Below are 57,671 nucleotides of genomic sequence, written 5' to 3' on the forward strand. Positions count from 1 at the left end.
TTGTACGTTCAAATTTTTCTTTAGACATTTAAAGAGTCCCTCTAAATAGACACGGTTATCGATGGGTAAATTAAACCACATTAACCAATAAAATCATTACTACTTAATAAGGAGAGAGGAATTTGGAAGGCTGGTGCTGATAGGCGGATTTGAACCGCCGACCTCACCCTTACCAAGGGTGCGCTCTACCAACTGAGCTATATCAGCGTTTGGAGCGGGCAGCGGGAATCGAACCCGCATCATTAGCTTGGAAGGCTAAGGTAATAGCCATTATACGATGCCCGCAGTCCTAAATTCATCTGTCCCATCAGAATTCATTTAGAAAATGGTGGAGGGAGAAGGATTCGAACCTTCGAAGGCTGAGCCAACAGATTTACAGTCTGCCCCCTTTGGCCGCTCGGGAACCCCTCCACACTAAATGAATACTTGTTTACCAAAGGATGGTGCCGACTACCGGAATCGAACTGGTGACCTACTGATTACAAGTCAGTTGCTCTACCTACTGAGCTAAGTCGGCGTGTTGTAAGCAAGTGAGGCGTATTATATGGAAAATTTTATGCCTGACAAGTTTTTTTTATGAAAAATACGTTTTTTTTAACTATTCGCCTAATTTACAAGCAAAAAGCCACATTCTTGTTTTAAAACTCACCAATTTTAATAAAAAACGATGATCACAACTCATTTATAGGGTATATTTTGTCCAATTTTTTCACTCTAGATATAAAGCACCGTGGAAATTACCGAACAACTCACCCCCTTTCTGAACTTTAGTCGTCAGCAATGGGCCGAATTAAGAAAATCTGTTCCGCTAAAATTAACGGAGCAAGATCTCAAACCGCTTTTAGGTTTTAATGAAGAGCTTTCTCTTGATGAAGTCAGCACCATTTATCTGCCGCTTGCACGTCTGATTAACTACTATATTGATGAAAACCTTCGCCGCCAAACGGTTTTAAATCGTTTTCTTGGCGGACAAAGCCCTAAAGTCCCTTACATCATTAGTATCGCGGGTAGTGTGGCTGTTGGGAAAAGTACATCGGCACGTATTTTGCAATCGTTGCTAACCCACTGGCCTACCGAACGAAAAGTTGATCTGATTACTACCGATGGTTTCCTGTATCCATTAGAAAAACTAAAAAAAGACGATTTGCTACAAAAAAAAGGCTTTCCTATTTCTTATGATACGGCGAAATTAATTCGTTTTTTAGCTGATATCAAATCAGGTAAGCCATCAGTGAAATCGCCTATTTATTCTCATCTGACTTACGATATTGTTCCTGATAAGTTCGATATTGTCGATCAACCGGATATTTTAATTTTGGAAGGGTTAAACGTTCTCCAAACGGGTTCAAATAAAGCAAATCAAACCTTCGTGTCTGATTTTGTGGATTTCTCCATTTACGTTGATGCAGACGAGAATTTACTCAAAGAATGGTACATCAAGCGATTCTTAAAATTCCGTCAAAGTGCTTTCACTAATCCGGATTCCTATTTTAAACATTATGCCAATCTCTCTAAGCAAGAAGCCATTGAAACGGCCAGCAACATTTGGGATAACATTAATGGATTGAATTTAAAACAAAACATTCTGCCGACTCGTGAGCGCGCCAATCTGATTCTTAGAAAAGGTGAAAATCACGAAGTTGAATTAGTGAAATTAAGAAAATAAAAAAGAGCGGTCAATTTGACCGCTCTTTTTCTCACTGCCTTACGATATTCTTCCATTCTCAATGCCAATCACCTGATCGCAAATCGCCATGGTAGATTGACGATGACTCACGAGAATAATCAATTTTTCTGCTTTCACGTTCAACAATGATTTCAAAATCATCGCTTCGTTTAAGCTATCCAAATTACTGGTCGGTTCATCGAGTAAAATAATCGGTGCGTTGTGTAGGAATGCACGAGCAATACCGATACGCTGTTTTTCACCATCAGAGAGGTTACCGCCTAATTCCGTCATTTTCGTTTGATAGCCTTCTGGCAAGCTTAAAATGAAATCATGAATTGACGCTTTCTTCGCAGCTTCCATAATTTCTTCTAACCTGGCATCACGGCGCGCAAGGCGAATATTTTCCTCGATGGTTTCGTTGAAAATATAGGTTTGCTGAGTAATGTACGCCATATTGTCTCGTAAACTACGGGTGTTGATATTCGGTAAAGTTTCACCGTTAATTTTAATGCTGCCTGATTTAGGATCGTAAAAACGCATCAGCAGTTTTAACAGGGTACTTTTACCACTGCCGCTTCTGCCATGAATCCCTAAGATTTCACCTTTTTTCACAGATAAGCTAACATCCGATAAAATTTGTTCTTCGCCGTAAGCAAAGTTGACGTTCTCTACATCAATGCGAGAAACCTCTTTCAAATCGACCGCACTTTCTACGTCTTTTAATTCGGGTTCTTCTGCTAGCAAGCTCAATACACGCTCACCTGAAGCCAAGGTTTGTAACAAGTTACTTGAAAGGTTACTTAATGCAATAACTGGCCCATAGCTCGACATCAATAAAATCACGCCAATTAAAAAGGCAGAAAAATCAATCTTATCTAGGCTAAACAAAATCAAGCCAGTGAATAACATAATAATGTTAAACGCTGATACTGCTACTTCCGTATAAACACGCACTTTGCCTTCTTGGTCTTTAATGCGTTCAAAAGCCATATCAATTTTTTGGCTGCGTTGTTGAATTTCATCTAAACGTAGTTTCGCGTAACCGAAAAGTTGAATTTCTTTCATACCTCGTATACTGTCGAGGAAGAAGTCATTCATTTCGCCTACTAATTCACGATAGCGTCTGCCATCTTCACGCGCCAATTTGGTGGTGATAATTGGTAGAATCACACCTACCGTTAAATAAGCGGCTAATGCTACAACCACAAACCAACCTGAAAGATGAGCGAAGACCAACAATAAAATCGCAGAAGTAAAAAATGCGATCATAATTGGTGCAATGGTGTGCGCATAGAACACTTCGAGCAATTCGATATCATTAGTTACCAAGGACACTAATTGCCCCGCTTGTTTGTCTTGCAATTTCACAAAAGCCAAACGGCGTAAGGAAGAAAATACTTTATCGCGCAATAATGCCAATAATTTAAAAGCAATATAGTGCCCTGACATTTGCTCTAAATAACGCAATGCGCCACGAGCCACCGCTAACACGATAAGTGCGGTCAAAATTCCAGAAAAACTTAAATGGGTGTCAAAGTTTAATAAATTCACTAACCCCATCGCCCCAAGCACCATAATAAAGATGGCAGCCAGGAAACCGAGCGTTCCCATGGTGATAGTAAACGCCATGATATGCGCCAGTGGGGTCACTAATTTCAACAAGTGCCCCATTACAACAAAACCATTTTTACGCATTTGCCACCTCTCTAATTTGTTCTAAATCTTTTTGTTGTTGGAACATTCCAGCATATGCACCTTGTTTTGCCATGAGTTCTTCATGCGTGCCTTGCTCAATCAATTTACCTTGTTCAAGCACATTTATGCAGTCTGCATTCACGGCATTGGCCAAGCGGTGAGAAATCATCACAATCGTTTTTTGTTGTTTAAATTGCTGAATGAACTGCAAAATAATTTCTTCGCTCTCTACATCAATGTTACTGGTTGCTTCATCAAAAATATAAAGCGCCGCATTGTGTAATAAAGCACGCGCTAGGGCTAAACGTTGGATTTGACCGCCAGATAAATTCGCACCACGACTTAATAACGGCATATCTAATCCACCATTATCTCGAACGAATTGCGCCAAATTGACTTGTTCTAAACACGCATAAATTTGCTCATCTGTGGCATCAACTTTAGCCATCGTCATATTTTCACGTAATGAGCCTTTAAATACATAACTGTTGTGGCTCACTAGAGAGACTTTTTCATAAAACGAATGACGATCAATCTCTTGAATTTCTTGACCATTGAGCAAAATCTTACCTTGTTGCGCCTTATTAAAGCCCATTAGCAACGAAACCAAAGTGGATTTACCACAACCACTTTTACCCACAAATACCGTAAGCTGATTTGGTAAGATGCTTAAATCTAAGCCTGTAATTGCTGGTTTCTCTTCGCTGTAAGCAAAATGCAAATCTTGAATATCCACCTGAATAGCATTTTTCGCTGCAAAATCAACTGCTTGCGTTTGAGTTTCCACTGGCGTATCTAACAATGTAAAAATCTTGTCTGATGCTGCTTTACCATTCATCGCCACATGGAAGAAAGAGCCCAATAACCGAAGCGGAATGAAGAATTCAGAAGAAAGCAGAATAAATAAAATGACACCTAATACGGTTAATTGATCCGCTTGGAATTGCAACAAAGCCGTTAAAATCCCGATTGCTGCACCACCGTAAGCAAGTAAATCCATCAGTGATACCGAGTTAAGCTGCATGGTAAGTACTTTCATAGTGATTTTGCGGAAATGTTCTGCTTCTTCATCCATTGCTTTCGCTTTATAAGCATCATCTTGATAGATTTTCAGCGTAATTAAACCTTGTAGGTTATCTAAGAAACTGCTGCCTAATCCCACATAAATGGACCAATATTTTGCCAAGAGTTTTTTCGCGATTTTATTCACCGCAATAATCGACATTGGAATGAGTGGCACACAAATCAACAAGATTAAGGCTGTTTTAAAGCTGAAAAAGATCAGAAAAGCGAAGAGTGTGAGCGGGGCAAGTAAGCTATAAAAAAGCTGAGGCAAATAACGTCCAAAGTAGATTTCAAGCTGCTCCACACCTTCTGAGGCCACTTGGATAATGTTTGACGTAGATTGTTGATTCACTTGGTTAAGTGTCATGGAAGCCAATTTACGATAAATAAGGCTACGCAGTTCGTGTTTTACTTTCGTACTGGCAAAATAAGAGGCCTGCACCGATTTTTTACCCGCAAAGGCACGCAATGCCAAAGCAGCAATTAAAACAATGCCCAAAATGACCGCACTTAATGGGCCCAACTCGTTAAAATAAGCCGCCTGTAAAATATAAGAAAACACGACGGCACTGATAATCCCGCCAATTAACGCCACCCAATTCCATAACACCGTGATGCCAATCCATTTTTTACTGTCGGCCACCGTGTTAATTAGGCGTTTATCTATCATCATAATGATTGCTCCTAAAACGAAAAGAAGTACGCACATTACTATGCGTACTTTGCTATAAAAAATTTAATAATTAAAAACGAATTTCAACAGATGCTGAGAAGTTTCGACCAGGTGCGTAGAAACGTTCAAGGCCTTTACCTTCTCTGTCCACTGTATTCGTCGTGCTGTTAGCATTAATCCCGCGTAACGCATCCCAATTGTGATACTTACGATTGAAGATATTATAAATGCCTGCTCTTAATGTAATGTTATCTGTTGGATTGTAATAACCAAATGCATCAGCAACAAATGCTGCTTTATTCAAATATTTATAACTAACAATTTCTTGTTTGAAATCAAATTCTTTACAAATATTTGTACCAAACCAATCATCAAATTCTTCACGCACACAATAACGTTTATTTTCAATTGTTTTAGCATCTCTTGCTTTTTTTGCCCCTAAATAAGTGAAGCGAGTAAAAATTCCCCACTTACCATTTGGATCTTCATAATCCAAACCTAACACAGCTTTTATAGGTTGAACAGATAATAAACTAGACCCATTAGAAAGTTTACCTTTACTATATCCAAGCGCACCATAGAATTTGAAACCATTTGGAACTGAATTAATAATATTATGAAGATCTAGATGTGTTTTTACTTCTATTCCTGTGACTTTTGCGCGATCAACATTCACCATTTGTTGCTCTAAACTTTGAAATTTTTGACCAAAGCTTAAAGTAGTAATTACACTTTCTTGCTCAAATAAGAAATGACGATAACGAGATTGATATAAATTAATATCAAATACACCCATATTATTTTTAGCTTGAGCAAATAAAGTATGGTTTAAACTACGCTCAGCTTTTAAAGCGGGATTAGCACGCCATGAACCATAAGCATTTTTAAATGTAAAATACATTTCAGAAGCAGTAGGGATTCGATAGCCTGTAGAAAGTTGATAACCTAATTTCCATGTATCTGATACTTGAGCATTAATACCCGCAAATCCACTCCAATTAGCAAAGCTACTTTTAACTGGCTCATCACCTTCAAGGCAAGCTTTTGAGCATCGTGCATTAAACTCTTTTGGTGTTAATTTTGCATAATCATAACGAACACCTATCACAGATGAAAAGATCTCATTCCAACGAATATTATCTTTCAGAGAGATACCATATTGTTTTGTTTTAATCGGACGCTGAATAGTATAGAGATCAGAATATTCATAACTGCGACCAATCCCTGCTCTATCATAATTAATATTTTCAAACTCTCGTTCACTGATAAAGTTTGTTAACGTAAAGGTATGTTCCCCCAACAATTTAAATGGCTGACTTTCTAGTTCTATCGTAGCTCGTTTAAATGTTGTTTTCATTCGACGATCAAAAATTTCACTCAATTCCTTTTCATTGGTCTTCCAATGTCTATCACCTTTGTAATTTACTGCTGCTAGATCAGTTTTTTGATAATCTAAATTAAGTTTTGCAAAAGCTAACCAAGCAGAATCTGGAGCATAAATATAACTTACATTAAAATTATGACGTTTATTTTCATCATTAGCTTCTCGCCAACTTCCACCATATAACGCATAACTTCTTTCATCAGTATAACGTTCTCCTTTCTGCCCAGTAAATCCAAAGGCAATACGATGATGAGCGTTAATCTGATAACCTAATTTAACCAAATAGCTATTAAAACGATGACTTGATGGGTCTGGCATTTGACGAGATGATGAATCCTCAATGCTACCATCACCTCGACTTTTCATCTGATGTCCTGTGCGTTGAGAATAAGCTACAATAGCGTCAAATTTCTCTCCTACATATCCCACGGCGGCAGTTCTTACCCATTCACTATTTTTACTCGCATATCCGCCTCGAATAAGTCCACCAAATTTTTGTCCCTGTTTGACTATATCAGCAGCATCTAATGTTCGATAAGAAACCGTGCCACCTAATGCGCCACTACCTGAATTAAACGCATCTGCACCTCTGACAATATCTATTTCCCGAACCAATTCTGAATCAACAAATAAGCGTGAATTATTGAAATTACCATAGCGCGCATATAAGCTGTTTTCTTCACTATCTGGTAAATTTACTCCATCTACACTAATACCAACTCGGTTTCCTTCCACTCCACGAATAGAAAACCCTTTTAGGAATCGTCCATTATCGCTAATCCCAACATCTGTGGTATAACGCACAAGATCTCGAGTATCTCTCACTAACTCTTTTTGGAGAGTTGATGCAGTTTTATGTTCAACAGCTGACTGCGTTTGTCGCTCTGCACTCAGCTCACCTTCAACATTAATCGTCTCTAATTGTTCTTCTGCAAAAGAAGATAGAGAAATGGATACCGTAGCAATAGGCAAAATTCCATAGGTCACTGCTAAAAATGTATTCTTTTTCATATTGTTATCCTTAAATAGCAAAACAGGTAGAATTATAAAAAAGAATAATAGGAAAAAATAGATAAAATTGAGAATTATTTTTATTTTTGTGATCTAATTCAAAAAAATACCGCACTCAGTTTCCCAAAGTGCGGTCATTTTTAATGATATTTTTGAGTGTTAGACTAAACGTCTAAGTTTGCTCTTAACGCATTCATTTCGATAAATTCACGGCGCGGTTCAACTTCATCTCCCATCAATGTGGTGAAGAGTTGGTCTGCTGCCACAGCATCTTTAATCGATACTTTTAACATACGGCGAGCATTTGGATCCATGGTGGTTTCCCAAAGTTGCTCAGCGTTCATTTCACCTAACCCTTTATAACGTTGGATTTCTAAGCCTCGACGTGATTCTTTCATCAACCATTCAACGGCTTGTTCAAATGACTGAACAGGTTGCGTTTTTTCACCACGAGTAACATAAGCGCCCTCTTCTAGTAAGCCATTCACCTGCTGACCAAATGCGGTAATCTTCGCAAATTCATTGCCCATCACAAAATCAAAGTTGATGAAGTAATCGGTATCAATACCATGTTTACGAACGGTAATGACGGCTTCATATACTTGGCGTTCGCTGTTAAATTGCGTTCTCGCTGAATATAAATGCGCTTCTGTTTCTTTTTCAGTTAAATACGCCACAAAAGAATTCGCCCAATTTTCGACCGCACTTTCATTACGCATTAACTCAACGGTTAATTGTGGTTGATAAACCAAACCTTGTAATAATGGCTCCGGATAGTAACGACTTAAGCGAGTAATTAATTTCTGAACATTGTTATATTCACTCACTAATTTCTCAAACACTAAATCATTCATTGCTGGTGCATTGGCACTGATATGCAACGCGGCACCATCTAACGCAAGCATTAACTCATATTGCACCATTTCGTCATTATCTTTGATATAACGTTCTTGTTTACCTTTTTTCACTTTATAAAGTGGTGGCTGAGCGATATACACATAACCACGCTCAATCAATTCTGGCATTTGACGATAGAAGAAGGTCAACAATAAAGTACGAATGTGTGAACCGTCCACGTCCGCATCGGTCATGATAATGATATGGTGATAACGTAATTTATCCGGATTATATTCATCGCGACCAATACCACAGCCAAGCGCAGTAATTAATGTGCCCACTTCTTGAGAAGAAAGCATTTTATCAAAACGTGCTTTTTCAACGTTAAGAATTTTACCTTTTAATGGCAGAATCGCTTGGGTTTTACGATCACGACCTGATTTTGCAGAGCCACCCGCAGAATCACCCTCCACGAGGTAAAGTTCTGAAAGAGCTGGGTCTTTTTCTTGGCAGTCTGCTAATTTACCCGGAAGGCCAGCAATATCCAATGCCCCTTTACGACGGGTCATTTCGCGGGCTTTACGAGCCGCTTCACGTGCTCGAGCTGCTGTAATAATTTGATTTACAATGATTTTTGCATCGGCTGGATTTTCTAATAAATATTCCTGCATACGCTCATTCATAGCAGATTCAACCGCACTTTTCACTTCAGAAGACACTAATTTGTCTTTTGTTTGTGAAGAGAATTTAGGGTCTGGCACTTTCACCGAAATAATCGCGACCAAACCTTCACGTGCATCGTCACCTGATGTGCTCACTTTCTCTTTTTTCAGTAACCCTTCGCTTTCCATATAGTTATTTAAGCTACGCGTTAATGCACCACGGAAACCGGCTAAGTGAGTACCACCATCTCGTTGTGGAATGTTGTTGGTAAAGCAATAAACGTTTTCATTTACGCCATCATTCCATTGCAATGCAACTTCCACGCCAATACCGTCTTTTTCTGCCGAAAAGTAGAATGGTTTTGGATGAATTGGATTTTTATTTTTATTTAAATATTCAACGAATGCTTGAATACCACCTTCATAATGGAAGTGATCTTCCGTGCCATCACGTTTGTCGATTAAACGAATCGATACGCCAGAGTTTAAGAATGAAAGCTCACGTAAGCGTTTTGCTAAAATTTTATAATCGAAGGTTGTAATTGCAAAGATTTCTGGACTTGGCCAGAAACGCACGGTTGTACCCGTCGCTTGAGTTTCACCAATAACGGTTAAAGGCCCTTGAGGCTCACCTAAGTGATAGAATTGCTCGTGCACATGGCCTTGACGACGAATAGTTAATTGCAATTTATCAGAAAGTGCATTTACTACCGAAACACCCACGCCGTGTAAACCACCTGATACTTTATAAGAGTTATCATCGAATTTACCGCCCGCATGAAGTACTGTCATGATTACTTCTGCTGCAGAAACACCTTCTTCTGGGTGGATATCTACCGGAATACCGCGGCCGTCATCTTGCACGGAAACAGAGTTGTCATCATGAATAGTGACGATAATATCGGAACAATAGCCGGCAAGCGCTTCATCAATCGCATTATCCACCACCTCAAACACCATATGGTGTAGGCCTGTTCCATCATCGGTATCCCCAATATACATGCCCGGACGTTTCCGAACCGCATCAAGCCCTTTTAAGACTTTAATACTTGATGCACCATAAGCATTTTCTGTAACCGGTGTTTCTGACATAGTTTTTCTCTATTTTGTAATGAAAATTGTGTGGAATTATAGCAAAAAACTGACTATTTTGCGAAATAAAAGTGCGGTCAAAGTGTGTGTTATTTTTTTTATTTGACATCTCGATTTTTCTCCTTATATTACCTACCTCATTTTTTGTATAGAAATGAGTTTTGTTGTATTAAAAATTAAAGGATCATCAAATGATTTCATTCCTAAAATCTAATCCAGGCACACCTATTCCTGATGCAGAAATTAGAGAACGCTATAATCGCTTAAGATGGCATGCATTATTTGGCATTTTTATCGGTTACGCAGCGTTCTACATTTTACGTAATAACTTCCTCCTTTCGTCTCCAGAATTAATTAGCGAGTTTGGTTTCACCAAAAAAGATATCGGTTTTATTTCTGGTACCATGTTAATTGTTTATGGTTTAAGTAAAGGTTTCATGTCTGCAATCGCAGATAAATCAAATCCGAAACACTTTATGATTTTCGGCTTAATGATGTCGGCCGCGGTAAACTTGATGATGGGCTTTAGCGCATCATTCTGGGCATTCTTATTCCTTTGTGTGCTTAATGGTATCTTCCAAGGGATGGGAGCGGGTCCAGCTTACATCGTACTTGCAAGCTGGTTCCCACGTAAATCTCGTGGTGTAACAACCGCTATCTTCAATATCTCTCACAACGTAGGTGGTGGTTTAGTTGCACCAATTGCGGGCGCTAGTATCGCTTGGTTAGGTCAAGAGCATTGGCAAGCTGCACACTTTGTTGTACCTGTAGCAATTGCTACTATTGTTGCGATTATTTTCTACATCTTCGGTGCGGGTCGTACTTACAATGAAGGCTTACCACCCGTTGGAAAAATTCTTGAAAGTGAGAATGAAGAATTAGTTGTCACAAAAGAAGAAAATGTAAATTTAACCACATGGGAAATCTTCCGTGATTACATTATGAAAGACATTAATGTGTGGTTTGTTTCTTTTATCGACGTATTCACTTATATGATCCGTTTTGGTGTATTAACCTGGTTACCACTTTATTTGTTAGAAACTAAAGGTTTCACTAAAGCTCAAATGGGTACGGCCTTTGCTATCTTTGAATGGGCAGCAATTCCTTCTACACTATTAGCCGGTTGGTTAACTGATACTTATTTCAAAGGTCGCCGCATGCCACTTGCTATCATCACCTTATTCGGTGTGGGCGCAGCAATGTTCATTTACTGGGGCGGTAGTGACTTATTAACCGTAACCATTGGTGCAGGTATTATTGGATGCTTAATTTATGTGCCAATGTTCTTATCTTCACTTCAAACTATTGAACTCGTACCTTCTTTCGCGGCAGGTTCTGCAACTGGCTTACGTGGTTTATTAAGTTATATCTTAGGTAGTTTCTCTGGTACTGCATTATTTGGTATTTTGGCTGATAAATTCGGCTGGGATGCGGGCTTCTACCTCTTATTATTCGCTGTAGCAGGCTGTATTTTCTGTTGCTATATGACACATTTAGGTGTATTACGCTTAGAACGTAAAAAATCACAAACAGCTAATAACTAATCTATCCAAATGGGCAAAATAGAATAATCTTTGTTGCCCATTTTTCTCACTTCAACAAGATTAATTTTGGTCAATGTTTAAAAAGATTTTTAATCCAAAGTTTGAATATAAACGATAAAGCATATCTTCACACTTGGTTATTTCTCTTTTAGGGTAACAAAAGCATTTCTTTTAATTGAAAAATATAACGTGCAATAACATATGCTTCAAGTGAAGAAAGCCACAATAAATAACAATCATTCTCAATAATCAAAATAAAAACAATCACTTACCCTCTTATTTTGTAAGGAAAATAAGGGTGTTTTTGATTCTGATCAAATAAAGTTCATCCATCAAGGCATATCATAGCTAGATTAACCATACAAGTAACGTGCCAATTGGAGTGATTATATGCAACGAAGTGATGGATTATTTTCTGCTTTAGCAGAAGTTTCCCGTCGGGATTTTATGAAGTTATGTACCGCACTTGCGGCGACTATGGGGTTAAGTTCAAAAGCGGGTGCCGAAATGACCGCTGCTTTAACCGAACCTAAACGTCCACCAGTATTATGGATTGGTGCGCAAGAATGTACGGGTTGTACTGAATCCTTACTACGTGCGACCCACCCAACAGTAGAAAACTTGGTATTGGAAATGATTTCCTTAGAATACCACGAAACCCTTTCTGCAGCCTTCGGGGAACAAGCTGAAGATAATAAACACAATGCAATTAAACAATATTATGGAAAATATGTTTTAGTCGTAGATGGATCTATTCCGGTAAAAGACGGCGGCGTCTATTGTATGGTAGCAGGTAAACCGATTGTAGAGCACATCCAAGAAGCAGCTAAAGGTGCTGCAGCGATTATTGCAATCGGTTCTTGTGCAGCATGGGGCGGCGTACCTTCTAGCGGTGGCAACCCAACTGGTGCAAGCAGCTTGTCTGAAGTATTACCAAAAGGTACCCCAGTGATTAATATTCCAGGTTGTCCACCAAATCCACACAACTTCCTTGCAACTGTCGCTTATATTCTTACTTATAAGAAACTACCGGCAATGGACAAATTAAATCGTCCATTATTCGCCTACGATCGCTTAATTCACGAAAACTGCTATCGTCGTCCGCACTTTGATGCTGGTCGCTTCGCTAAAGAATACGGTGATTATGGTCACCGCAACGGTTGGTGTTTGTATCATCTTGGTTGTAAAGGACCTGAAACTTACGGCAACTGCTCTACTTTAGAATTCTGTGATGTCGGCGGTAATAACTGGCCGGTCGGTATCGGACATCCTTGCTATGGTTGTAATGAAAAAGGCGTCGGCTTTACCAAAGGTATTTTCCAATTAGCAGGTGTCGAAAACCCAACACCACGCGTTGAAAAACCAGATGTCAACAACACTGAAGGTTCAGGTGCAACCATGACGGCTATTGGTTTATTAGGCGGTGCAGCTGCAATCTTAGCTGGTGTGAGTGTTGTAACCTTACGCGAATTAAGCGCTCAACATAAAGCCCGTTCTGAAGCTAAAGCCGCAGAAAAAGAACAACATACAGGTAAATAACAATGGATAGACGAAAATTTCTAAAAGCGGGTATGCTTGGCGGAATCGCATCTACTTTGCCTGTGCCAAATGTACAGGCATCAGAAGCGGTTGAGCCTATTCCCGGCGCACTAGGAATGCTTTACGACTCTACCCTTTGTGTAGGTTGTCAAGCATGCGTGGCTGAATGTCAAAACGTAAACCATACACCAGTAAATCCGAAAGGTGATCAAACTTGGTCAAATAACGATAAACTCACTCCATTTACTCGTAACATTATTCAAGTATGGAGTGATGGCGACGGCACAAATAAAGACAAAACAGAAAACGGCTATGCTTATGTGAAAAAACAATGTATGCATTGCGTTGATCCTAACTGCGTTGCCGTTTGCCCTGTTCAAGCACTTACCAAAGATCCCAAAACCGGTATCGTAAAATACGATCCGGATATTTGTACCGGTTGCCGTTATTGTATGGTGGGTTGTCCATTTGATGTACCAAAATACGACTACGACAATCCATTCGGTGAAATCAGCAAATGTGAACTCTGTAACCAAAAAGGCGTTGAACGCTTAGATAAAGGTGAATTACCTGGTTGCTGTCATGTTTGTCCGACTGGTGCCATTATTTTTGGTACACGTGAAGAATTATTGGCGGAAGCAAAACGTCGTTTAAGCTTATTACGTGGTACTGAATATGATTACCCACGTCAACACGTCAATAGCACAGATAAATACCGTGCAACCGTGCCGGCATATCAATATCATATCTACGGTGAAAAAGAAGGTGGTGGTACACAGGTGCTTGCCTTAAGTGGTGTACCTTTTGCTAACCTTGGTTTACCAGACTTAGATGAAATCGCGACAGGTTCTCGTGCGGCGCATTTACAACACTTCTTGTATCGCGGTTTAGCATTGCCATTAGTCGCACTGGCTGGTTTAACCTTTATGACTTACAAAAATATGCATGGCGATAAAATCGCTGAGCGTATTGCAGCACAAAAAGAAGCCATGCGTCAGGCACGCAAGGAAATCGAAGAAGCGGAGGATGAGCATCATGAGTAATCCACGTCCGGTAGGCGGTCGCCTTGTTTCTGCCGCAATTCTCTTTTTTGCACCACTTGCCGTGCTTTGCGTTTTATTAATTTTAAAACGTTTGGTTTTCGGTATTGGTTCCGTTACCGCACTTAATGGCGGTTATCCTTGGGGTTTATGGATTGCCTTTGACTTACTTGTCGGTACAGGATTTGCCTGTGGCGGTTGGGCGTTAGCTTGGACCGTGTATATTTTCAATAAAGGGAAGTATCACGCTCTTGTTCGCCCTGCATTGCTTGCAAGTTTATTCGGCTATTCCCTTGGTGGTTTATCTATTACCATTGATATGGGACGTTATTGGCATTTACCATATTTCTACATTCCAGGTCAGTTCAACACGAATTCCGTTCTATTTGAAACGGCATTTTGTATGACGGTGTACATCATCGTGGTAACCCTAGAATTTGCCCCGGTATGGCTTGGTTTCTTCGGCTTGAAAAAATGGTTTAATAAACTGAACAAAATCATGTTTTTCATTATTGCCTTGGGTGCCTTGTTACCAATGATGCACCAATCTTCAATGGGTTCCTTGATGATTGTGGCTGGTCACAAAGTCCATCCGGTATGGCAAAGCTATGAAGTGCTACCAATTCTCTCCTTGCTGACTGCTTTCATTATGGGCTTCTCTATTGTGATTTTTGAGGGTTCTTTAGTTAAAGCGGGTCTTGCAGGAAAAACACCAGATGAACGTCATTTATTTACTCAATTAGCACGCGTTACCGCAGGATTAATTTTCTGTTTCTTAGCGGTGCGTTTTGGTGAGTTGATTTATCACGACAAACTGCAAATGGTTGTGGGTTTCGATAAATTAACTAAATTTGAAGCATGGATGTTCTGGATGGAAGTCTGGTTGATGGTATTACCATTACTAACCCTCTTCCTTGGGGAGAAAAAATCAGATTCCCGTTGGTTATTTATTTCGGCATTAAGCATGTTACTCGGTGCAGCATTATGGCGTATGAACTACTCGCTTATCATGTATAATCCGGGCAATGGCTATCAATATTTCCCATCTGCGGAAGAATTGCTTATTTCAATCGGTTTCGTTTCGATTGAAGTATGTGCCTATATTTTAATCATTCGTTTATTCCCTGTATTACCGGTATTTAAAGAAAAACATACCGAAGACTCAGAAAAAATTATTGCCGAAAAAGCGGCGTTCAGCAAAAAAGTTAGCGGAGCAGAATAATGTCAGAAAAAAAACGTATCTCAATTGACCCAATTACCCGTATTGAGGGTCATTTACGTATTGATTGCGAAATTGAAAACGGTGTTGTCACCAATGCTTGGTCCTCTGGTACCATGTGGCGCGGTATGGAAAATATCGTAAAAGGTGCCGATCCACGTGATGCATGGATGATTATGCAACGTATTTGTGGCGTATGTACCACTGTACACGCAATTATCAGCGTACGTGCTGTAGAAGATGCTATCGGTGCTAAAGTCCCCGTCAATGCACAGTACATTCGTAACATGATTCTTGCTGCACACAGCATTCACGACCATATCGTGCATTTCTATCAACTCTCTGCAATGGACTGGGTTGATATTACCGCTGCGCTAAAAGCTGATCCTGAGAAAGCGGCAGATATGCTAAAGGGTGTCTCTACATGGTCATTAAATAGCGCTAACGAATTCCGCAACGTACAGAAAAAAATCCAAGCATTAGTGGATAGTGGACAACTTGGTATTTTCGCTAACGGTTACTTCGGTCATGCTGCAATGAAACTTCCACCAGAAGTAAACCTCATTGCCGTCGCGCACTATTTGCAAGCCCTTGAATGTCAACGTGATGCTAACCGCGTGGTGGCATTGCTCGGTAGTAAAACACCACATATTCAAAACTTGGCGATTGGTGGCGTAGCAAACCCAATTAACTTAGATTCCCAAGCGGTACTAAACCAAGAACGCCTCATGTTCGTGAAAGCTTGTATCGATCGCTTAACTGACTTCATTAACCAAGTGTATAAAGTAGATGCGGCAGTATTTGCGGCTTACTATCCTGAATGGTTAAGCTTAGGTAAAACATCGGGTAACTACTTATCTGTGCCTGAATACCCAATTGATGCAGATAACGCTAAATTCATGTTAAAAGGTGGTTATATCGAAAACGGCGATTTATCCACTTTCCGTGCAATCGACCAACAAAAAGATGAGTTCGTTGTAAAAGGAATTAAAGAAAGTGGTAAACACGCTTGGTACGAAGATGATGAACCATTAGAACCTTGGGCAGGCTTAACTCGTCCGAAATATACCGGCTGGCAAGATGACGGTAAATACTCTTGGGTAAAAGCACCAACCTTCTACGGTAAAGTCGTTGAAGTGGGTCCTCTTGCTTATTTAATGTGTGGTTTGGCTGCTAATGACACACCAACTGTCAACCACTTCAATGAATTAAAAGGCATTTATGAAAAATTGACCGGTAACACGTTAACCACCGATCAATTACATTCTACCCTTGGACGTATTATCGGCCGTACCGTGCATTGCTGTGCGATCAACGATATTTTAAGTGCTCAATGGCAAATGCTCATTGATAATATTGCTAAAGGCGATATGACGGCTTACATCAAAACTGATATTCCAGCAAACGGTGAGTTCCTCGGTGTTGGTTTCGGTGAAGTACCACGTGGTATGCTTTCTCACTGGGTTGTGATCAAAGATGGTCGCATTGAAAACTACCAAGCAGTTGTACCATCTACATGGAATGCAGGTCCACGTAACGAACAAGACCAAATGGGTCCTTATGAGCTTTCCATTATTGGTACACCGGTGGCAGATCCAACTAAACCGTTAGAAGTGGTTAGAACTATTCACTCATTCGACCCTTGTATGTCCTGTGCTGTGCACGTCGTTAATACCGAAAACGGCGAAGTGACTGAAGTGAAGGTGTTGTAATGAAGCCGTTAATTCTTGGCGTTGGCAATATTTTGTTAAGTGATGAAGGTGTCGGTGTGCGTGTTGTGCAGGAGCTTGAAAAACGTCCTGAAATTCAACCGCACTTTGACATCATCGATGGTGGTACTTGTGGCATGGAATTACTGGATGCGATGGCAAATCGTGAGCATTTGATTATTGTCGATGCCGTGCTTGCTAACAAACAGCCGGGTGAGATTGTCGTGTTACATGACGAACAAGTGCCTACCTTTTTCTCTCGCAAAATTTCGCCACACCAACTCGGCATTTGTGATGTACTTTCTGCAATGAAATTAACGGATGAATTCCCAAAACACCTTTGCCTTATCGGCATCCAACCAGAATCGCTAGAATCTGGAATTGGTTTGACAGAAACAATACAAAACATGTTGCCAAAGTTTTTTGAAACGTTAAATCAAGTCATTAAGGAATACGGCTTAAATCTAGACTCCCCTCTTTAGAAAAGAGGGGCTGGGGGAGATTTGACTTAATTAATCGAGACTATTGTTAAATCTCCCCTAACCCCTCTTTACGAAAGAGGGGAATTTTCTTTAAGGTTTCTCCAGAATTCTTTAATCTTATTAATATTGAAAAATAAACTATGTATCGACACGAAAAAACACCACAAAATCCGACCTCACTTTTAACCTCTGTCACTGGCTTTGAAGAAAACCCAACGGAGATTTTCCTTGCCGAAATGAAAAACATTGTGCCCGAAATGCAAGATCTTCCTTTCTTTCATAAAGGCATCGAGTGTTTCTGCCCTAAGTTTGTTTTATTCGAAGACCAATGGATTGGCACAGTATTAACCCCGTGGATGATGAGTGTGGTGATTCTACCTGGCCCTCAACAACAATGGGAACCACGTGAATTAGGTGATAAACTCACTGTACAACTACCGTACAAAGCACTCACTTTCACCGTTAGTAGTCTTGAAAATGTACCGCAATATTTAAGTTGTTCCTTGCATTCACCGCTCGATCCGAATCTGACTAACGAGCAAGCAGTTCAACTCACACAAGATTGTTTGCGTATGATTTTATCCATCCCAACCGCACAGCCGACATTTAATTCTGATCGCCGTAATCTATTTAAGGCGATGATCAAATAAATGTTAGCTGCAAACAGTTAATAAAAATGGGCAAAGTAAACTAACTTACTTTGCCCATTTTGCTTTCCATCCCACACAAAGTGCGGTCAGTTTTTACTTAATTTTTCAAATTAATACAACACACGGGCTTTGATTGTGCCTTCAATCTCACGAAGTTTCGCTAATAACGGAGACGCATCATCTGTTTCGATATCAACGACAACATAACCAATTTTCGGATCGGTTTGTAAAAATTGTGCCGCAATATTGAGATTAGCTTCAACGAAAATTTGGTTCAATTTGTTTAATACACCTGGACGATTTTCGTGAATATGAAGTAAACGTTTTGTACCAACGTGTTCTGGCAAGGATACTTCAGGGAAATTCACAGAAGAAAGGGTTGAACCGTTATCTGAATATTTCACAAATTTACCCGCTACTTCAAAACCAATGTTTTCTTGCGCTTCCGCGGTTGAACCACCGATATGCGGGGTTAAGATCACATTATCAAATTTACGTAGTGGCGAAACAAACTCTTCATTGATTGATGCAGGCTCAACAGGGAATACGTCAACCGCTGCACCACGAACTTTACCTTGTTCAAGTGCAGCTGCTAAAGCATCAATATCCACTACCGTACCACGTGCCGCATTGATCAAAATAGAATCTTGTTTTAATTGTGCAATACGTTCAGCACTCATTAAATTACGAGTTGAAGGTAAATCTGGTACATGAAGCGAAATCACATCACAAGAACCTAACAACTCTTCAAGTGTGTGTAATTGTTTTGCATTACCCAATGGCAATTTATTTTCAATATCGTAGAAATATACTTCCATCCCTAGAGACTCCGCAATAATACTTAATTGCGAACCGATATGGCCGTAACCCACAATACCTAATTTTTTGCCGCGCACTTCATGAGAACCCACTGCCGATTTATTCCATAAACCACGATGCACATCTGCATTCGCTTGAGGAATATTGCGCATTAAGAGCAAAATCTCACCCAACACTAATTCAGCCACAGAACGTGTATTAGAGAATGGCGCATTAAATACTGGAATCCCACGCATTTTTGCTGCATTAAGATCCACTTGGTTGGTACCGATACAGAAACAACCAATAGAGATAAGCTTCGGTGCAGCTTCAATCATTTCTGCAGTTAATTGGGTACGCGAACGTAAGCCAATAAAATGCGCATCTTTAATGGCTTCTTTTAGCTCATCACCATCTAAGGCTTTTTTGTAAAAGTCGATGTTGGTGTAGCCCGCTGCATGCAAGGTATCTAATGCACTTTGGTGCACGCCTTCTAATAGCACAAATTTAATTTTTGATTTGTCGAGAGAGACTTTGTTTGTCATGTTTGCTTCCTTATTTTTATTAATCAATAACTTTTGCGCCGTCTGGAGTGCCAACAATCACAATATCCGCACCACGTAAGGCAAAGATACCATTTGTTACCACACCCGCGACATTATTCAATTCTTTTTCCATTTCCACCGGATTTAAAATCGCGAAATTATGTACATCTAAAATCACGTTGCCGTTATCAGTCACCACGCCTTCACGATATTCTGGGGCACCACCAAGAGAAACTAATTTACGACCAACTTGTGAACGTGCCATTGGAATGACCTCTACCGGTAATGGGAACGTACTACCTAACACATCCACTTGTTTACTAGAATCCACAATACAAATAAATTTTTTCGCTAAAGCCACCACAATTTTTTCGCGAGTCAATGCTGCACCGCCACCTTTAATCATCATTTTTTGTGGATTGATTTCATCTGCACCATCCACATAAATATCTAAACTGGATACATCGTTAGCACTGAATACTTCAATGCCCTGTTTACGCAATAATTCTTCTGACGCTTTAGATGCGGCTACCGCGCCTTGAATTTGATCTTTTAATTCACCTAAGGCTTCAATAAAAAAATTCACTGTGGAACCACTTCCCACGCCAACAATGGTATCGGGCTTAACATATTTTAACGCCGCACGGGCCGCTAATTTTTTCATTTCTAATTGGTCCATTTTTCTCTCCCTTTTAACAACGTAAACGTTTACTTTACTTTAATACGACCCTGTCAAATAAACAAGTGTAAAAATTTATTTGTCATGATGAAAAAATTTTATTCATCTAAAAAAAGCGCTAACAGCTCATTCAAAAATAATTTTCCGTGTTTGGTGATTTGCCAAAAATCCGGTGTTTCCACGATATAATTCTGCTGAATGGCAAAATCAATTTGATTTTTGACCGCACTTTGCGAAAGCCCAGTATAATGGTCAAACTCTTGTTTTGGTACCGCTTCCAGTAAGCGGAAGCGATTCATAAAGAACTCAAAAGCGCGGTCATTTTTTTCCACGTTTTTTTCTTCATAAAGGTATTCACCACGCAAGTAGCCCTTTGGATGCTTCGTTTTAGAAAAACGTAAAATATCGCCATCAGGAAAAGTCAGTTTTCCATGGGCACCGCAACCTATAGCCAAATAATCCCCGAATCGCCAATAATTCAAATTATGCTGACATTGAAAACCCGGTTTTGCATAAGCGGATGTTTCATATTGCTGATAACCTGCTTCGATTAAAAGTTGATGTCCTTGCTCAAAAATATCCCAAAGCTCATCATCATCCGGCAATGTAGGCGGACGATAAGCAAACATGGTATTGGGTTCAATCGTGAGTTGATACCAAGAAAGGTGAGGTGGAGCAAGCTCAATAGCTTGTCGTAAATCATCTAAGGCTTCCTCAAGCGTTTGATTTGGCAAGCCGTGCATTAAATCCAAATTGAAACTTTTTAACCCAGAAACTTTCGCCAAATTGACCGCACTTTTAGCCTCCGCCGCATTATGAATTCGCCCTAAACGTTGTAATTTATCGTCATTAAAACTTTGAATGCCCATGGAAATACGTGTTACACCGGCATCTACATAACCTTTAAAACGCTCCGCTTCCACCGTGCCAGGATTGGCCTCCATAGTAATTTCAATATTCTCTGAAAAAGGAATACGACGTTTAATTTCTGCTAATAGCAACTTGATGCTTTTCGCTGAAAATAAACTTGGCGTACCACCACCAATAAAAATTGAATGAAGTGGACGGTTTTGAATACTCGTCTGATATTTCTTTAAATCTGCCTCCAGATCGGCGATCAGATGTTGCACATATTCTTGTTCAGGAATTGCGCCTTTCTGTGCATGCGAATTGAAATCACAATAAGGGCATTTCTGCACACACCAGGGAATATGCACATAAAGGGAAAGAGGGGGAAATTTTTGCATAATTAAAAGTCAAAAGGGCTTGTTTTCACAAGCCCTAAAAATGAGTCATTAATTGACCGCTCTTGCTGTTTTAGTCGCAGCTTTACGGCGTGGTGCTTTCGCTTTCGTTTCCACTTTCACGAATTCAATACCTTCCGGTGGATTCTCTAACGCTAAGCCTAACACTTCATCAATGGTTTCTACCGAATGAATCGCAAGATTTTCTTTCACGTTATCTGGGATTTCTTCCAAATCTTTCACGTTATCTTTTGGAATCAATACAGTTTTAATACCACCACGATGTGCCGCAAGTAATTTTTCTTTTAATCCGCCAATTGGTAATACTTTACCGCGCAGGCTAATTTCACCGGTCATCGCGACATCGGCACGCACTGGGTTACCCGTTAAGCAAGAAACCAATGCAGTACACATTGCGATACCTGCACTTGGACCATCTTTCGGTGTCGCACCATCTGGCACATGAATGTGAATATCACGTTTTTCATGGAATTCAGAATTGATACCCAATTTCTCCGCACGCGCACGTACTACGGTCATCGCTGCTTGGATAGATTCTTTCATCACATCGCCTAATGAACCGGTGAAGGTTAATTTACCTTTACCTACTACTGAAGCCGTTTCAATGGTCAGTAAATCACCGCCCACTTCTGTCCACGCAAGGCCTGTTACTTCGCCCACACGGTTTTGGGTATCCGCTTTACCGAATTCAAAACGTTTCACACCAAGATAGTCATGCAAGTTGTCTGAATTCACGGTAATAGATTTTACTTTTGGATTGACTAATAAATTCTTCACCGCTTTACGACAGATTTTAGAGATCTCACGCTCTAATCCACGCACACCTGCTTCACGAGTGTAATAACGAATAATATCTAAAATGGCATTTTCTTCGATGGTTAATTCACCTTTTTTCAATCCATTACGTTCAATTTGTTTTTGTAACAAATGACGCATCGCAATATTGAGTTTTTCATCTTCGGTATAACCAGAAAGACGAATCACTTCCATACGATCTAACAATGGACCTGGAATATTCATGGAGTTTGAAGTTGCCACAAACATCACATCAGACAAATCGTAATCTACTTCAAGATAGTGATCATTGAAGGTAGTATTTTGTTCAGGATCAAGCACTTCTAACAAGGCTGATGCAGGATCACCACGCATATCCGAAGACATTTTATCAATTTCATCAAGCAAGAAGAGTGGGTTTTTCACGCCAACTTTTGCCATTTTTTGAATCAATTTACCCGGCAATGCACCAATATAGGTTTTACGATGACCACGAATTTCTGCTTCATCACGTACCCCACCTAATGCCATACGCACATATTTACGGCCTGTTGCATTAGCAATAGATTGACCTAATGAGGTTTTACCCACCCCCGGCGGTCCTACTAAGCAAAGGATTGGACCTTTGATTTTGTTTAAACGTGCTTGCACTGCAAGGTATTCTAAAATGCGTTCTTTCACACGTTCTAAACCGTAGTGATCCGCATCTAAAACCTGTTGTGCTTTTGCGATATCTTTCTTCACTTTAGTGCGTTTATGCCATGGTACTTGAAGCATCCACTCAACATAGCTACGCACCACCGTTGCTTCAGCAGACATCGCTGACATCATTTTAAGTTTTTGTAACTCGCTCTCTACTTTTTCGCGTACATCTGCCGGCATACCTGCCGCATCAACCTTTTGACGAAGTTGTTCAACTTCATCAATGGTATCTTCGCTTTCGCCTTCGTCCATTTCTTTGCGAATCGCTTTAATTTGTTCGCTAAGATAATAGTTACGCTGGCTTTTCTCCATTTGTTTTTTCACACGGCCACGAATTCGTTTTTCAACTTGAAGAATATCCGCTTCAGATTCCATCATGCCAAGTAAATATTCTAAACGCTCTTGTACACCAGCCAGTTCTAATACGCTTTGTTTATGACGAACAGTCACTGGAATATGCGCGGCCATGGTATCAGCTAAACGATCGGCATCATCAATACGTTGAAGCGCACCTAAAACGTCTGCAGGAATTTTTTTATTGAGTTGAAGATAGCTTTCAAATTCATTTAAAACAGCTGCCTTCACCACATCTAATTCTTTTTCATCACCAAACGTGGTTTCAATCGGTGTGACTTCCGCTGAAAAATGGTCTTCACCATCATTTAATTGATTAATTTTCGCGCGTTGTTGCCCTTCCACCAACACTTTCACCGTGCCGTCTGGCAATTTTAATAGTTGAATAATATTCGCAATCGTCCCGACATCGAATACATCATCAACGGTAGGTTCTTCCAAATCCGCTTGCTTTTGTGACACCAATAATAATTGTTTGCCCTCATTCATGGCTTCATCAAGGGCACTAATCGATTTTGCGCGCCCAACAAAAAGTGGCATCACCATATAAGGGAAAACGACAACATCCCGTAATGGCAACACAGGAAGTGTACGTTGTTGAGTTCTTTTGGCGTTCATAATTATCTCTCTTACATCAATTCTATAATTTTATTGAATATGGGGATGAGTTGCATAAATTCAAGGTAGGATTTGGCATATTAAGGACAAATCGAGAAATAGGCAAGTAAAGAACCACCTTTATTGATGCTTAATTGGAAAAACCATGGAATACAGGTACAATAAGTGCGGTCAAAAATCAGCATGATTTTACCCAATAAAAAACGTTTGAAAAAATAACCGCACTTTATCCATTATGACAGCAAAACAAACTATTACTTTCGCGACCTTTCAAGAATTACTGCCCGATTCTTGTAATCATCCATTAAAAAAACAATTAAGGGATAAAGCCCGTTATTACGGACGTAAATTTTTATTTAAAAAACAATGTGATGCTTTGGTTGATTTCTTAAATGATAATCAAACCTGGATTCCGCTTTTTCAACAAAATCCATATCGTTTTAATGCATTGCTTGCCACCTATTGTGACAAACGTTTTTCTGCAACCGATCGACTCAATGCCATTATCAATAATCTGTTGATGCTTGAAGAAAAAATGGGCGTAGAATTTTGCAAAAAACTACTCCAAGAAAAATCCCTTTTATTAGCACAATTAACGGATCAACTTGGTATTTATTTCAACATCAACCAGATTGACCCTTTTGAAGGTTATTTTTCCATTAACTTAAAAGACAATGATGGGCGTAGCATTTATGATGCTTCTTTCACCTTCTTAAAACCAAATAAATTACTCATTGCCTCCATTCAAGGTCCTTCTTATGAAGAGGCGCAAGAAGCTGTGAAACAAGCCACAAAAGAATTACACGGTGTTCGTCCAATGTTTATGTTGATGAATGTTTTCCGCTTGTTAGCTGAAAAATGGCAATGTGAATTAATCGGTATCCCTCACACTTCACAAGGTAAATACCGTTTATCTGCGCGCAGTAAAATCCTATTCAACTACGATGAATTTTGGCAGGAAAACCAAGGTCAATTAAAAGGTCAATATTGGCAATTACCGCTTGAAAGTACCCGCAAACCGCTGGAAGAAATCGCTAGCAAAAAACGTTCTATGTACCGAAAACGTTATGAAATGTTGGATGAAATGTCCAAGAATATTTCAAATTTTGAAAGTAAACACGGTTAATTCCGTGTTTCTTTTTAGGCTAAGTACAAAATAAATATAAAAACAATAATCTATCAATATCGAATACCACACATAAAAAGTTGTAATACATCTTTAAAAAGCTTTTGCTCTCTTCCTTTATAGTAGAATTGGAGGCTGGCAGAATTTAATATTTCATCTATTTTTTGAATAAAAAGATCAATTAACATGACAGGGAAATCATCACGGATAATCTTGCGTTTTTGTAAAGTACCAAAAAAATAATGCATGTATTGATACTTCTCTTCTTCCATTTCTTTAAAAAAATCCCGTAATTCTCTATCCTGTTCGTGATGTAAATCATGTAAGACTGGTACTGAGTATAACGTTTCCATAGAATCTTGCTGCATTGATAAAATTTTTGTAATAATTTGACTTAGATCTGATTGAGTATCTAGCAAATTATCAAAATCTTCTCGCATCTTATTTTTCTGTTCTTCAAAGATACACTTCACAAGTGCCTGCTTAGTAGGAAAATATTTATAAAACGTTACTCGACTTACATCTGCTACCCGACAAATTTCTGCTACAGAGGTTAATACCCAGCCTTGTTCATAAAACAATTTAGTCGCAATCTGTTTTAGTAAAACACCTTTTTTCATAACCAACTCCTTAGGTAGCAATAACATAGTCTAAAGTATTAAATTGTCAAAGACTTCATTTGAGAAAAATTATTATTTACTTTCTCATGATAACTATGTTAAGTTTACACTATTAATTATTAATAGCAAAAAGTGTAAACCACAATTAAAAATTAATAATAGGAGAACCAATGAAAAAACCAACCCCACAATTAAGTTTGATTAGTCTTTGTATACTGAATATTTATTCTCTTTCTGCCTACGCTGAAAATAATACAATAACGTTGGATGAAATTACTGTGGTAGGTGAAAAATTTGAGCGAAATCAGTCTACTACTGGTTCAAGCACCTCAGTGGTAACAACCGATCAACTCAAACGAGAAGCCAATTTACTGTCTGCTACCCAATTATTAAAACGCGATGTAAATATTTCAGACACCGGCTTGGGCAATGATTTACCTACAGTGCGCGGCGTTGACGGTTCCGGTCCAGCAGTAGGTGCGGTGGCATTTTTTGCCGGTTCACGTCCACGTTTAAACATGCAAATTGATGGTAGAACTTCTAGCTATAATGAACTGGCGTTCGGTACAAAATCCCTGTGGGATATGAAACAAGTAGAAATTTATCGTGGAGCTCAAAGCTATGCCCAAGGGCGTAACGCCATTGCCGGTGCTGTGGTAATGACCAGCAATGATCCAACGCAAGAATGGGAAGGTGCTGCGAAATTAAATATGGGGAATCATCGATTGGCACAAACAGCCGCCCTGATTTCCGGTCCTGTCGTGAAAGATGAATTGGCGTTTCGTTTAAGCGTAGATCATCAACAACGGGAAACCGCTGTGGATTTACCGCATTATGATCCCGTCGGTAACCCACGTTGGTTTAAAGCCACCAACACCCGCGCCAAATTACTGTGGACCCCATCTGCATTGCCGGATCTCTATAGCCGTTTAACGTTCAATCATTTAAACGCGCGAGCCCCACAAAGCGAAACAGAGTTACAACCTAATTCACCACGTTACACGCCGGAACGTCCGGTATTCCAAACACGCTCTGCGAGTACCATTTGGGACATTGGCTATCAACTCTCAGATCGTTGGAAATGGGAAAATAAATTGGTTTACACCCACTTTATTCACGATAGAAAAACGACTTCGCCATTCAACACCGCATTGCCGCCAAATCGTCGAGGTGTTCCAGCTCGCGTTGATGGCAATGAATTCCAAATTGAACCCATTGTAAAATACGAAAGCGAAAAATACCGTGGTTTATTCGGTTTGTTCTATTTCAATGCGAAACAAGATGAAAGTGTTACGATGCTTAATGGACGCATTGCTCGCACACCGATTACGACAAATTTTAATGATAAAACGAAAACCAAGGCGGCCTTTGGTGAAATTACCTTTACACCTGATATTCCGTTTGAATTGACGCTTTCTGCTCGCTATGAACAGGAACATCATCAGCGTAAAGGCAAAAGTGCGATGTTTTCCATCAACCGGGATAAAAAATATTATGTCTTCCTGCCAAAAGCAGACATTGCATGGAAAATTAACGATAATCAACGCTTAGGCTTTAAAGTAGGCAAAGGTTACAACCCGGGTGGTGCCGGTGTGACTTTCGGTGTTCCGTATACCAGCTATGAATATGACGCAGAATATGTCTGGAACTACGAACTTTATCATCGTTGGATATCCACAGATAAACGCCTACGCATTAATAGCAACCTATTCTATAACGACTACAAAGACATGCAGTTACCGTTCACCCTTGGTCCGAATTCCATCGTGATCCGCAATGCCGATAAAGTCGTTACCTATGGTGCGGAAATAAATACCGAATGGCAGGCCACGGAGAAACTGGCACTCAATGCTGGCATCGGGATGTTAAAAACCGATATCAAACGTTATCCAAACAGCGGCATTGAAGGGAATAAACTCGCTCGTGCACCAAGTTTTAGTGGAAAACTGGGGGCCAATTATCGTCTTCTTGACCACCTAGAAATTGGCACCAATTACAGCTACAACAGCAGTTATTATTCCACTGCCGACAACTTAGCCAATGGTAAAGTAGGGCATTATGACCAACTAGATGTTTATTTAGCGTACGACTTTAAGTATGCCAGAATCACGCTTTATGCCGACAACGTGCTTAACTCACGCAAAGATATCTTACTCGTACCGCGCTCAGGCGACATTACCCGTCAGCCGGAACGTCAAATTGGACTTTCTACCGAGTTAAGATTTTAAACAATGAGTCAGCAGCACCAACAAATTTGCCAACCTGTTGCCGCGCAATTACGCGCCTCAATGTGGTTGGCAACCTTCGCGCAAGGCTTAAAAATCGGGATTTGGCTTTTGATGATCCACATTGTGTTCACCGTCAGCCAATCTCTTACGTTTCCTTATTGGCAGATTTTCGCGCTGCTTGCCACGTCCATTTTGTATTACACCTGCAAAATTAAAGCTCACGACAAATCTCATTATGAGGCCTTTGAATTGGAAAAAATTCTACGTCAACAGCTTGCAAAAAAAATCAGTCAATTATCGTTAGGCAAAGTCAATGAAATCGGGTCAGGCGGTTTAACCAAAATACTGTGCGATGACGTAAACGAATTGCACACCTTTTTTGCCGATGCACCGCCCCTTAAAGCGGAGGCTTATTCCACACCTATTTTCGTGTTGGCAGCATTGTTTTGGTTAAATTGGCAAATGGCATTGGCTGTGGTGATTTTCCTTGTCGTGTTGTTTACGATTCTGCAGCGTTTAATGCAAAAAAGTCGGTTGAATTATCGTGATTACGGTGTTGCCGTGAGCAGAATCAACAGCGCTATTATTGAATATATTCAAGGCATGAGCACGATTCGTACCTTTGATGCGGGACAAAGTTCGTACAGCCGTTTTAGCACCGCATTGGAAAATTTTAATCAGGTCATCTTCGCTTTTTTAGCCAAAGTGGGCGCACCAACACGTCTTGCCCGTTCGCTTTTTACACCAATGCCGATTATGCTGTTTTTGATCGTGTTAGGCGTGTATTTACACTCGCTTGCGCTGCTTTCCACCTTTGGCTTTTTTGCTTTTTTAGTGTTAGCTGCTGGGGTAATTGAAACCATGCATCCGTACATGGGGCTGTTTCATTTGTTGGAACGCTCCCGTGCCGCCATTGAACGCATTAACGAAATAAAAACGTTGGAAAATGCCACCGCACTTTTGCCACGACAAACGCCGAATGGTTATACCGTTCAATTTGAACAGGTCAATTTCAGTTATGGTGCCGACAAAGCGACACTGAAAAATATTAACTTCAGCGTGCCGCAAAATAGTTTTACCGCCATTATTGGCACTTCAGGCTCTGGCAAAACCACCTTGCTCAATTTGCTATTGCGCTTTTGGGATGTCGATAGTGGAAAAATCATCTTAGGTGGTGCAGATATTCGTCATATGGAACAGGATCAACTCATGAAATATTGTTCGGTCGTATTTCAGGATAATTTCTTATTTTCTTGCTCTATTGCCGAAAACATCGCTTACGGCATAGAAAATGTGACGGAAGAAGCAATTATCAATGCCGCCAAACAAGCCCGTATTCACGACTTTATTATGACATTGCCGGAGCAATATCAAACGAAGGTAGGTGAACGCGGACAATTATTGTCAGGCGGACAAAAACAACGTATCAGTATAGCCCGAGCCTTTTTACAAAATCGTCCGATTTTATTGCTAGACGAACCCACGGCTTTTTCCGATGCAAAAAACGAGGCGGATTTAATGCAGGCATTTCATGCGCTGATACAAAATAAAACAGTGATCATGGTAGCGCATCGCCTGTCTAGCATTACCCAAGCCGATCAAATTATTTATTTAGAGAACGGCAAAATCATTGCTCAAGGCAATCACCAAGCCTTGTTGCAAACCAATGTCGCCTATCAAACCCTTTGGGCGGAATATCAACAGGCAAAATTTTGGACGATACATTAGAGAATGTTATGCAATCTTACTTTAATCCTGAAACTCAACGCGTAAAAAGCCTGTGGCAAACTTATCACGCCTTATTTGTCGCCGCCCAACAGCAACAAAGCGCATTCTTACGCTGTCTTGCTTTTGCGGCGCTGTCTGCAACTTTATTCGGCGTGGCTATCGGCTTGCTGTATCCGCTGCTTTTGGCATTAGAACAAACTGAAGCAGGACAAAGTGCGGTCATTTTTTGGAGTGTTTTGTGTGGCGTGCTTTTAATCGCCAGCCTCCTTTTCCGCATTTGGGCGGAATATTATGACACCAAAGGCGATTCATTTTTGGCGACATATCAATTAAGGCGTCAACTGGGCGAAAAACTTCGCCGCGTATCTCTTGCTGTCCTCAGTGGATTTCGTGCAGGCGAACTCAGTGCCGTTGCCATCCAAAGTATTAATGAAGCCACAAATTACGCTTTCAGTTTAATCAGTATTCTAATTTACGGCATCGTAACACCGGTGTCTGCCGCCCTTTGTCTTTGTTTCTTTGATTACCGCTTTGGGCTGCTGATCTTCATTATTTTTCCGCTTATCGTGCCACTTTATTTATGGCGGAGAAAAGCTTTCCGTCGTGGATTTAGTATTTTGGCAGAAGCTAATCAGCGACTTAAAGGCGAAACCATTGAGTTTGTGCAGGGCTTGGAAATTCTGAAATCAACAGGACAGACAGAAAACAAACAACATATTTTCAACCGTGTGATTGAAGATGTGGCCAACATTCAACGCATCGGTACTAAAAAAGGCGAACGTCCGAATTTGATTATTACCTCAAGCATTCAATTAAGTCTTATTGCGGTATTAATTGTTGGCACATTTTGGGTGATTTCCGGTAGCGCTCATTGGGTATTGTTAGCCACGGTACTGATTTTAATTGCGCGAATTTCAGATGTATTAAACTTCTTTGTGCAAATGTCTTCGCTCTTAGAAATTTTTGTGATTAGCTGTGAAAAATTTGAAAAACTGATGGCATTGCCTGAATTGGCGGAAAATCATGGCAGCAGATTACCCACAGATTATCGCATTCGCTATGAGCATGTCCGCTTTGGTTACAATGCCGAAAAAACCATCCTAAATGACATTAATCTGGATATTAAACCTAACAGCCTCAATGCTTTTGTGGGCACTAGCGGTTGCGGTAAAACAACATTACTCCGCTTGTTGTTGCGTTATGCTGATCCGCAATCGGGGCAAATCACACTCGGTGGTGTCGATATTCGGGATTTTAGTCAAGAAAAACTCATGAGCTTGATTTCAGTAGTGTTTCAAGATGTGTATTTATTTCAAGACAGCGTATTAAATAACATCCGAATGGCAAAACCGAATGCTACAGATGAAGAAGTTATTCACGCCTGTAAACTTGCCCAATGCCATGATTTTATTCAGGCATTACCACAAGGATATCAAACGCAAGTTAATGAAATTGGGAGTAATTTTTCCGGTGGTGAAAAGCAACGACTTGCTATCGCCCGCGCGATTTTAAAAGACGCACCGATTCTCATTTTAGATGAACCAACAGCATCTTTGGATACCCGCAATGAGCTGGCAGTGCAAAAAGCGCTAGATCAGCTGGTTAAAGACAAAACCGTGTTGATTATTGCTCACCGACTTTCCACCATTGTGGGAGCCCATTGCATTTATGTGTTGGAAAACGGCAGCATTGCCGAACAAGGTACGCATCAAACACTCTTAGAACAAAAAGGACGTTATGCAGCGTTTTGGCAATGCCAACAAGGCAACATCACTCACTAAACAGGATTGGGCACTCCTTGCCACGACCGCCGGTTTTAAGTTCTGTGTGGTGGCGTTTTATATGATTGGTATTATCACCATGTTAAGAGAGTTGGGATTCGATCTTAAACAGCTTAGTTGGTTCTATTTGCTTGGTGGAATGGAAATGGCGAAATTCATCGTTTCGCCGTTAATTGAACGCTATCGTCTCAAGCGTATCGGGCAATTTCGCGGCTGGCTATGCCTTTCCTCGCTAATCATTTTTATTGCCTTATTCATGTTGCATTTCATCCAACCGCAACGGGATTTTACACAGCTTATGGTGGCGTGTGTGCTATTGAACCTAAGCAGTTTATTTTTCGGTTGTGCGGCGCTGGGGTTAACATGTTCAATCTTGCCTTTTGAGCAACGTGGCTTTGGCGGTGTCATTCAGGTGATCGCAGGACGCGTGGGTAAAATGCTTGGCGGCGGTTTGGTGTTACTGATTTATCATCATTATGGCTGGCAAAGTGCGGTGGATTTAATCAGTGTTTTTGCACTACTATTGATTCTACAAATCAGCCTATATTCCGAACCTACAGTTGCCGCTGAACCGCAAAATCCGCCATTGCGTTTTTTATTCACACGCTTTTTCCACTTTTGGCAACAACCGCACATTTCATTTCGTTGGTTGATTTTATTGTTATTTTTGTTTATTCCCAGCGGCATGGTGGTCAGTAGTTTCATTCCACGTCTAAATGCCTTGGGCTGGAGCAGCCAACACATTGGGCTATTACTTTCCGTATTCGACCCCCTTTGTGCTATCGCCTTTGCCCCACTAAGTGGTCTATTACTCAAAAAATATTCTCGGGTTTCTGTCACCCAATGGGTATTATTTAGCCAAATTTTTGCCTTCTGCTTATTTATTTTATTTGAATATGTCGGCACAGATTTTCCTTATCTTATCGCTGTACCAATCTTATTATTAAGTATTACTTACGCATTACTTGTGCCGTGCTTGCTGGCTATTATCCTTGATTATTCATCTAAAGCTTATGCCACATTGGATAGTTCACTACAATTTTCTGTTGCATTACTAGGGGCATATTTAGCTGGTTTTATTTCACTCAGATTGATCAGTATATGGGGATACGTTACGGTATATTGGATTGTGACAATCATTGCATTTGCTATTTGGTACTTTTTTAAGAACTACAATCAAAAATCATAAAAACGTAATGATCAAATGCTATACACCTCTAATTTTTCTGAACAAATCAATTTTAAATTAAATCTCACCATATAGAATTCAACCAAAGTAAACGATTGCCAACCTTGTTATTATTGCATTCTTTCAAAAATCGCCCTTTGCTTTTTTGCTCGTTTTGTGTAGAATACGCGCTCGGCTTATTGATTAATCCGAACACAAGGAGTTCTCCATAATGGAAGCATCAAAGAAAAAGATGAAATTTCCTTCCGCATTTAGCATTCTCTTTATTATTCTTCTTATTGCCATTGGTCTTACTTGGCTTATTCCCTCAGGATCCTACTCTAAACTTTCCTACGACAGCACCGAAAATCATTTTATTGTTAAAACCCACGGAATTCCCGATCAAAGCTATCCAGCAACAGAACAAACCCTTAATCAACTCAATATCAAAATTCAACTTTCTCATTTCACCAACGGCATTATCAAAAAGCCGATTGCTATCCCCGATACCTATCAACGCATTGAACAACACGAAAAAGGCATTACCGATATGATTCACGCCATGGTAGATGGCACCATTGAAGTCGCGGATATTATGATTTTTATTTTTATACTTGGCGGGATGATTGGTGTTATCAACAAAACAGGGGCGTTTAATGCCGGATTAATGTCTCTCACCAAGAAAACGAAAGGAAATGAATTCTCTGTTGTCTTTGCTGTCTGCGTGTTGATGCTGTTAGGAGGTACGGCTTGTGGTATTGAGGAGGAAGCGGTAGCCTTCTACCCGATTCTTGTTCCTGTCTTTTTAGCCTTAGGCTATGATTCGATTGTCTGTGTTGGCGCCATATTCCTTGCTGCCTCAATGGGCACAGCCTTCTCTACAATTAATCCATTCTCCGTTGTCATTGCCTCAAATGCTGCAGGGATTCCATTCACTGAAGGGATGGGATTTCGTACACTGGGTCTGATTCTTGGTGGAGCCTGTGTGATTGCTTACATGTATTGGTACTGTAAAAAACTGCGTGCTAATCCTGAGTTTTCTTATACGTATGATGATCGCCAAGCATTCTATGATCTCTATATGAAAGATATCGATCCAGATGCTAAGGTTGAATTTACCTTTAGAAGAAAACTGATTCTGATTCTATTTAGCGCCGCCTTTCCTCTCATGGTATGGGGTGTGATGTTTGGCGGTTGGTGGTTCCCTCAAATGGCGGCTTCCTTCCTAGCCATAACCATTATTATTATGTTCATCAGCGGATTGCCTGAAAAAGATGTCGTAAATGGGTTTACTCACGGTGCTTCTGAATTAGTCGGCGTTGCATTGATTATCGGGTTAGCTCGAGCAGTTAATATCATTCTAGAACAGGGAATGATTTCTGACACCATCCTTGATTGTATGACACACCTTGTCGCTGGAATGAATGGCGGAATCTTTATTATCGGCCAGCTCATTGTCTTCATTTTCTTAGGATTGGTTGTACCTTCATCTTCAGGTCTTGCCGTACTCGCTATGCCAATTATGGCTCCGCTAGCTGATACTGTTGGCATTCCAAGAGATATCGTGGTATCGGCTTACAACTGGGGGCAATATATTATGTTGTTCCTTGCTCCAACAGGATTAGTCCTTGTTACATTACAAATGCTTGGCATCCCATTTAATAAATGGTTGAAATTTGTCATGCCAATCGTAGGTTGCCAATTTGTTATTTCATCGATACTTCTCCTTGTTCAAGTATTTATATATGCGCAATAAGCAATAAAATAAAAAGCCACGCAATTGCGTGGCTTCTTTTTATCATCTGATGCTATTTGACAAACTCATCAAACTCTAACTCATAATCATCACCATCTCTGGTGTATTTGATATAACGTGGAAATTGTTCTCCTGAGAATTTCTTCACCATGATGTCTTTGTTACCTGTTTTAAATGAATAGGTAATTTCAGTAACAGTTTGCTTGTTATATTGAATCTGTTTTTCCACTTTCTTCACATTCACATTTTCCATTGGGTAAAGTTTTTTACCATTTGTAATTTGGAAACTGATTGGCAATTTATCGTAATAACTCAACTGAAATGCCATGGTGAATAAGTCAAAAGTCGGTAATTTTAACGGTTCAGTTTCTAACCCATTTTTCACTTTACCGTATTCAATGGTTGTTGGTGAAATTTTAGAAATAGCATAAGGCTTACCATTACGCACATCTTGATAATTCACCATTTTAAATTGACTCGAAGTTTGTGAACCACGAGAAGTAAACACAATGTTGTACAACGGAATATTAATTTTCGCATTGACGGAATACTGTGAACCATCTGCTTTAAAATGCACGTACGCAGGCATTAAATAATTGGAACTGTATTTAATATTATAATCCACCGCAGACCATGCTGTTGGCACATAAGCAATTAATGCAGCAAAAAGGATTTTAAATAACTTCATTGGTTTTCCTTATATATAAAAATAGGTTGCCCTTTAGAGTATCACAACAAAAAGAAGTTCCCCATTAAAAAACCATCTTATCCTAAGACAAGATGGTTTTCATTTATTTTAACTTAATGGAGGATTATAAAACTGCGCCCGCCATTAAGAAGCCGAATAATACAGATAAGCTAATTGCAATCACACCAGGAATTAAGAATGGGTGATTGAATACATATTTACCGATACGAGTTGAACCAGTGTCATCCATTTCTACTGCCGCAATTAAGGTTGGGTAAGTAGGAAGAATGAATAATGCTGATACTGCGGCAAATGCTGCAATTGCGGCTTCCGGAGAAACACCTAATAAAATAGCAGTCGGATATAATGCTTTTGCAGTTGCAGCTTGTGAGTAAAGTAAGGTACTTGCGAAGAACAAGATAACCGCTAAGCTCCAAGGGTATTGTTGTAAGAACTCAGCTGATACTGCTTTGATTTGATCGATATGACCTTCAACGAAAGTATTACCTAACCATGCCACACCAAGCACACAAATTACTGCTGACATACCTGATTTGAAGGTTGCTGCATTGGTAATGTTTGCAGTGTCCACTTTACATGCCATAGTGATAATCGCTGCAGTCGCAAGCATGAAAGAGATAATCGCGTTATCACGAGAAAGAATTGGGTTTTGAATTAAACCAACTGTTTTACTGATTGCAGTTGCATAAAGCATGACCACTAAAATTGCGATAAGGAAAATTGCGACAGAGCGTTTTGCATAAGGTTTGATCTCAATTTGCATTTCACCACGCATAGTGATTAAGCCTTTCGCTAGACGATCTTGGTAAACTTCATCATCTTTCAAATCTTTACCGAGGAAGTTACAAATCACCGCAGTAATCATACATGCAGCATAAGTAGTTGGAATCCAAATACCTAATAATTGTAAGTAACTTAAACCAAAGTTTTTCTCTAATTCAGCAGAAAGGAATACTACTGCAGCAGAAATTGGAGAGGCTGTAATCGCAATTTGTGAAGCGATAACCGCAATAGAAAGTGGGCGTGAAGGACGAATACCTTGTTCTTTTGCCACTTCAGCAATCACTGGAAGTGTTGAGAACGCTGTGTGACCAGTACCTGCAAGCACAGTCATAAAATAAGTCACCGTTGGCGCAAGGAAAGTGATGTATTTTGGATTTTTACGTAGGATTTTTTCAGCCATTTTTACTAAAAAATCCATACCACCCGCAACCTGCATTGCCGCAATCGCCATAATTACAGACATGATAACTGAAATTACATCAAACGGGATTGCACCCGGTTTTAAGCCAAGCAGTGAAAGTGCTACAACACCCATACCACCCATGAAACCAATACCAATACCGCCTAATCTAGCCCCTAAGTAAATAAAGAGTAGGACGACTAAAAGTTGAGCCCAAATCATAATGTTTTCTCCATATTAATTAAAAATAATTCTGAAACAAATCTTAACAACAAACTAGTGCATTATCTATATTTATTACTTGGATTAGTCTATTTTATCCGAAAGTGCGGTTAAAATTTAACTCAAATTCTGACCACACTTTTAGTGACTGTCTTAGAAATCCTCAAAGTATTGTTGAATCACTTTTGGATCTTTTGTTTGTGTTAAGGCTAATTGTAATAACACACGTGCTTTTTGCGGATTCAATGTACCTGAAGCCACAAAACCATATTTAGAATCATCTACTTCAGCATCACGTGTTGTGTAACCCGTCGGCACACGAGATGATCGAACCACTACCACACCATCTTTCGCCGCTTTTTCTAAACGTTCTAAATGGGCTGCATTCACATTACCATTACCCACACCCGCAGAAACAATACCTTGATAGCCCGAATCCAATAATGAATTTAACGGCTCAATTGGTGCATTCGAATAAGCATAAACAATGCCTACTTTTGGCAAGCTGTCTAATTTATCCACATTAAATGGTGTGTTTACGGTATGTTTACTTTCAGGTGAACGTTCATAATCCACTTTACTGTTATGGATGTAACCCAATGTACCATAGTTTGGTGAATGGAATGTTTGTACTGCAGTAGTGCTCATTTTGGTCACATCGCGCGCACCTAATACTTCATCATTCATCGCCACTAATACGCCGCGACCAGATGATTTTTTATCGGTTGCCACGACGACAGCGTTATAAAGGTTTAATGGACCATCCGCACTTTTTTCTGTCGCAGGACGCATAGCCCCCACTAATACAATTGGTTTTTCACATTTTGCAGTAAGATCTAAGAAATAAGCGGTTTCTTCCATGGTATCGGTACCATGAGTAATCACAAAACCATCTGTATCTTTACATTGTGCATTAATGGCTTTAGCTAATTTTAACCACACATCATCGCTCATATCTTGTGAACCAATCTTCACAATTTGCTCACCTTTTATATTTGCAAGCTGCTTAATTTCGGGCACCGCATCAATTAATGCATCAACATTGAGTTGCCCTGCTTTATAAGCAGAAGAAACGGCAGTTTCACCGCTTCCGGCAATGGTGCCGCCAGTCGCTAAAATCGTAATATTGGGCAATTCCGCGGCTTGTGCGACCGAAAAACCTAGTCCAAGCATCATAAGTGCTGTTAATTTTTTTAATTGCATGCGCGTCTCCTTTCACATTTAACAATCTAAGCTCAGCTATTCTCTACTTAATTAGGCGTAGAATAAACACAAAGATAATATATTTATGATCCCGATCACATTTTTATTGATCCGATTGTATAAGCTTTCGCCAACGTTGCGTTTCCTTGATAATTTTTTTGAAAGATAACTAAAGTGCGGTTATACTTAAAGCCTTATTTCATCTGAAGATAAACTCTTATTCATTATCAAAATTAAGTTGAGAACAACATGCAAGAATTTATTCCTCAAGCAATTGAATTTGCTCAAAAACACACTTTTTTAACGATCGCATGGTTTGCTGTCCTTTTTATGACACTTTTCACCTTTTTTAAAAGTGCGACACAAAAATATCGCGTCATCACCAACCCTGAAGCGGTTCGCTTAATGAACGATGAAGAAGCCGTGGTGATTGATTTACGCCCTATTGATGAATTCCAACGCGGCCATATCATTGGTAGCGTCAACTTGCTTCCAACTGAAATTAAAAATCAAAATGTAGGCAAAATTGAACATCACAAAGAAAAACCGCTTATCATTGTGGATGTTAACGGTGTTTCTTCTGCTACATCCGCAGAACTTTTAACCAAACAAGGCTTTGAAAAAGTTTATGTGTTAAAAGACGGTTTAGCGGCTTGGGCGGGTGCAAATTTACCATTAGTAAAAAAACATAAGTAAGGATCCTCTATGTCTGAACAAAATCAACAACCTGAAGTAGCAGCTGAAGAGCAACAAGAAGCAGTACTTCAAATTCAACGTATTTATGTAAAAGATGTTTCTTTTGAAGCACCAAATCTTCCTCATATTTTCCACCAAGAATGGAAACCAAAACTCGGCTTTGATTTAAGCACTGAAGCCGTTCAAGTGGGTGAAGATTTATACGAAGTCACGTTAAACATCAACGTAGAAACCACCATGGAAGACTCTGGTGATGTGGCGTTTATTTGTGAAGTAAAACAAGCTGGCGTATTTACAATCAGCGGTTTAGAAGATGTTCAAATGGCACACTGCTTAACATCTCAATGCCCAAATATGCTTTTCCCTTATGCACGTGAATTGATTTCTAACTTAGTAAATCGCGGTACATTCCCGGCATTAAACCTTTCTCCAGTAAACTTCGATGCGTTGTTCATTGATTACATGAACAAGCAGCAAGCTGCAGCCGAAGCGGAAGAAAATAAAGAAACCCAACATTAATTGTGATAAGGGCAGGCGATACCGTCTGCCCTTTTATTTTAAAGGTGATTGAAATGAACGCATCCCAATCTCCAATTACCATTCTTGGTTGCGGTTCTTATGGAACAGCACTCGCTATCTCATTTTCTCGCAATGGTTCTCCAACCTATCTTTGGGGGCACAATCCCGATCACATTCATCAAATGCAACAGGAACGTCAAAATCGCCGTTTTTTGCCTGACATTGAATTTCCAGAAAGTTTGCATTTAGAATTAGATTTGGAAACAGCTCTTGATCAATCGAAAGATATTTTAATTGTGGTGCCAAGCCATGCTTTCGGCGAAATTCTCTTAAAAATTCGACCGCACTTAAAACCAGATCATCGCTTAATTTGGGCAACCAAAGGATTAGAACGCAACACCGGCCGATTACTACAAGAAGTAGTGGAAGAAACCTTAGGTAAAGCAATTCCAACCGCTGTGCTTTCTGGTCCTACTTTTGCGAAAGAATTGGCTCAAGGTTTGCCAACGGCGATTACCCTTGCCTCTTGTAATGAAAAGTTTGCCTTAGAATTTCAAGCGCGGATTCATTGCAGTCAGCATTTCCGGGTGTATGTAAACCAAGATATGATTGGCGTTCAATTAGGTGGCGCCATTAAAAACGTAATTGCGATTGGCGCAGGTATTTCAGATGGTATGGGATTTGGTGCCAATGCCAGAACGGCATTGATTACCCGTGGAATTGCGGAAATTACTCGCTTAGGCGTATCCATGGGGGCCAATACGCAAACCTTCATGGGCATGTCAGGTTTAGGTGATTTAGTGCTCACTTGTACCGATAACCAATCCCGTAACCGTCGATTTGGCTTAATGCTCGGGAAAAGAACTGATAGCCAACAAGCCATGGATGAAATTGGTCAGGTGGTGGAAGGTTTTTACAACACCAAAGAAACCTATTTATTAGCGCAACGTCAAGGCGTGGAAATGCCGATTACAGAACAGATTTACCAAATGCTCTTTTGTGGTAAAAGTGCACAAGAAGTGGCACTAAGCTTATTAGGTCGTGAACGAAAAGGCGAATAAGGAGAAAAAATGACGTTAGAAGTATGGCAACACATTCGCCAAGAGGCAAAAGAACTAGCAGAATGCGAACCAATGCTCGCCAGCTTTTTCCATTCCACTATTTTAAAACATCAAAATCTCGGCAGTGCCTTGAGTTATTTGCTTGCGAATAAACTGGCTAACCCTATCATGCCCGCAATTTCGCTGCGTGAAATTATTGAAGAAGCTTATCAAGCCGAGCCCAATATCATTGATTGTGCCGCTTGTGATATTAAAGCCGTGCGCCACCGCGATCCTGCCGTGGAATTGTGGTCCACACCATTGCTTTATTTAAAAGGTTTTCACGCTATTCAGAGCTATCGCATTACCCATTATTTGTGGAACCAAAATCGAAAAGCACTCGCACTTTATTTACAAAATCAGATTTCAGTAGCTTTCGATGTGGATATTCACCCTGCCGCCAAAATTGGACACGGCATTATGTTTGACCATGCTACCGGTATTGTTGTGGGTGAAACCTCCGTGATTGAAAATGATGTGTCTATATTGCAAGGTGTTACCCTAGGTGGTACAGGTAAAGAATCCGGCGATCGCCATCCAAAAGTTAGAGAAGGTGTAATGATTGGAGCTGGAGCAAAAATTCTCGGTAATATCGAAGTGGGCAAATATGCCAAAATCGGTGCCAACTCTGTTGTACTTCAACCAGTGCCTGAATATGCCACTGCAGCAGGTGTACCCGCTCGTATTGTCGGCAAAGACAAAGAAGCAAAACCAGCATTTGAAATGAACCAATATTTTATCGATGATGATATAAATCTAAATATTTAAGGAATCGATATGATTAACAAAGACACCCAACTTTGCATGTCCCTTTCTGGCAGACCAGGCAATTTTGGCACGACATTCCATAACTATCTGTATCAAAGACTAGGGCTTAATTTTATCTATAAAGCCTTTACTACTACGGATATTGAAAGCGCCGTCAAAGGCATCCGTGCACTTGGCATTCGAGGATGTGCCGTTTCGATGCCTTTTAAAGAAAGCTGCATGCCATTTTTAAATGAAATCTCGCCTTCTGCACAAGCCATTCAGTCTGTGAATACCATTGTGAATGATCAAGGTTTTCTTCGCGCTTACAACACCGACTATATCGCGATTGTTAAACTTATCGAAGAATATCAATTAGATAAAAAGAGTTGCATGATTGTGCAAGGCAGTGGTGGCATGGCGAAAGCCGTCGTTGCAGCCTTTAAAAACAGTGGATTTGAGCATCTGAAGATTTTTGCTCGAAATGAAAAAACAGGTAAAAATTTAGCCGCACTTTATGGCTATGAATATATCCCATCTTTAGATAATCAATCGGCAGACATTTTAGTCAACGTTACGCCAATTGGGATGAAAGGTGGAAAAGAAGAATTTGATCTCGCCTTTCCTGAAAATCTCATTCAACAAGCTCAAACCGCTTTTGATGTAGTGGCGATTCCTGCTGAAACACCGTTTATCCAATTTGCTCAACAGCAAGGTAAACAAACCATTTCTGGTGCAGAAGTGATTGTGCTACAAGCCGTCGAACAATTTGAGCTCTACACAGGCATTCGACCTGATGATCAATTAATTACTGAAGCGGCTGCTTTTGCAAGGGTAAATAGTTAAAGTTCAATAAAAAAGGCGTTTTAATTCAAAACGCCTTTTTTGTTTATTGCATATTAAGAATTTTTTGCAAGCCACGGTGAGATAAATAGCAGAAAATGAAACACATCACCGCACCACACATGATGGTATAGAATCCACTACTCCAACCAAATTTATCTACAACAAAACCAAACAATGTTGTACCAAATGTAGAACCAACAATATAACTCATAAATCCACGTAACCCTACTGCTGATCCTAATGCAAAACTAGGAATAACTTCCATTGCTTGTACTGCAACCATAGATTGAGGAATATAGACCAAACACCCAACTATTGCAGAGAATAAAATAATGGCAAAAATGGATTCTGAGTTCATGTAGCCGAATACACAGAAGAAAACAATTGTCATACAAATCATTGGTAAATACATAATTTTTCCACGGAAAAATTTATCAATTAACCATCCGGCAATGAGCGTTGATGGAATAGCTGCCCATTCAAAAATCATAAATGCAGCGCCCATATCTGTTTTAGTAAGACCTTTTTCTTTAAGAAGATAAAGCGGAATCCAGGTTAACATACCAAAACGAACCATATAGGTGAAAATATCAACACCAACGAGATACCAAGAATTAGGGTTTTTAACGACAAATTTATAAAAAATTTGGAATGCAGTCATGTTTTCTGGTTTTTCAGATAAATGACCTTTTAATTTTGTATTAACCGTTTCTTCGTTATACATTTCCTCAACAGTTGGTAGTCCTTCTTCAGCAGGACGGCGTTTCACAAAAAATAACACAAGGAAAACACCAATTAAGGCAATGACACTCGGTACAACATAAGTAGAAATTTCCCATTGTTCAGAACCGAGATAAGCAAGACTAGCGCCTACAATCGGTGCCACAATACCACCACCTAAATTATGTGATACATTCCAAGTTGTACTTGCTCTCCCACGTTGGCTACGCGGATACCAATATCCAACTGTAATAATTGAAGGACCTACCCCCATTCCCTGGAATACCCCTAATAAAATGACTAATCCTACAAATAAATAGAAGCTTGTTGAGAACCCCATCATAATATTAATAAGAATACAAAGAAGAAGCCCCAAAGCCATAAAGTAGCGAGGATTAGCTTTATCTGCCAAGATACTCATTGCGCCTTTGCTACACCCGTATGTAATCAGCAAAGAGGATGTCAGTAAACCAATTTGCGTCTTAGAAAGCTCTAATTTTTCTGCCAGATAGGGAGTGGATAGAACGAAGTTATTACGGACAATGTAGTAACACATGTAACCAATAAAAACACCGATAAGAGAATGAAGCTGATATTTTAAATATTTACTTTTGATTTCGGTTGAATAACTACTATTCATACCATTCATTCTTGATGAAAGATTTGTTGTACTGCTCATAATGAATCCTTTCTAGTAAAGATAACGCTTAGAATTTTAATGAAAAAGAAGACTAAATTTTGTGACGTACATCACATTTTTGTAGCATTTTGAGAAAAATTTGAATATTGAGATAAAAATATTTTCAGAGGCGAGCAGAATTCACTTGTTTTAATATGATGAAAAAATAAAGGCGTTTTAATTAAAAACGCCTTTTATACATTACGCTAACAATTTTCTTGCTGCTTCCACTACGACTGATACAGCTTTGTCTTCTGTATCTTTCATGGTAGCTTCATTTGGAATTTCTTGTTGTGTACGGTTCACAATCACACCTGCCACCATACCTGCTCGTAAGCCAAGAGCATTACACATCGTAAATAATGTGGCTGACTCCATCTCGTAGTTCATCACATTGATATCTTGCCATTGTTTTAACAAACCTTGGTAATCACGATACACTTTGCCACTATACGTATCATAACGTTCTTGACCTGGATAGAAGGTATCTGAAGAAGCTGTAATTCCTACAAATGGCTCAATACCTTTTTCTTTAGCCGCATTGAAAAGCGCCGTGGTACATTCAAAATTTGCCACTGCTGGATATTCAATTGGCGCAAAGTGACGACTTGCACCATCAAGACGAACCGCACCCGTTGTAATAAGAATATCGCCCACATTAATATGCGGTTGAATCGCGCCTGTTGTACCAATACGTAAGAATGTGCGCACGCCAAGTTGAGCTAGCTCTTCCACACAGATAGACGTAGAAGGGCCACCAATACCGGTTGAACACACCACCACTGGTTGACCATTTAAATAGCCTAACCAAGAAGTAAACTCACGTGTACTTGCAAGAAACTCAGGGTTATCAAGTTTTTTAGCAATACGTTCGCTACGTGCAGGATCCCCAGGTACGATAGCGAGTGTAGCACCTTTTAATTGTGCTTTAGTCAGGTTTAAGTGAAATACATCAGACATAATAATCTCCTTTTTATCATTCTTGCCGCAAAGTGCGGTCAAATTTTCGTTATTTTTTCAATGCGCCTAAAATACCACGCATGATTTGTTTGGTCACTTCATTACGAATATTTCGGCCGACTGATTTTGCCACGCTATTCACAATTTGTTCTGTCGGAGAAAGTTTATCTCCACGTTTTTGTGTTCCAAAAATCATACGGCTTAAGCTACCGAATAAACCGCTTTCTTCCTCTTGCTGCGCTTGTTCGGCTTGTTTTTGTTGCACTGCGGCTAAATCCGCTTGCGCATTCAATACTTCAAAAGCGGATTCATTATCCACGTAATCTTTATAGAATGCATAAAGATCATCGTCTTTCACCCAAGCCGCTCGCTCTTCTTCAGTAATCGGGGCAAGTTGGCTTTTCGGCGGGTAAACATACGCCACTTCAACTGGCGTTGGCATCCCTTTTTCATCTAAGAATGAAATCAATGCTTGACCCACACCTAAAGTTGAAATGGTTTCAACCACATTAACTGCTGGATTTGAGCGGAATGTTTCTGCCGCAGATTTCACTGCTTTTTGATCACGTGGCGTAAAAGCACGTAACGCATGTTGGACACGGTTACCCAATTGCCCTAACACGGTATCCGGTAAATCTAATGGATTTTGGGTTACAAAATAAATTCCCACCCCTTTAGAACGAATCAAGCGAACCACTTGTTCCACTTTATCCACCAACACACTCGGTGCGCCATCAAAGAGTAAGTGTGCTTCATCGAAGAACATCACAAATTTTGGTTTCTCTGGATCACCTACTTCTGGTAATTGTTCAAATAATTCAGACATCAACCAAAGCAAGAATGCACTATACATTCTTGGGGAATTAATTAATTTTTCAGAATTTAAAACATTGATCACACCACGACCATCACGGGTTTGTAACCAATCTTCAAGATTTAATGCAGGTTCACCAAAAAGATTGGCCGCTCCTTCATTTTCAAGTGTCAGTAAGGCACGTTGAATCGCGCCCACACTTGCAGCTGATACATTGCCATATTCTACTTGGAACGATTTAGCGTTCTCTGCTACAAATTTAAGCATTGCACGTAAATCTTTTAAGTCGATGAGTAACAAGCCTTTGTCATCTGCCACACGGAATACGAGGTTTAATAAGCCTTCTTGGGTTGCGTTTAAATTTAATAAACGGGAAAGTAATAATGGTCCCATTTCAGAAATCGTGGTACGAAGCGGAATACCGGTTTCACCGAATACATCCCAAAATGACACAGGATAGCCATTTAAATAACTCTCGCCACCTAAATCAAATTGCTCAATGCGTTCCGCCACTTTACCACTGAATGTGCCAGCTTTGACTAAACCGGACAAATCGCCTTTTACATCAACTAAAAAGACCGGCACGCCATCATCACTGAACGCTTCCGCCATTTTACGTAATGTTACGGTTTTCCCCGTCCCTGTCGCCCCGGCGATCAGACCATGACGGTTTGCCATTTTTGCGGTAATACCAAGGGTTTGACCTTGTTCGGTACGCGCGAGAGAATATTGCATAAAGATTCCTTTGTTTTGTTGGTTTTATTTAAACGAATAATAAGGAAAAAACGAAGTGCGGTCAAAATTTAAGTGATTTTACGGTATAATTTCTCAAAACTAACTCAAAGCAGGAAAAATAGATGTCAAACGCAAAAATTCTTATTATTAAAACAGGATTGATAGAAACCTTAACATTCCCTGATGGTAGCTCATATGAAAGTGCTATCCGTAAAAAACCGGTACAGATGGTAAAAGTGCACACGCTGGGTGCAGAAGGTAACGATGTGGGTTTAAAAGCCCATCACGGTGGTGTCGATAAAGCCTTGTTTTTTATGTCTGATGTGTCTTTCGACGCTTTAAACGCGCTACTTGGTGAAAAGTTTGATTTTCACGGTAGCGCGATTTATGGTGAAAACTTTGTTGTATCAGGCTTACATGAAGATAATGTCTGCATAGGCGATCGTTACAAAATTGGTTCTACTCTTTTAGAAGTGTCTCAACCACGTAAACCTTGCGAACGTTTATCTCATAATACCAAGAATGATAATACAAGAGAGATGATCCGTCAGTCTGGCTGGACAGGTTGGTATGTGCGCGTGATTGAAGAAGGTGAAATTCATCAAGGCGATGAACTTATTTTGCAACATCGTCCTTATCCAGAATGGACAATTCGTCGTTTAAACACACTACTTTCAGCTCCTTCAAGCATTGCAGAACTAGAAGAAGCCTTAGCCATTGAGGAATTAGCGCCAGCGTTTAAACGTTCTGTTAACTCACAATTACGTAATTTACAAAAGGCAGCCTAAAATGTCGGCTAAAACGACCGCACTTTGTCCGTGCCAATCTTCGCTTTCTTATGAAGATTGTTGCGGACGCTTTCATTCAGGCAACATGTTTCCAGAAACCGCGGAACAACTTATGCGCTCCCGCTATTCAGCGTTTGTGCTTAAAAAGATTCCTTATATCGTGCAAACCACTGTGCCAAGCCAACAAACGTTATTAGATGAAAAAGCCCTGCAAGATTGGGCTGATGAAACGCAATGGCTCGGTTTAGATATTGTCAAAGCAGAAACCTTAACCAAAACACAAAGTGCGGTTGAATTTAAAGCACATTTTCAAGGCAACGAACAGCCGCAAGTGCATCACGAATATTCTCTTTTTGTAAAAATTGATGGTCGTTGGTATTTTGTTGATCCCACTGTACCGCTCCCAAGCAATAAACAGCCTTGTGTTTGTGGCTCAGGGAAGAAATTTAAACATTGTTGCGGAGGCTTGCTCTAATGACCTTAACGTCTTTTTTCGCATTATTCTGGCAGCGTTCTCAAGAAAATAAATTAACGCAAGCTGCCGGTTCACTCACCTACAGCACCATGCTCGCTATCGTGCCATTAATTATGGTGGTGTTTTCAATTTTCTCTGCTTTTCCCGTTTTTAACGAAGTAACCGGTGCATTGAAAGAATTCATCTTCACCAATTTCGCGCCTTCCGCGAGTGATGTTGTGGGACAATATATTGATGAATTCGTCCGTAACTCCAAGCAAATGAGTGCCGTGGGGATTGTGAGTTTGATTTTAGTGGCATTGATGCTCATTAACTCCATCGACCGTACACTCAATGGTATTTGGCAAGACACTAGTAATCGCCCGATTTTTACGTCATTTGCTATTTATTGGCTCATTTTAACGCTCGGCCCGCTTTTAATCGGTACTAGCATTGCGGCAAGTTCCTATGTTAAAGCCATGTTCGAGCAATCTGAAACGCTCTCTTTTGGCTTAAAACTCCTCAGCTTTGTGCCATTTCTTTCTACTTGGTTTATTTTCACGCTCATTTATATGGTCGTGCCAAATAAGAAAGTGAGCATCAAACACTCCGCAGCAGGCGCATTAATTGCGGCAATTTTCTTTACTTTAGGGAAACAAGCCTTTACTTGGTACATCACCACCTTCCCATCTTATCAATTAATTTATGGCGCCATGGCAACACTGCCGATCATGTTATTGTGGATTCAAATCAGCTGGACGGTGGTGTTATTCGGTGCACAATTAGCTGCAGTGCTTGCAGAAGTGCAGTCAATGAATCAAACAAATTTAGAGGAAGTAAAATGATTGCATTAATCCAGCGTGTGACTCAGGCTAAAGTGGAAGTTGAAGGTCAAATTGTGGGACAAATCAGCAAGGGATTATTGGTTTTATTAGGCGTGGAAAAAGAAGACGACCAAGCCAAAGCAGATAAGCTCGCTGAGAAAGTGTTAAATTACCGTATTTTCAGTGATGAAAATGACAAAATGAATTTAAACGTGCAACAAATCGGTGGCGAAGTGCTTGTGGTATCCCAATTTACTTTAGCTGCAGACACACAAAAAGGGCTACGACCAAGTTTCTCAAAAGGTGCCGCACCAGCATTAGCTAAAGAATTATATGAATATTTTTCGCAAAAATGTACAGAAAAAGTGACCGTTGCTAACGGACAATTTGCAGCAGATATGCAAGTGAGCCTCACCAATGATGGCCCAGTTACATTTTGGTTAACTGTATGAATAAATAGAAAAACCGTTATTTTTTCAGATCTCAGGAAACTCTTTCTTTGATCGCATTGTCGTATTAACGCTCACACGCACATAAAAATTTCAAATTCCATCTATAATTGCGTTGGTAATCCCTTTATTTTGTGGGTAAACTAAGGCGGTTTGATGTGGATCTTCTTAAAGTTTAGCTTGTAACAAAATGAAAAAAATTTCGTTAAAAATAACCGCACTTTTGCTTGGATGGATGAGTTTTTCAGCCCTTGCAGAACAAACCGTGGATATTGAGATCCGCGGGATCAAGGGTGAACGTGCTATTCGCAACACTGACATGAATGTCAAACTCATTGATAAAGGTGAGATGGACGGCTCAGATCGTTATAAACAATTAGTTTCAAATGCTGTTGATAAAGGCCTTCGAGTCTTCGGTTATTATGGTTCTTCCGTGGCCTTTGAATTAAAAAAACGCAAAGGTCAACGAGATTTACTTATTGCGAATGTCACCCCGGGTGAGCCAAGTAAAATTGCTGGAACAGACGTTGAAATTACAGGCGAAGCAGCAGAAGATGAAAACTTCACGGCACTCCGTAAAAACTTGCCAAAACAAGGCGAGTTAGTCGAGCATCAAAAATACGATGATTATAAAAGTAGTATTTCAAATCTTGCCCTTGCTCGTGGCTATCTTGATGGAAAATTCCAAATTTCTCGCTTAGAAATCAGCCCAGAAACTCATGAAGCATGGTGGCGAATGCTGTTTGATAGTGGCGTGCGTTATCATTATGGCAATATCACCTTCAACCATTCCCAAATTCGCGAAGACTATTTGCAAAATATGCTCAACATCAAATCGGGCAATCCTTATTTAGTCAGCGATTTATCTGAATTAACCAATAATTTTTCTTCCACCAACTGGTTTAGCTCAGTGCTTTTACAGCCTCATGTCCGCGAAGAAGAAAAATTAGTGGATATCGAACTGTTACTTTATCCACGTAAGAAAAACTCAATGGAACTTGGGATTGGTTTTGCTACAGATACAGGCCCTCATGTCCAAATTGGTTGGACAAAACCTTGGATCAATAGCCGAGGCCATAGTTTCCGTACAAATCTTTACGTCTCTGCACCAAAACAAAACTTTGAAGCCACCTATAAAATGCCATTGTTGAAAAATCCATTAAATTATTATTATGAATTTTCAACCGGTTATGAAAAAGAAAATAAAAACGATACGGATACCAAAGCCCTCACTTTCGCTGCATTACGCTATTGGAATAATAGCGAGGGTTGGCAATATTTTGCGGGTCTTCGTGTCCGTTATGACAGCTACACACAAGCTGATTTCACCGATAAAACCTTCCTGGTTTATCCAACTGGGGGCTTTAACCGTACCCGTTTAAGAGGTGGCCAATTCCCAACATGGGGAGATACCCAAAAAATCACGGTTGATTTAGGGAATAAGCTTTGGATGTCAGAAGCCAATTTCTTTAAAATTCAAGCTTCCACAGCGTGGATTCGTACTTATGCCGAAAATCACCGTTTTATTACCCGTGCAGAAATTGGTTATTTAAATACCGCGGATATTCGTAAAATTCCACCGGCATTACGTTTCTTTGCGGGGGGCGATCGCAGTGTGCGAGGTTATGGCTACAAGAAAATCTCACCGAAAAATAAAGATGGAAAATTAGTCGGCGGCTCTCGCTTAGTAACAGGTAGCCTTGAATATCAATATCAAGTTTACCCAAATTGGTGGGGAGCAGTATTTGCGGATACAGGCTTAGCCGCAGATGCTTACAAAGCAAATGAGTTACGCTACGGCGCAGGTTTCGGTGTACGTTGGGCATCGCCAGTTGGCGCCATCAAATTTGATATTGCAACGCCAATTCGAGATAAAGATAACAGCAAAAACATTCAATTTTACATTGGCTTAGGGGCTGAAATTTAGGGTATGACTATGTCTGAACAAGAAAAACAACCAGATAACCAAACCACACAACCCGTTAAAAAGAAAAAGACCTGCCGTAAAATTTTATGTGTCGGAAGTGCGGTCATTTTTGTCCCTGTTTTAGGCTTAGTCACAGCGCTTTCTTTTGATAGTGGACAACGTGCACTTATTCAACTCGCCGATAAAATGCTCGATAGCTTATCTATTGAGCAAGTCAGCGGTGGCTTACAAGATGGTTTAGTCTTAGAAAATTTACGTTTTCAAACAACCGGCGTAGATGTGGCACTCCCTAAAACGCGATTACAACTGAATTTAGCTCGTTTACTTTCGGGTGATATTATTGTTGATGATCTCAGCTTAACGCAGCCGAAAATTGCCATTGATACCAGTGTCATGCCACCTTCTGAAGAGAAACAAACGGAAAGTGGTCCAATGGAAAAAATCCATTTACCGGTTTCTGTGCAAGTGAAAAATGTGGCGATTACTGACTTTGATATGAAACTCGATCAAAGCAATATTACGTTTTCGTCTTTTCAAAGTGCGATCAGTTTAAACAATGAATCTGGCCTTACCCTTGAGCCCACCACGCTTTCAGACGTGCTTTTCTCAACTGTCTCCCAAACTCAACCGAATACACCTCAACCTAAGAAAAAAGAACCCGCTAAACCCGTTGATTGGGCGCAAATTGAGCAAACACTCACACCGGCTTTTTTAGGTAATTTAAATGCGGTGAACTTGCCTTTTGATATGCACATTCCAAGTTTTTTGGGTACAAACTGGCAATATCAATCGCTCAATGAAAAAGGCAAAGAAATCCAAAAAATCACTGTGCCTAAAGTGGAATTGCAAGCAGATGCCACCGATCATTTAGTGAAATTACAAAAACTCGACATTGACAGCTCTCTTGGTACACTTTCGAGCCAAGGGCAACTCCGGCTCAATGAAGATTTTCCGGTTGATCTCACATTAAAATCTGATCTCCAAGCCTTTAAATCAAAAGACAAAACTATTCTGCCTGCTAGCAAAGTTGATCTCAATTTATCGGGTTCCTTGAAAAAAACAACCGCACTTTCGTTAACCACACAGGGTGTGCTTGATGCCACCTTAACAGGTGATGTGAAACTGGCCGAAGATAAAATGCCATTAAATCTGCAGTTAAAAGCGAAAAAAGGTCAATACGCTTTTGCAGATAGCCTTGCACCGCTCAAAATTAACGATGTTGATATTAAACTCACGGGCGATTTATTGAATTATCACGCAGAGGTTGTTGGTGGCGTGGAGGGTATGGATCATATCCCTCATACTCACGTTGATTTAAATGTAGACGGTAAACTCTACGAAGTCACCATCAACGAATTAAAACTTGCTGCCCTAGATGGTACCGCACGTTTAACAGGTTCCTCAAACTGGAAAGATAGCGCACAATGGGATGTGACGGCTGATTTAAATAAAATGAACATTCGTCCTTACGTGCCTGCCATGCCAGCCGTATTATCGGGCAAAGTGAGCTCTCAAGGTTCCGCAGATTCCAATCATTGGAAAGTGGATGTGCCTACCGTGGATTTAACCGGTAGCCTCTCTTCTCGTCCATTAAGCTTAAAAGGTAGCGTCTTTTTAAGTCATGAAACCTTATTAAATATTCCTGATTTATTGCTGAACTATGGCGATAACCGCATTGCGGCAAAAGGTACATTAGGTGATAAATCAAACCTAGATTTAGATATCAACGCACCAAGTTTACGTGGTCTGTGGCAAGATTTAGCGGGTTCCGTAGTCGGCAAAGCACAGATTTTAGGGAAACTTACTGCGCCAACCATTAATACTGATTTAACGGCACAAGGCTTGAACTTCCAAGGATTAGACTTATCTAAAGCCGTAATTAAAGGTAATGTTGTCAGTGAACCACAAGTGAAAGGTGAACTTAACGTCAAAGCGGAAAGCTTCCGTTATGGTGACAGCATCAAATTACATAATATTGATTTGAATGCATCAGGTGATGAAAAACATCATACGCTCACCTTAAAATCAAAAGGTGAACCTGTTGCAGCTGATTTACAAATCTCGGGGAATTTTGACCGCACTTCTCAGCAATGGAAAGGTAATTTAAGTCAAGTGAGCCTAAACTCACCTATCGGTGATTTTAAAGTGAATCAAACCATTCCAGTGACTTATGACAATAAAAAAATCCAAGCCACCATTGGGTCACACTGCTGGATTAACCAAGACTTAGATCTGTGCTTCCCTCAACAATTTACGGCAGGGAAAAACGGCGAAGTCCCTTTTGAGCTTAAACGCATCAATTTAGATTTAGTGAATAAATTGATGGGACAAGACACGCTCAAAGGCCAGTTACAAAGCCGAGGTAAAGTGGCATGGTTCACAGATAAACCGTTACAACTGAATGTGGCAGTGGAAGGTAATAACATTGGTGTAGCACAAAAATTAGACTACCGTACCTTTAAGCTAGATATTCCTAAATTAAGTGTGAATGCTGATATTCAAAATAACAATTTAACCTTGAAATCTGACATTAACGTTCAAAATCAAGGTCGAATCGGCACAGACTTAAAAATTAATGATTTAAGTAAAGGCCGTCAATTAGGCGGTACCTTTACCATTGGAGGTTTACGCTTATCTTTAGCCAATCAACTTTTCTCTAGCGGGGAAAGCCTAGATGGTGAAGTGGTCTCACGCTTAAGTTTTGGTGGTAATTTAGAAAAACCATTATTAAATGGCAATTTCGATATTCGAAATGTGAAAACAAAACTGAAAAGCCTGCCTTTTGATGTGACTGATGGCCAAGTCGCAATTCGCTTTAATGGCACCTCTTCAACCTTAAATGGTCATGTTCAAACACCTGATAGCAAACTCAACATCAACGGACAAGCTAACTGGGCTCACATGGATAACTGGACGGCAGAAGTTAGAGCGCAAGCAGATAATTTCAAAGTTGATATTCCATCCATGGCGAAATTAAAAGTCAGCCCAAATGTGGTTGTCAAAGCCTCACCAAAACTCTTAGATTTGAGTGGTAATGTGGATATTCCATGGGCGAGAATTGCCATTGAAAGCTTACCGGACAATGCTGAACCAGTGAGTGAAGATGAAGTCATTTTAAATGGCCCAAGAAAAAGTAAAGAAGAACTCATTAATCGCCAATTTGCTTCAGAAACTAAATCGGGCATGCAAATTCAATCTGATTTAAAAATTAAAATCGGTGATGATGTGCATTTAGATGCCTATGGTTTAAAAACCAATTTGAATGGCTTACTTTCTGTGAAACAGGATAAAGGCAAATTAGGATTATTCGGTCAAATTAACCTGAAAAATGGTCGTTATGCTTCTTTTGGACAGGATTTATTAATTCGTAAAGGACAAATCAGCTTCTCTGGTTTACCTTCACAACCGATGTTAAATATTGAAGCGATTCGTAACCCAGAAGCGATGGAAGACAGTAAAGTGACCGCGGGGGTAAAAGTGATTGGTCTGGCATCCAGCCCACAAGTCACCATTTTCTCTGACCCGGCTAAACCTCAAGACCAAGCGCTTTCCTATTTATTAACCGGTCGATCATTAGAAAACAGTGGTGAAGCAGGTTCTAGCGGTTCTGTCGGTGCGGCATTACTTGGCTTAGGTTTGGCGAAAAGTGGTAAAGTAGTCAGCGGTATTGGCGAAGCCTTTGGTATTCAAGACTTAAACTTAGGCACTGCCGGTGTTGGGGATAGCTCTAAAGTGCAAGTTAGTGGTAATATTGGTAAACGCTTACAAGTGAAATACGGTGTAGGATTGTTTGATGGTTTAGCGGAAGTGACCTTACGTTACCGCTTAATGCCGCAACTTTATTTCCAATCGGTTTCCAGTACAAACCAAGTTTTTGATTTATTGTATCAATTTGAATTTTAGGAAAGGACATGCATAACGACAAGCAACTGTCTCAACTCGCAGAACCTCATCACCGAGGTGAGGCCCGGGAGATTGCCGCCATTGATTTAGGCTCAAACAGCTTCCACATGATTGTGGCGAGGATTATCAATGGTTCGATTCAGGTGCTGTCTCGTTTAAAACAAAAAGTGAGGCTCGCCGACGGCTTAGACGAGCACAATGTATTAAACCAAGAAGCCATTGAGCGAGGTGTAAATTGCCTTGCACTTTTTGCTGAACGCTTACAAGGTTTTTCGCCAGAAGATGTGAGTGTCGTAGGCACTTATACCTTACGAAGAGCGGTCAATAATGACGAATTTTTACGTCAAGCTGCCGCAGTCTTTCCCTATTCAATTAATATCATCAGCGGTCAAACGGAAGCCAAAACCATTTATGCGGGCGTTTGCCACACTCAACCAGAAAGCGGACGTAAACTGGTCATCGATATTGGTGGTGGCTCGACAGAAATGATCATCGGTGATGATTTCACCCCCTTAGTGGCAGAAAGTCGTCATATGGGGTGTGTGAGCTTTGCCAAAAAATTCTTCCCGAACGGACAAATTTCAAAAGAAAACTTCGAGCAAGCTCGCCAAAGTGCGGTCAATAAAATTGAAGATTTAAGCTGGGAATATCGCAAGCTCGGGTGGCAATCAGTGTTAGGTTCATCTGGCACGATCAAAACCGTCTATCAAGTGATTACCGCGACCCTTGATCCTAACGGCATCATCACAACTGAACGATTACAAAATTTAATTGAACAAACCTTACAAGCTTCCCATTTTGAAGAGCTTAACATAGCGGGTTTAAACCCTGATCGCGTCGATGTCTTTGTACCAGGCTTAGCCATTTTAAGTGCCGTTTTTGACGTTTTTGGCTTAGAAAACATGCGCTATTCTGACGGTGCTTTGCGTGAAGGGGTGATTTACAGCTTAGAAAAAAACTTCCAAGTTTCAGATATTCGTACACGTACCGCATTAGGACTGGCCGAACAATTTAACTTAGATTTAGCGCAAGCTGATCGCGTGGCAAATAGTGCGAAAACCTTGATTGATCAATACACCCATTGGCAAAAGCCTCATCTTGCTGATGAAATGAAAAATCTGTTGATTTGGGCAGCTCGTTTATTGGAAGTCGGCATTGTGATCAATCATCGCAATGTACAAAAACATTCCGCTTATATTCTGCAAAATATGGAGTTACCGGGTTTTGATCGCGAGCAGCAACGCTTATTGGTGAATTTAGTTCGTTATCACACAGGTGCATTTAAAAAGAATGATTTACCAATTTTTGCTCGTTATGCGGATGAAGATGTCCTTGCTTTACTGATTCTTTTACGTATTTCGGTAATTTTGAATAAATCTCGCCAGGCAACAGATAGCACCGATAAAATTAATCTCAGAATTGACCGCTCTTTACAGACTTGGGAACTGACTTTTGAGAAACATTACTTGGATAATAATCCGTTAGTATGGAATGATTTGCGCTTAGAAAGCAATTTACTCAAAGATTTAGAACTCAGTTTGATTTTTAACTGATAAAATAGGGGCTTTCATGCCCTTATTTTTTATCTTGCTCCAACAGCAAGCTATAAATATTGGCGAGATAATAGCTCTGCTCTGCTTCGGGAATTTCTTGCGGAATAAAAGAAAGCAAATCGTGATGAATTTCCAAAACATCAGGGAAAATGACCGCACTTTGCATTTCATCATAAAAGGAGTGATGAAGTGGAGAAACGCAACCGCCTCGTTTTAAGCGAGCAAGGCTGTTGGCAATATGCAATAAGAGTGTGATGACGGTCGGAATAGACACATCTATGCGCCAATGATGTTCTAGGCGACTTTGCAAAGTCAGAATAATATCAATAACGTCCTGATCAATCTGACCGCGAATTTTCCAACGGGTTAATTGTTTGAGTAACGACATAACATTCCTTTTTGAGATAGGATAACTTTACCGCTATTTCATAAAATTACCAGTGCACAGATCACAAAATTGAAACAAAGTGAAAAAATTTACTAACTAGGAAAGCAATAAATGATAGATAACAGACTTTTTGAAAAATATGATGGCCTGATTTTTGATATGGATGGCACCTTAATCGACACCATGCCGGTACACGCCCGCGCGTGGAATATGGTGGGAGAACAATTTGGTTATCGTTTTAACAGCCAAATTATGTATGATTTAGGTGGCGCAACTGTGAGCACTATCGCCTCTGCCATTATGCAAGATGCCGGTATGCCACAAGAACGTTTAAATGAAGTGATACAAGCAAAACGCAAACTTTCCTATGAATTGATTCCAACAGAATCAAAATTACTCCCAACCTTTGACGTGGTGCGTCATTACTATCAACAAAAGCCTATTGCGCTCGGTTCTGGTTCGAACCGCCAAATTATTGATATGTTGATGCAAAAATTAGACATCAAACATTACTTTAACGCCATTGTCAGCGCAGATGATGTGAAAGAACATAAACCGCATCCAGAAACCTTTTTACGCTGCGCAGAACTGGCAAAAGCCGAACCATCACGTTGTATCGTCTTTGAAGATGCCGATCTTGGTGTAAAAGCGGGATTAAATGCAGGAATGGATGTGTTTGATGTCAGAACGCGCGAGATTATTAGAGCCTAATGTGGGACATTTTCTCTTTCAGCTTTTGGGCTGATTTTTGGCAAACCCATGGCTTGTGGCTGATGTTTTTCAGCGCTTTCTTAAGTGCCACCATCTTGCCGGGTAATTCAGAAATTGTGTTTGTCTCCCTGGCTGCGCCAAAAGTATTGGTCGGATCATTATTAAGTGCGGATATTTTTTGGCTTGTTTTTCTGGCAACCGCAGGCAATACGCTAGGCAGCCTCACCACTTATTGGATTGGGCGATGGTTTCCGAAAATTGACAGCAAAAATGACCGCACTTTATGGGCGATAAACAAAATACAACGCTATGGCGCCATCACTTTATTATTGAGCTGGTTGCCTATTATCGGGGATGTGTTTTGTGCGGTAGCCGGTTGGCTTAGATTGAATTGGCTAAGTTGTTTGATTTTTATGACGATTGGAAAAGGACTGCGTTATATTGCCTTGCTCTTTTTCAGTTTGCCTTTCGTGTCATAGCTGTGAATAGCCTTTGTGCATAACCTGGTTGTGGGCTAGAATAAAGACGAGTTAATATTCAACAGATAAAAAAACGCCCCTTATCGAGTAAGGGGCAAATAACCTAAGGAACCAATTTTATTAAAACAACTGCAAGTTGCTTGTTCTATAAGACCGACGCTAAAAAGAAAAGTTCAAAGAAATTGTAAAAAAATGTAAAAAAATTTACAAAAACTTGCAATTAATTTACAAATCACTGATTTTCAAGGAAATAAATATGCCATTACTCGACAGTTTTAAAGTGGATCACACCCGTATGAACGCACCTGCCGTGCGCGTTGCCAAAACGATGCGTACCCCAAAGGGCGATGACATCACTGTTTTTGATCTTCGTTTTTGCATTCCAAACAAAGAAATTCTCCCACCAAAAGGGATTCACACCCTTGAGCATTTATTTGCGGGTTTCATGCGTGACCATTTAAATAATGACAATGTAGAAATCATCGATATTTCCCCAATGGGTTGCCGTACAGGTTTTTACATGTCATTAATTGGCACACCAAACGAGCAACAAGTAGCTGATGCATGGTTAGCTTCCATGAAAGATATTTTAACCGTGCAAGACCAAAACCAAATTCCTGAATTAAATGAATACCAATGCGGAACTTAC

The 57,671-nt window shown here is 40.1% G+C and carries 45 protein-coding genes and 4 tRNA genes (1 of these 49 running past the window's edge); 29 read left to right on the forward strand and 20 right to left on the reverse strand.

Annotated elements, in window-relative coordinates:
• Window positions 1-131 precede the first annotated feature (131 nt).
• The 4 genes from HMPREF3263_RS08830 to HMPREF3263_RS08845 all read right to left on the reverse strand — a co-directional run bounded on the left by HMPREF3263_RS08830 (window position 132) and on the right by HMPREF3263_RS08845 (window position 517).
• Window positions 132-207: transfer RNA gene (locus tag HMPREF3263_RS08830), tRNA-Thr, on the reverse strand.
• A 3-nt stretch (window positions 208-210) separates the two neighbouring features.
• Window positions 211-285: transfer RNA gene (locus HMPREF3263_RS08835), tRNA-Gly, on the reverse strand.
• Between the two features lie 41 nt (window positions 286-326).
• Window positions 327-411: transfer RNA gene (locus HMPREF3263_RS08840), tRNA-Tyr, on the reverse strand.
• A gap of 30 nt (window positions 412-441) precedes the next feature.
• Window positions 442-517 (reverse strand) — tRNA-Thr (locus HMPREF3263_RS08845).
• A gap of 213 nt (window positions 518-730) precedes the next feature.
• Between HMPREF3263_RS08845 and coaA the strand changes: the two genes are divergently transcribed.
• The gene (coaA, locus tag HMPREF3263_RS08850; protein WP_049365043.1) at window positions 731-1,666 is read left to right on the forward strand and encodes a type I pantothenate kinase; all 936 of its coding nucleotides are present in this window, start codon (window positions 731-733) and stop codon (window positions 1,664-1,666) included.
• Window positions 1,667-1,705: 39 nt separating this feature from the next.
• Here the strand turns inward: coaA and HMPREF3263_RS08855 are convergent, their stop codons facing one another.
• The 4 genes from HMPREF3263_RS08855 to gyrB form a co-directional block, all read right to left on the reverse strand.
• Complete coding sequence (locus HMPREF3263_RS08855) at window positions 1,706-3,364, reverse strand: ABC transporter ATP-binding protein (protein ID WP_005697033.1); 1,659 nt, start codon at window positions 3,362-3,364, stop codon at window positions 1,706-1,708.
• Window positions 3,357-5,102 (reverse strand): ABC transporter ATP-binding protein/permease, encoded by a 1,746-nt coding sequence (locus HMPREF3263_RS08860; protein ID WP_005697031.1) that lies wholly within the window; start codon window positions 5,100-5,102, stop codon window positions 3,357-3,359. The genes HMPREF3263_RS08855 and HMPREF3263_RS08860 overlap by 8 nt, the downstream gene beginning before the upstream one ends.
• A 70-nt stretch (window positions 5,103-5,172) precedes the next feature.
• Window positions 5,173-7,497: a TonB-dependent hemoglobin/transferrin/lactoferrin family receptor gene (locus HMPREF3263_RS08865; protein WP_005699333.1), complete on the reverse strand. Its 2,325-nt coding sequence runs from the start codon at window positions 7,495-7,497 to the stop codon at window positions 5,173-5,175.
• A gap of 164 nt (window positions 7,498-7,661) precedes the next feature.
• Window positions 7,662-10,088, reverse strand: coding sequence for a DNA topoisomerase (ATP-hydrolyzing) subunit B (gyrB, locus tag HMPREF3263_RS08870; RefSeq protein WP_005697983.1), 2,427 nt, complete (start codon window positions 10,086-10,088; stop codon window positions 7,662-7,664).
• A gap of 191 nt (window positions 10,089-10,279) precedes the next feature.
• On the opposite strand from gyrB, the gene HMPREF3263_RS08875 reads away from it, so the two are divergent.
• From HMPREF3263_RS08875 to hybE, 7 genes are all read left to right on the forward strand, one after another.
• Window positions 10,280-11,632: an MFS transporter gene (locus HMPREF3263_RS08875; RefSeq protein ID WP_005697989.1), complete on the forward strand. Its 1,353-nt coding sequence runs from the start codon at window positions 10,280-10,282 to the stop codon at window positions 11,630-11,632.
• A gap of 390 nt (window positions 11,633-12,022) precedes the next feature.
• The gene (hybO, locus tag HMPREF3263_RS08880) at window positions 12,023-13,171 is read left to right on the forward strand and encodes a hydrogenase 2 small subunit (RefSeq protein WP_005697985.1); all 1,149 of its coding nucleotides are present in this window, start codon (window positions 12,023-12,025) and stop codon (window positions 13,169-13,171) included.
• Between the two features lie 2 nt (window positions 13,172-13,173).
• Complete coding sequence (hybA, locus tag HMPREF3263_RS08885) at window positions 13,174-14,214, forward strand: hydrogenase 2 operon protein HybA (protein WP_005697958.1); 1,041 nt, start codon at window positions 13,174-13,176, stop codon at window positions 14,212-14,214.
• Window positions 14,207-15,433, forward strand: coding sequence for a Ni/Fe-hydrogenase cytochrome b subunit (gene hybB / locus HMPREF3263_RS08890; RefSeq protein ID WP_005697964.1), 1,227 nt, complete (start codon window positions 14,207-14,209; stop codon window positions 15,431-15,433). Before hybA ends, hybB begins: the two co-directional genes overlap by 8 nt.
• Window positions 15,433-17,142 (forward strand): hydrogenase 2 large subunit, encoded by a 1,710-nt coding sequence (hybC, locus tag HMPREF3263_RS08895; protein ID WP_005697948.1) that lies wholly within the window; start codon window positions 15,433-15,435, stop codon window positions 17,140-17,142. Before hybB ends, hybC begins: the two co-directional genes overlap by 1 nt.
• Window positions 17,142-17,621 (forward strand): HyaD/HybD family hydrogenase maturation endopeptidase, encoded by a 480-nt coding sequence (locus HMPREF3263_RS08900; protein ID WP_005697959.1) that lies wholly within the window; start codon window positions 17,142-17,144, stop codon window positions 17,619-17,621. The genes hybC and HMPREF3263_RS08900 overlap by 1 nt, the downstream gene beginning before the upstream one ends.
• Window positions 17,622-17,761: 140 nt before the next feature.
• Complete coding sequence (hybE, locus tag HMPREF3263_RS08905; RefSeq protein ID WP_005697960.1) at window positions 17,762-18,271, forward strand: hydrogenase-2 assembly chaperone; 510 nt, start codon at window positions 17,762-17,764, stop codon at window positions 18,269-18,271.
• 110 nt (window positions 18,272-18,381) lie between these two features.
• Here hybE and serA read toward each other — a convergent pair whose 3' ends face one another.
• The 4 genes from serA to lon all read right to left on the reverse strand — a co-directional run bounded on the left by serA (window position 18,382) and on the right by lon (window position 24,006).
• On the reverse strand, window positions 18,382-19,614 hold the full coding sequence (gene serA, locus HMPREF3263_RS08910) for a phosphoglycerate dehydrogenase (protein WP_070853231.1): 1,233 nt from the start codon (window positions 19,612-19,614) through the stop codon (window positions 18,382-18,384).
• A gap of 19 nt (window positions 19,615-19,633) precedes the next feature.
• Window positions 19,634-20,293, reverse strand: coding sequence for a ribose-5-phosphate isomerase RpiA (rpiA, locus tag HMPREF3263_RS08915; RefSeq protein WP_005697963.1), 660 nt, complete (start codon window positions 20,291-20,293; stop codon window positions 19,634-19,636).
• Window positions 20,294-20,391: 98 nt separating this feature from the next.
• The gene (gene hemW, locus HMPREF3263_RS08920) at window positions 20,392-21,540 is read right to left on the reverse strand and encodes a radical SAM family heme chaperone HemW (RefSeq protein ID WP_005697955.1); all 1,149 of its coding nucleotides are present in this window, start codon (window positions 21,538-21,540) and stop codon (window positions 20,392-20,394) included.
• Between the two features lie 48 nt (window positions 21,541-21,588).
• Window positions 21,589-24,006: an endopeptidase La gene (lon, locus tag HMPREF3263_RS08925; RefSeq protein WP_070853232.1), complete on the reverse strand. Its 2,418-nt coding sequence runs from the start codon at window positions 24,004-24,006 to the stop codon at window positions 21,589-21,591.
• A gap of 235 nt (window positions 24,007-24,241) precedes the next feature.
• On the opposite strand from lon, the gene HMPREF3263_RS08930 reads away from it, so the two are divergent.
• Window positions 24,242-25,132: a VirK/YbjX family protein gene (locus tag HMPREF3263_RS08930; protein ID WP_070853233.1), complete on the forward strand. Its 891-nt coding sequence runs from the start codon at window positions 24,242-24,244 to the stop codon at window positions 25,130-25,132.
• 53 nt (window positions 25,133-25,185) lie between these two features.
• On the opposite strand, the gene HMPREF3263_RS08935 is transcribed toward HMPREF3263_RS08930, so the two are convergent.
• The gene (locus HMPREF3263_RS08935; RefSeq protein ID WP_005697966.1) at window positions 25,186-25,752 is read right to left on the reverse strand and encodes a TetR/AcrR family transcriptional regulator; all 567 of its coding nucleotides are present in this window, start codon (window positions 25,750-25,752) and stop codon (window positions 25,186-25,188) included.
• Between the two features lie 170 nt (window positions 25,753-25,922).
• On the opposite strand from HMPREF3263_RS08935, the gene HMPREF3263_RS08940 reads away from it, so the two are divergent.
• The 5 genes from HMPREF3263_RS08940 (at window position 25,923) to HMPREF3263_RS08960 (ending at window position 34,413) form a co-directional block, all read left to right on the forward strand.
• Window positions 25,923-27,980: a TonB-dependent receptor gene (locus HMPREF3263_RS08940; RefSeq protein WP_005697947.1), complete on the forward strand. Its 2,058-nt coding sequence runs from the start codon at window positions 25,923-25,925 to the stop codon at window positions 27,978-27,980.
• A gap of 3 nt (window positions 27,981-27,983) precedes the next feature.
• The gene (locus HMPREF3263_RS08945) at window positions 27,984-29,708 is read left to right on the forward strand and encodes an ABC transporter ATP-binding protein (protein WP_005697974.1); all 1,725 of its coding nucleotides are present in this window, start codon (window positions 27,984-27,986) and stop codon (window positions 29,706-29,708) included.
• The gene (locus HMPREF3263_RS08950; RefSeq protein ID WP_256337476.1) at window positions 29,693-31,489 is read left to right on the forward strand and encodes an ABC transporter ATP-binding protein; all 1,797 of its coding nucleotides are present in this window, start codon (window positions 29,693-29,695) and stop codon (window positions 31,487-31,489) included. Before HMPREF3263_RS08945 ends, HMPREF3263_RS08950 begins: the two co-directional genes overlap by 16 nt.
• Window positions 31,446-32,678 carry an MFS transporter gene (locus tag HMPREF3263_RS08955; protein WP_005697956.1) on the forward strand — a complete coding sequence of 411 codons (1,233 nt, stop codon included), beginning with the start codon at window positions 31,446-31,448 and terminating at the stop codon, window positions 32,676-32,678. The genes HMPREF3263_RS08950 and HMPREF3263_RS08955 overlap by 44 nt, the downstream gene beginning before the upstream one ends.
• 211 nt (window positions 32,679-32,889) lie before the next feature.
• Window positions 32,890-34,413 carry a YfcC family protein gene (locus HMPREF3263_RS08960; RefSeq protein WP_005697968.1) on the forward strand — a complete coding sequence of 508 codons (1,524 nt, stop codon included), beginning with the start codon at window positions 32,890-32,892 and terminating at the stop codon, window positions 34,411-34,413.
• Between the two features lie 52 nt (window positions 34,414-34,465).
• Here the strand turns inward: HMPREF3263_RS08960 and HMPREF3263_RS08965 are convergent, their stop codons facing one another.
• The 3 genes from HMPREF3263_RS08965 to ansB all read right to left on the reverse strand — a co-directional run bounded on the left by HMPREF3263_RS08965 (window position 34,466) and on the right by ansB (window position 37,730).
• The gene (locus HMPREF3263_RS08965) at window positions 34,466-35,101 is read right to left on the reverse strand and encodes a hypothetical protein (RefSeq protein WP_005697982.1); all 636 of its coding nucleotides are present in this window, start codon (window positions 35,099-35,101) and stop codon (window positions 34,466-34,468) included.
• Window positions 35,102-35,225: 124 nt separating this feature from the next.
• Entirely contained in the window at window positions 35,226-36,527 is a 1,302-nt protein-coding gene (locus HMPREF3263_RS08970; RefSeq protein WP_005697945.1) for an anaerobic C4-dicarboxylate transporter, read from the reverse strand.
• 153 nt (window positions 36,528-36,680) lie between these two features.
• On the reverse strand, window positions 36,681-37,730 hold the full coding sequence (gene ansB, locus HMPREF3263_RS08975; RefSeq protein WP_005697976.1) for an L-asparaginase 2: 1,050 nt from the start codon (window positions 37,728-37,730) through the stop codon (window positions 36,681-36,683).
• A 249-nt stretch (window positions 37,731-37,979) separates the two neighbouring features.
• Between ansB and HMPREF3263_RS08980 the strand changes: the two genes are divergently transcribed.
• Genes HMPREF3263_RS08980 through HMPREF3263_RS09000 form a run of 5 tightly spaced genes read left to right on the forward strand, consistent with a single transcriptional unit; the run spans window position 37,980 to window position 41,638 of the window.
• Window positions 37,980-38,426: a rhodanese-like domain-containing protein gene (locus tag HMPREF3263_RS08980; protein WP_005695015.1), complete on the forward strand. Its 447-nt coding sequence runs from the start codon at window positions 37,980-37,982 to the stop codon at window positions 38,424-38,426.
• Window positions 38,427-38,435: 9 nt separating this feature from the next.
• Entirely contained in the window at window positions 38,436-38,945 is a 510-nt protein-coding gene (gene secB, locus HMPREF3263_RS08985) for a protein-export chaperone SecB (RefSeq protein WP_005697969.1), read from the forward strand.
• 53 nt (window positions 38,946-38,998) lie between these two features.
• On the forward strand, window positions 38,999-40,006 hold the full coding sequence (gene gpsA, locus HMPREF3263_RS08990; protein WP_005697957.1) for an NAD(P)H-dependent glycerol-3-phosphate dehydrogenase: 1,008 nt from the start codon (window positions 38,999-39,001) through the stop codon (window positions 40,004-40,006).
• Between the two features lie 9 nt (window positions 40,007-40,015).
• Window positions 40,016-40,813, forward strand: a complete 798-nt coding sequence (gene cysE, locus HMPREF3263_RS08995) for a serine O-acetyltransferase (protein ID WP_005697979.1) — start codon at window positions 40,016-40,018, stop codon at window positions 40,811-40,813.
• Window positions 40,814-40,822: 9 nt separating this feature from the next.
• Window positions 40,823-41,638 (forward strand): shikimate 5-dehydrogenase, encoded by an 816-nt coding sequence (locus tag HMPREF3263_RS09000; RefSeq protein WP_005697971.1) that lies wholly within the window; start codon window positions 40,823-40,825, stop codon window positions 41,636-41,638.
• Between the two features lie 43 nt (window positions 41,639-41,681).
• Here the strand turns inward: HMPREF3263_RS09000 and HMPREF3263_RS09005 are convergent, their stop codons facing one another.
• The 3 genes from HMPREF3263_RS09005 to HMPREF3263_RS09015 all read right to left on the reverse strand — a co-directional run bounded on the left by HMPREF3263_RS09005 (window position 41,682) and on the right by HMPREF3263_RS09015 (window position 45,546).
• Entirely contained in the window at window positions 41,682-43,037 is a 1,356-nt protein-coding gene (locus HMPREF3263_RS09005) for an MFS transporter (protein ID WP_005697949.1), read from the reverse strand.
• A gap of 201 nt (window positions 43,038-43,238) precedes the next feature.
• Entirely contained in the window at window positions 43,239-43,997 is a 759-nt protein-coding gene (gene udp / locus HMPREF3263_RS09010; protein WP_032804035.1) for a uridine phosphorylase, read from the reverse strand.
• A 49-nt stretch (window positions 43,998-44,046) separates the two neighbouring features.
• Window positions 44,047-45,546, reverse strand: a complete 1,500-nt coding sequence (locus HMPREF3263_RS09015) for a helicase HerA-like C-terminal domain-containing protein (RefSeq protein ID WP_005697981.1) — start codon at window positions 45,544-45,546, stop codon at window positions 44,047-44,049.
• Window positions 45,547-45,668: 122 nt separating this feature from the next.
• On the opposite strand from HMPREF3263_RS09015, the gene HMPREF3263_RS09020 reads away from it, so the two are divergent.
• The 7 genes from HMPREF3263_RS09020 to ppx all read left to right on the forward strand — a co-directional run bounded on the left by HMPREF3263_RS09020 (window position 45,669) and on the right by ppx (window position 55,444).
• Complete coding sequence (locus HMPREF3263_RS09020) at window positions 45,669-46,334, forward strand: MOSC domain-containing protein (protein ID WP_005697975.1); 666 nt, start codon at window positions 45,669-45,671, stop codon at window positions 46,332-46,334.
• 1 nt (window position 46,335) lies between these two features.
• Window positions 46,336-46,809: a YchJ family protein gene (locus HMPREF3263_RS09025; protein WP_005697987.1), complete on the forward strand. Its 474-nt coding sequence runs from the start codon at window positions 46,336-46,338 to the stop codon at window positions 46,807-46,809.
• Window positions 46,809-47,633, forward strand: a complete 825-nt coding sequence (locus HMPREF3263_RS09030) for a virulence factor BrkB family protein (RefSeq protein ID WP_005697972.1) — start codon at window positions 46,809-46,811, stop codon at window positions 47,631-47,633. The genes HMPREF3263_RS09025 and HMPREF3263_RS09030 overlap by 1 nt, the downstream gene beginning before the upstream one ends.
• On the forward strand, window positions 47,630-48,064 hold the full coding sequence (gene dtd / locus HMPREF3263_RS09035) for a D-aminoacyl-tRNA deacylase (RefSeq protein WP_005697943.1): 435 nt from the start codon (window positions 47,630-47,632) through the stop codon (window positions 48,062-48,064). The genes HMPREF3263_RS09030 and dtd overlap by 4 nt, the downstream gene beginning before the upstream one ends.
• 187 nt (window positions 48,065-48,251) lie before the next feature.
• Window positions 48,252-49,988 (forward strand): autotransporter assembly complex protein TamA, encoded by a 1,737-nt coding sequence (locus HMPREF3263_RS09040; protein ID WP_005697980.1) that lies wholly within the window; start codon window positions 48,252-48,254, stop codon window positions 49,986-49,988.
• Between the two features lie 3 nt (window positions 49,989-49,991).
• On the forward strand, window positions 49,992-53,891 hold the full coding sequence (locus tag HMPREF3263_RS09045) for an autotransporter assembly complex protein TamB (protein WP_005695000.1): 3,900 nt from the start codon (window positions 49,992-49,994) through the stop codon (window positions 53,889-53,891).
• Between the two features lie 8 nt (window positions 53,892-53,899).
• Window positions 53,900-55,444, forward strand: a complete 1,545-nt coding sequence (ppx, locus tag HMPREF3263_RS09050) for an exopolyphosphatase (RefSeq protein ID WP_070853234.1) — start codon at window positions 53,900-53,902, stop codon at window positions 55,442-55,444.
• 22 nt (window positions 55,445-55,466) lie between these two features.
• Here the strand turns inward: ppx and HMPREF3263_RS09055 are convergent, their stop codons facing one another.
• The gene (locus HMPREF3263_RS09055) at window positions 55,467-55,832 is read right to left on the reverse strand and encodes a hypothetical protein (protein WP_049371992.1); all 366 of its coding nucleotides are present in this window, start codon (window positions 55,830-55,832) and stop codon (window positions 55,467-55,469) included.
• A gap of 111 nt (window positions 55,833-55,943) precedes the next feature.
• On the opposite strand from HMPREF3263_RS09055, the gene HMPREF3263_RS09060 reads away from it, so the two are divergent.
• The 3 genes from HMPREF3263_RS09060 to luxS form a co-directional block, all read left to right on the forward strand.
• Window positions 55,944-56,543, forward strand: a complete 600-nt coding sequence (locus HMPREF3263_RS09060; protein WP_049365078.1) for a beta-phosphoglucomutase family hydrolase — start codon at window positions 55,944-55,946, stop codon at window positions 56,541-56,543.
• The gene (locus tag HMPREF3263_RS09065) at window positions 56,543-57,022 is read left to right on the forward strand and encodes a YqaA family protein (RefSeq protein WP_070853235.1); all 480 of its coding nucleotides are present in this window, start codon (window positions 56,543-56,545) and stop codon (window positions 57,020-57,022) included. The genes HMPREF3263_RS09060 and HMPREF3263_RS09065 overlap by 1 nt, the downstream gene beginning before the upstream one ends.
• A gap of 256 nt (window positions 57,023-57,278) precedes the next feature.
• Window positions 57,279-57,671, forward strand: partial view of an S-ribosylhomocysteine lyase gene (gene luxS / locus HMPREF3263_RS09070; protein ID WP_005694994.1) — the 5' portion only. 111 nt of this gene lie beyond the right edge of the window; the window shows 393 of its 504 coding nt (coding positions 1-393); its start codon is at window positions 57,279-57,281; the stop codon falls past the right edge of the window.

Source organism: Haemophilus sp. HMSC61B11, assembly GCF_001838615.1.
In the GTDB taxonomy this organism is placed as follows: Bacteria; Pseudomonadota; Gammaproteobacteria; order Enterobacterales; family Pasteurellaceae; genus Haemophilus_D; species Haemophilus_D parainfluenzae_AD.

Bases quoted from the DNA above. Each gene is read 5' to 3' on its own strand.
- HMPREF3263_RS09030 (WP_005697972.1), top strand. From the start codon at position 46,809: ATGACCTTAACGTCTTTTTTCGCATTATTCTGGCAGCGTTCTCAAGAA.
- HMPREF3263_RS08960 (WP_005697968.1), top strand. From the start codon at position 32,890: ATGGAAGCATCAAAGAAAAAGATGAAATTTCCTTCCGCATTTAGCATT.
- HMPREF3263_RS09005 (WP_005697949.1), bottom strand. From the start codon at position 43,037: ATGAGCAGTACAACAAATCTTTCATCAAGAATGAATGGTATGAATAGT.
- HMPREF3263_RS09015 (WP_005697981.1), bottom strand. From the start codon at position 45,546: ATGCAATATTCTCTCGCGCGTACCGAACAAGGTCAAACCCTTGGTATT.
- HMPREF3263_RS08955 (WP_005697956.1), top strand. From the start codon at position 31,446: ATGCAGCGTTTTGGCAATGCCAACAAGGCAACATCACTCACTAAACAG.
- HMPREF3263_RS08940 (WP_005697947.1), top strand. From the start codon at position 25,923: ATGAAAAAACCAACCCCACAATTAAGTTTGATTAGTCTTTGTATACTG.
- gpsA (WP_005697957.1), top strand. From the start codon at position 38,999: ATGAACGCATCCCAATCTCCAATTACCATTCTTGGTTGCGGTTCTTAT.
- HMPREF3263_RS09055 (WP_049371992.1), bottom strand. From the start codon at position 55,832: ATGTCGTTACTCAAACAATTAACCCGTTGGAAAATTCGCGGTCAGATT.
- HMPREF3263_RS09060 (WP_049365078.1), top strand. From the start codon at position 55,944: ATGATAGATAACAGACTTTTTGAAAAATATGATGGCCTGATTTTTGAT.
- HMPREF3263_RS09065 (WP_070853235.1), top strand. From the start codon at position 56,543: ATGTGGGACATTTTCTCTTTCAGCTTTTGGGCTGATTTTTGGCAAACC.
- lon (WP_070853232.1), bottom strand. From the start codon at position 24,006: ATGAACGCCAAAAGAACTCAACAACGTACACTTCCTGTGTTGCCATTA.
- hybA (WP_005697958.1), top strand. From the start codon at position 13,174: ATGGATAGACGAAAATTTCTAAAAGCGGGTATGCTTGGCGGAATCGCA.
- hybC (WP_005697948.1), top strand. From the start codon at position 15,433: ATGTCAGAAAAAAAACGTATCTCAATTGACCCAATTACCCGTATTGAG.
- HMPREF3263_RS08900 (WP_005697959.1), top strand. From the start codon at position 17,142: ATGAAGCCGTTAATTCTTGGCGTTGGCAATATTTTGTTAAGTGATGAA.
- HMPREF3263_RS08970 (WP_005697945.1), bottom strand. From the start codon at position 36,527: ATGATTTGGGCTCAACTTTTAGTCGTCCTACTCTTTATTTACTTAGGG.
- HMPREF3263_RS09040 (WP_005697980.1), top strand. From the start codon at position 48,252: ATGAAAAAAATTTCGTTAAAAATAACCGCACTTTTGCTTGGATGGATG.
- HMPREF3263_RS08860 (WP_005697031.1), bottom strand. From the start codon at position 5,102: ATGATGATAGATAAACGCCTAATTAACACGGTGGCCGACAGTAAAAAA.
- HMPREF3263_RS09045 (WP_005695000.1), top strand. From the start codon at position 49,992: ATGACTATGTCTGAACAAGAAAAACAACCAGATAACCAAACCACACAA.
- gyrB (WP_005697983.1), bottom strand. From the start codon at position 10,088: ATGTCAGAAACACCGGTTACAGAAAATGCTTATGGTGCATCAAGTATT.
- HMPREF3263_RS08855 (WP_005697033.1), bottom strand. From the start codon at position 3,364: ATGCGTAAAAATGGTTTTGTTGTAATGGGGCACTTGTTGAAATTAGTG.
- hybE (WP_005697960.1), top strand. From the start codon at position 17,762: ATGTATCGACACGAAAAAACACCACAAAATCCGACCTCACTTTTAACC.
- hybO (WP_005697985.1), top strand. From the start codon at position 12,023: ATGCAACGAAGTGATGGATTATTTTCTGCTTTAGCAGAAGTTTCCCGT.
- dtd (WP_005697943.1), top strand. From the start codon at position 47,630: ATGATTGCATTAATCCAGCGTGTGACTCAGGCTAAAGTGGAAGTTGAA.
- HMPREF3263_RS09000 (WP_005697971.1), top strand. From the start codon at position 40,823: ATGATTAACAAAGACACCCAACTTTGCATGTCCCTTTCTGGCAGACCA.
- rpiA (WP_005697963.1), bottom strand. From the start codon at position 20,293: ATGGACCAATTAGAAATGAAAAAATTAGCGGCCCGTGCGGCGTTAAAA.
- HMPREF3263_RS08935 (WP_005697966.1), bottom strand. From the start codon at position 25,752: ATGAAAAAAGGTGTTTTACTAAAACAGATTGCGACTAAATTGTTTTAT.
- HMPREF3263_RS08930 (WP_070853233.1), top strand. From the start codon at position 24,242: ATGACAGCAAAACAAACTATTACTTTCGCGACCTTTCAAGAATTACTG.
- hybB (WP_005697964.1), top strand. From the start codon at position 14,207: ATGAGTAATCCACGTCCGGTAGGCGGTCGCCTTGTTTCTGCCGCAATT.
- secB (WP_005697969.1), top strand. From the start codon at position 38,436: ATGTCTGAACAAAATCAACAACCTGAAGTAGCAGCTGAAGAGCAACAA.
- HMPREF3263_RS08980 (WP_005695015.1), top strand. From the start codon at position 37,980: ATGCAAGAATTTATTCCTCAAGCAATTGAATTTGCTCAAAAACACACT.
- HMPREF3263_RS08875 (WP_005697989.1), top strand. From the start codon at position 10,280: ATGATTTCATTCCTAAAATCTAATCCAGGCACACCTATTCCTGATGCA.
- cysE (WP_005697979.1), top strand. From the start codon at position 40,016: ATGACGTTAGAAGTATGGCAACACATTCGCCAAGAGGCAAAAGAACTA.
- HMPREF3263_RS09020 (WP_005697975.1), top strand. From the start codon at position 45,669: ATGTCAAACGCAAAAATTCTTATTATTAAAACAGGATTGATAGAAACC.
- ansB (WP_005697976.1), bottom strand. From the start codon at position 37,730: ATGCAATTAAAAAAATTAACAGCACTTATGATGCTTGGACTAGGTTTT.
- serA (WP_070853231.1), bottom strand. From the start codon at position 19,614: ATGACAAACAAAGTCTCTCTCGACAAATCAAAAATTAAATTTGTGCTA.
- HMPREF3263_RS08965 (WP_005697982.1), bottom strand. From the start codon at position 35,101: ATGAAGTTATTTAAAATCCTTTTTGCTGCATTAATTGCTTATGTGCCA.
- udp (WP_032804035.1), bottom strand. From the start codon at position 43,997: ATGTCTGATGTATTTCACTTAAACCTGACTAAAGCACAATTAAAAGGT.
- HMPREF3263_RS08865 (WP_005699333.1), bottom strand. From the start codon at position 7,497: ATGAAAAAGAATACATTTTTAGCAGTGACCTATGGAATTTTGCCTATT.
- HMPREF3263_RS08945 (WP_005697974.1), top strand. From the start codon at position 27,984: ATGAGTCAGCAGCACCAACAAATTTGCCAACCTGTTGCCGCGCAATTA.
- hemW (WP_005697955.1), bottom strand. From the start codon at position 21,540: ATGCAAAAATTTCCCCCTCTTTCCCTTTATGTGCATATTCCCTGGTGT.
- HMPREF3263_RS09025 (WP_005697987.1), top strand. From the start codon at position 46,336: ATGTCGGCTAAAACGACCGCACTTTGTCCGTGCCAATCTTCGCTTTCT.
- ppx (WP_070853234.1), top strand. From the start codon at position 53,900: ATGCATAACGACAAGCAACTGTCTCAACTCGCAGAACCTCATCACCGA.